Below are 56480 nucleotides of genomic sequence, written 5' to 3' on the forward strand. Positions count from 1 at the left end.
GTGCCAGCGCGGCGGCCGCCGCGCCCAGCCGAACAGCCGGCCGGCGTCGGTGTCGAGCCGTCTCGGGGTCCGTCATCGCTCTCCCCCTCTCCTCGGCGAAGACCGGGGAGGGCATCCGTGCCCCGGCGCACGGCGAGACGATCTCGAGCCGGTGAGCTGCGAAAACTCCGGCGCGAACGCTCTGTAGCGGCTACTCTGCCCCACCCGGGAAGTCGCGAAACCTGGCTGTCACAGCGGAAGTTCAGTTCGGTATATCGTGACGCCGAATAGCAAGGTAGTATGTGTCGCATGGTAGCGGCGGAGAGCCAGTCCTTCGACGACAACGACCGCCAGACCCAACTCCTGCGGGGCGCGCTGGACATGTGCCTGCTGGCGCTGCTGGCACGCGAGCCGGCGCACGGCTACGAGCTGGTTCGGCGAATGGAGACGGCCGGCTTCGGCGCCATCAGCTACGGCACCATCTATCCCCTGCTGACTCGCATGCGCCGACTTGGCCTTGTCGCTCACGAACAGCAGGTCAGCCCGACCGGCCCGCCCCGAAAGGTCTACGCGCTGACCGGGTCCGGTCGGATCCACCTGGATGCCTGGCAGAAACAGTGGAACCGCTTCACCGACACCGTCGACGCCGTTCTCTGCCCGCTCGACCACAACCCCACGAGGAGTTGACCCATGGACACCATCGACCGCCTGCTGGGCGAAGCCGACCAGGCGTGGCGCGGGTACGGGGTCGGCTCGGCCGATCGGGCGGCACTCGCCGCGGACCTGCGCCTCGACCTGCGAGCCGCGGCCGCCGACGGGGGCGACCCCGAGCAGTTGATCGGCGGTGACGTGTCCGGCTTCGCGCGGCGGCTCGCCGACGAGGCTGGCGTCCGACGGGTGCGTGGCGACTACGGCCGCATTCTCGGCACCGCGCTGATCGGCGCGACGCTCGGTGTCGTGCTCGGCTACGGCCTCCTGATGGCGGCCTACCCGGCCTTCGTCCGCATGGTCGACATCCCCCGCTCGATCGACGTACCGGTCCAGCTCGCCGTCGCCGTCTACTACGGCATACCGGCCGCCGTGGTCGTCACGGGAGCGGTCATCGCGGTACGGACCCGGCTCCGCGACCTGCCCGACATCCGGCGGACGGCTCGGTTGATGAGCATCCTCGTGCCGGCGGCCGGCATCGTCATCACGCCGATCACTGTCGGCTTCGCCTGGGCCACCGACTACAGCGCGGCACCGCCGGTGGTGATCGCGGAGATGGCCATCGTGCTGGCCGCGCTCGCGGGCGCCACGCTGCTGGCGCGTCGCTTGTCACTGCGCGAGGGCCGGACCGACTCCGACACCTCGCACCCGGACGCCACCAGAGTCAAGCCCGCTTGACGGTTCTCCGACGGGTTGCCGCTGATCCACTTTCCGCGATGAACGACGGCGGCCGAGCGTCAACTCCGGGCCCTGGCCCAGGAGAGGAAGCGCTCGGTCATCCGGGTCGGCGGATGATCCGGGTGGAGTTGGGTGAGCTGGTTCGTCGCCTCGTGCATCAGAGTGCCCAGATAGATCAGCAGTGCGGTCCGGCTGGTCCGGTACTCCGTCAGCAGGGCGAGCTTGGCCGGCTGGCAGGGCCACTCGGTGCCACAGTTGCGGCACCGCCACAGCGGGCGCATGGCGACGTGCGGGACGGGCGGCCGGACCACCATCACCGCCACCGCGCCGAGGGCTGCTGGTCCATCGGGGTGAGCACATCGACCTCCTCGGGGGCGGGGATGGGGTCGCTCCCGCAAGGGGGAGACGGGAGCGACCCCGGGTGCAGGGCCCACCGCCGCCATTCCGGCCACCAGCGGACCCGCCACTGGTGACAGTCTGGTGATGACGCGACTACCGTCGATACGTGCTCGCGCCATCCGTGCAGCTCAGCGGTCCAGGTGAGCATTCATGAGGGACACGCCGAGCCAGACTGAGCGAAGGTTGGGGAATCGATGGGGACTGTCACCGACTACGTGCTGGAGGAGTTGCGTCTGCTCCGGGCGGAAACTGGGCTCAGTCAGGACGACTTCGGCAGGGGCATCGGTTATTCGGGTTCACACGTCAGCTCGGTGGAGACCGGCGGGCGACCGCCCACGAAGGAGTACATGAGGGCTGTCGACACCCACCACCACACCGGCGGGCGCTTCCTGCGCATGCTGGACGGGTTGGCCCGGCTCGACGCCGAGCCGGCCTGGCTGCGCGAGTGGATCGAGTTCGAGCGGGAGGCGACCACGCTGCGCTGGTTCGAGTTGGCCTACGTGCCGGGCCTGCTCCAGACCGAGCGGTACGCTCGCGCGACGCTGGCCGGTGGCCGGTTCGACGCCGAGGACGTGGACCGCATCGTCGCCTCCCGGCTGGAACGCCAGGCGATCCTGCACCGCCCGCGCCCACCGCAGCTCATCGCCGTCCTGGACGAGGCGGTGCTGCGCCGGCCGGTGCTCGACCAGCCGGGCCTCATGGTCGAGCAGTGCGAGCACCTCGCCCAGTTGACGGCGGCGGAGCATATCCAGGTGCACATCGTCCCGACGGATGCTGGGATGTACCTGGGAATGGGCGGCCAGTTCATCATCGCCGAGATGCCGGACGGCGAGCGCGTGACCTATGCCGACAACCAGCTCACCGCGCAGATCGTCGATGCGCCAACCGACGTCGCTAAGCTGGCGAAGACATGGGAAATCGTGCGGAACGAGGCGCTCCCCCGCCGGCAGTCAATCGACCTGATCAAGGAAGTGGCGAAGTCATGGGCATGCTGACCCCCCAGTGGCGCAAGTCGACCCGGTCCGGTGGCAACGGCGGAGCCTGCGTCGAGGTCGCCGACAACCTGCCGAGCGTGGTGCTGGTGCGCGACACCAAGGACCGCGACGGCGGCACCCTGCACGTCGACCCGACGGCCTGGAAGGCGTTCGTCGGTTTCGTCAAGCAACACTGAACGCGAAACCCGGAGAAGCCCTCACGCGAGGGCTTCTCCGAAGTAGACATGCCCCGACCGCCCGCCCGCGCCGATCTTGCAGTTTCGGTCGCCGAAAAGCGTGGAATGCCCCCTACGTCGGGACAGAATGTGCAAGATCGCGGTCAGACCCGGGTCAGACCCGGGTCAAACCCGGGTCAAACCCGGGTCAGGCATGCTGGGGCCATGATTGCGCGCTTCAAGGATCTCTGCCTGGACGCCACCAACCCACTCGCACTCGGCGCCTTCTGGGCCCGCATGCTCGACGGTGACGTGGCCGATGCCGGTGACGACGACACCCGGGTGGACCCGCGCTCCGCGCGCTCCAACGCCGAGTCGATCTGGGTGAACAAGGTGCCCGAGCCTCGGGTCGGCAAGACCCGCGTACACCTGGATCTGCGGTTGGCCGACGCGGACCCGGCGGCGTTGCTCGCGGATGGCGCACGGCTGGTCCGCGAACCGGGCGGCGAGGCGTCCTGGTGGGTGCTCGACGACCCGGAGGGCAACGAGTTCTGCGCGTTCCCGGCCCGTGACGGCACCCGACCAGGCCCGTTCGAGCTGGTGGTGGACTCGACCGACCCGGCGGCGCAGGCGACCTGGTGGGCCGGGGTGGTCGGCGGCACCGTCGAGCACGAGGCGAGCACCTCGTCGGTGGCCGGCGCGGCCGGGTTCCCGTGGGAGTACTGGGTGTTCGTCGGGGTGGCCGAGCCCAAGACGGTCAAGAACCGGCTGCACTGGGACGTCGACCTGGTCGACCCGGAGCCGATGGCGCTGATCGCGGCGGGCGCGACGCTGCTGCGGGAGCCGCTCGACGAGGCGCACTGGTGGTGGGTGCTGGCCGACCCCGAGGGCAACGAGTTCTGCGCCTTCGCACCACGCCCCACCGGGTGAACGACCGACTACCGAGCGCGGGCGTCGTCGGCTAGCGTTTTCCTAGCGCCGTAGCCGGCGCGTTCGCCACCGCCGTCGACACGCCTCCGGCCGACCCATGCCTGCCCGATCGGTTGGTAATCGCGGGAACGTCCCACCGCCGCTCCCCCGGTTCGGCAGGATCGTCCCAACGAGGAGGTGCCGTCGTGCAGGACACCCGCGCTCTCGCCCTGACGTTCGAGGTGAGCGGCCTGCCACCGGTCAAGACCGAAGCGTTGTCCATCTTCGCCGCCGGGCACCGGCAGGCGACGAGGGTCCGCACCCTGCTCCAGGCCGCCCTCGCCGCGGCCCAGCGCACCGGCTGGACGCCGCTGCCCGGGCCGATCGAGGTGGACCTGGTGTTGCGCTGCCCGCCCGGGCACCGTACGTCCGACGCCAGCACCCTACTCGGCGGCGTCTGCGCGGTGTTGCAGGACAAGAAGCGGGTGTCGAGCATCGGCCTCACCCACCTCGGCGTGCTGGTCGACGTCGCCCTCTACGACGACGACCGGCAGATCCGCCGGCTGTCGTACCACGAGGAGCCGGCGGAGGAGTTCTCGTACCAGGTGCGGGTCGCCGCCGTACCGGCCGGGGTTTGACCGACGTTCGCGGTGGGGTATCGCGGACGCCGACGAAGGGAGCACCGATGTCGGAGCCACATGTCACGCTCGACCCCCGCGGGCTCGATCCCGTGCAGCAGAAGCTGCGCGGCCCGCTGGAGGAGCAGCTGACCTCGGCGCTTCAGGCGGCCACCGAGCGGGTCCGCTCCGGCTATGCCGGCGAACCGGTCGAGCAGGTCTGCCAGCGACTGTTGGAGGAGACCCGCTCCGGGTTGCATCCCGACATCGCTGCCGGGTTCAACCCGGACATGGACGAGTTCTGCCGGGTGGCGGTGGCGATCGTCCGGCGCGAGGCGGACTGAGCCGCAACGGCTCTCAGTATCGGCTGAGCTGGGCGTACGGGCTGAGCACGATGCGCGGCGACAGCGCCGGGTCCAGCCAGTTGAGCACGTCGACCAGGTGATCGTGGGCGAGGGAGACGCAACCAGCGGTGGCGTTGCCGGCGCTGGTGCTGAACTGGTGCAGGAAGATCCCGCTGCCCGCGTTCGGCACCGGCTTCGGCACGTTCGGCGGCATGTTGTAGGTGATCACCGCGAAGTGCGTGTACGCGGGGACCTCCTTCCACAGTGCCTCGCTGGCCCCGCCCGGGTTGGTCGCACTCTGCTGGAAGGTGTTGTAGCGCGCGGACGACGGGTTCTCGTTCCACCAGTCACCACTGACCAGCCGGTGGTAGGGGAATCGCACGCCCGGGTTGGCCGCGATGCCGTACATGGTGGTGCCGATCGAGTAGACGCCGGTCGGCGTGGTCGCCACACCCTCCACGTGGTTGTCGCTGAAGCCCTTCGAGCCGATCCGAGCGGGCAACGACGGCGAAGCCGGCTGCCAGCCGTTCCGGACCCGCACGTACGCCTCCAGCGTGGCGTAGGTGGTGGTGTAGCTGCTGGCGCCGACGATGATCACCTGCTTCGTCTCCACCGGCAGCGTGGTCAACGCGCTGGCCCGGCTCGGTAGCTGCAACCCCGGCCAGGGCCGCTGCGCCGGGGCCGTGCCCCAGCCCGGCCGCAGCGGCCGGTCCGTCGCGAGTGCGGGCGCAGCCGGGGTGAGCACGGCCGGGGCGGCCAGACCCGCCGCCGCGCCGAGTAGGAGAGATCTGCGCTTCATGCCGCCATCCTGACAGTCGAACCGGCGCGGGGTCTGCCCCGCCCGTAAGGGTCGAACGATTCGCGGGCGGGTCAGGACCGGGTCCGCAACTACCCGGCCCTGACCCTCGGCCGTCCGGCAGGGAAGCGGACAGCTCCGGCACCCCGCCGCGCGGGCGTGGCACGACGCCACGCGCCAGAACGGGGTGAGCCGGCCACTTCGCACTCAGCTCCACGGTGCTCACCCGCCGAACGCCGACGCGCCCCCGACACACCCCGAAGGGCCGTGAGCGCCGAACCAGGTTAGGTGCGCTCCGACCGGCCGGACAAGCCGCGTCGGACGACCGGCGGCAGGACTGATCCCACGATGAAAATCGGGCAGATTGGCGTAACGCGACCATGATCGCCGACGCTGTTTGGCTTCGGTACGGTCAGAAGTGGCGCAGCAGATCCCGGAACGCGGCGAGCCGCAGCACCAAGCCGTCGGTCGGGTCCAGTTCGTCGTCCTCCAGCACCCAGGTGTTCGCGTTCGGAATGAACACCGCGTTCAATCCGGCGGCCCGCGCCGGCAGAATGTCGGACTTCGGGGAGTTGCCGATCATCCACGCGCCGTCCGGCGCGAAGCCGTGCTCCCGAGTGAGCCACCGGTACGTGTCGACGTTCTTCTCGGCGACGATGTGCGCGGCCCCGAAGTGGTGCAGCAGACCGCAGGCGTCCAACTTGCGCTGCTGCTCCTCCCGATCGCCCTTGGTGAGCAGCAGCAACTCGTGCCGGCCGGCCAAGTCGTCGAGCGCGTCGGCCACCCCCGGCATCAGCTCAACCTGGTGCTCGACGAGGGCCAACGCCAGCCGGTCGATCTCCTGACGTTCGGAGTCGGTGGCCGGCCGCTCGCGCAGCCGCTCCAGGCACTCCGCCAGGCTGCGCAGGAAGACCTTGCTGCCGTACCCGTGGGCCACCGCGTTGGCCCGCTCGATGTCGTCGAGGACGGCCCGCAGTTCGGCCCGATCCAGGGTGGGGTGGTCCAGCCAGGCAAGGAAGTCGTCGATCACCCGCTCGAAGACGACGTTGTTCTCCCACAACGTGTCGTCCGCATCAAAGATCAACACCTGTGCCTGCCGTCGCGCCGCCACGCCGATCGTCATGCCATCCCCTCCCCGTGCCACCGTCCCAAGGCCGAGAGACAGGATAGGCGGGAGATCGATGTGAGATCTTCCGGATTTTCGTGAACCGTTGCGGCGCGGCCGTCGTCCTGCGGAGGCGACATCCATGATGGTTCCCGCCCAGCGTGGTCAGGGCCACCGCAGCAACCGTTGCGCGATCAACGCTTCGCGGTCCTCCTGCCCCTCGGGTCGCAGCCGGCCACCGCGGGTGAGCATCACCACGCCGTGCAGCAGGCTCCAACCCACCTCGGCCAGGGTGTCCGGGTCCCGCCCCTCGGCCAGCGGGGTCAGGGCCGCCCGCAACTCGGCGAAGACCGCCCTCGGCGCGGCCGGCACGCCATCCACGCCGAGGGCCAGGTCGGGGGTCAGCGCGAGCATCGCGTCATAGACCTCGGGATTCGTGTACGCGAAGTCGAGGTACGCGGTCGCGACCGCCGGCCAGACCCCCTCGGGGCTCCCGGCGGTCTCCGCGTGCGCCTCGGCGAGGTCGGCGGCCAGATCGGCGAAGGCACACACCGCGACGGCGGCGATCAGCGCCTCCAGATCGGCGAAGTGCCGATAGATGTCGCCCATGTCGATCTGGGTTCGTTCGGCGAGCCGTCGAGTGGTCACACCCGCCCAGCCCTCCGTCTCGGCCAACTCTCGCGCGACCGTGACGATGAGGTCACGCCGGTCCTGTTCAGCGGCCTTCTCGGCAGGTCCGGGCACGTCCATGAGCGTAGAGGCGCACACCTGCGGTAGCGGTCGGGTGACGGATTGGTGACTGTTGTGGTGAGCCGCCTCGCTCCCCCACGTGCCACAGCCGCCCCCTGGCTCGTTAGGCGAGGAGATCACCGCGACGGGAGGGGACGTGGTCGTTCGGCGACACCGGCGCGTGGGGAGCCGATGAGGAACACCCCCGACAGACTGTTGCGCAGCGAAGCCACCCGCCAGCGGGCCACCTTTCTGGAGCTCTTCCTCGACCTGGTCTTCGTCTTCGCCCTCACCCGGATCTCGGCGCGGCTGATCGCCGACTTCACCGACGGCCAGCACGGCGTGTACGCGGGCCTCGGCCAGGCTCTGCTGCTGTTCCTGGCGCTGTGGGCGATCTGGTCGGTGACGGTCTGGTCGACAAGTTGGCTGGACCCGGACGCCCCGATCGTCCAGACCGTCATCATCATGACGTTGGTCGGTGCCATGACGATGGCCGTCGCCGTGCCGCACGGCTTCGGCGCGCGGGCCTCCCTCTTCGCCATCACCCTGGTGACCCTCCAGATCGGCCGAGTGGTGTTCTTCCACGTCGCCGGGCACGGCCGGCCGGACCCCCAACAGTCCATCCGGATCCTGTTCTGGTTCGGCCTGAGCGCACCGCTCTGGGTCCTCGGCGGGCTGGTCGACGACGGCACGGTTCGCGGGACACTCTGGACCCTCGCCGTGCTGACCGACTACACGGGGCTGTACTTCGGCTGGCCGACCCCCCGACTCGGCGCGCAACGACTCGGCGTCCAGATGATCGCGGCCGAGCACCTGGCCGAGCGGTACCAACAGTTCCTCCTCATCGCTCTCGGCGAGGCGATCTTCGTCATCGGCCTAGCCTTCAGCGGCAGCGCGTTCCACACCGACCAGACGGGTGGGTTCGTCCTGGCGCTGGCGAGCACCGTCCTGCTCTGGCGGATCTACTTCCACGTGGCGGGAGGAATGCTCGGCGCGGCCGTCGACCGTTCCGGTAACCCGGCCCGGCTCGCGACCGACATGGCGTTCGCCCACATGGTCATGATCGCGGGGATCGTGCTCACCGGCGTCGGCTTCGAGCTGTTCATCACCGAGCCGCTCGGGCACCTCCCGGCGACCTGGCTCATCGCCATCTTCGGCGGCCCGGTGCTCTTCCTCGCCGGACGATCGGCGCTCGAATACCAGGTCTTCGGTCGGGTCTCCCGGTCCCGGCTGGCCGCCCTGCTGGCCTTCGGCCTGCTGATCCCGGCAGCACTGCACCTCCGGCCGCTCACCGCAGGCGCGGTCGCCGCCGTTGTGCTGCTCGGCGTCGCCGGAGCGGACGCGCGACGATCCCGCCACCGGTCGCCGGAGACGCCCACGCCCCCGTACTAGGGTCCGTGTCAAAGCGGGTCGAAGACCGGCGGGTTGGCGAGCGCCCTGTAGTGCGATCAGCGGCGCAGGGCCGTTTCGCTTCGCATGTGCGACAACTTCTCCGGGTTACGCACCGCGTAGACCCCGCTGATGAGACCGTCGTCGATCCGCAGCGCGAGGACCGTGTCGACCGCGCCGTCGAGCCGCAGAATCAGCGCCGGGTGACCGTTGACCTGGGCGTGGTGCAGCGACATGGTCGCGGTCCTGGCGTGTGTGCTGCACAGCAGACGGGCCACCTTGTCGGCCCCGGCGACAGGCCGCAGCACGGCCTGCTTGATCCCGCCGCCGTCGCCGAGGAGCACGACATCCGGCGCGAGGACGTCGAGCAGGCCCTGCACGTCACCGGTCTCGACGGCCAGCCGGAACGCGTCCAACGCCCGCCGGGTGTCCGCCGAGGAGACCATCCCGCGCTGCCGGCGCGCGGCGACATGAGCCCGCGCCCGGTGGGCGATCTGACGGACCGCGGCCGGACTCTTGTCGACCGCCTCGGCGATCTCGTCGTACCCGAGGTCGAAGACCTCACGGAGGACGAACACCGCCCGCTCGGTCGGCGCGAGCGTCTCCAGCACCAGCAGCATCGCCATCGAGACGCTCTCGGCGAGTTCGACGTCGTCGGCGACGTCCGGTGCCGTCAGCAGCGGCTCCGGTAACCAGGAACCGACGTAGGACTCCCTGCGCCGGGCCACCGCACGCAGCCGGTTGAGCGACAGCCGGGTGGCGATCCGGACCAGGTAGGCACGCTGGTCGCGCACCGTCGCGAGGTCCGCGTCCGCCCACCGCAGCCAGGTCTCCTGGAGTACGTCCTCCGCGTCGGCGGCCGAGCCGAGCATCTCGTACGCGACGGTGAAGAGCAGGTTCCGGTGACTGACGAACGCGTCGACGGCCCGGTCCCCCTGGCCGTCCGCGCTCACGATTCCGCCTTCCGCATCCATGCGTCCTCCAGTCTCGCCGAACTCGACCCACGTCGCCCACCAGACACCGGCCTGCCGACTTCTGTGACGCCGGGAGTCCGTGCTCCTCGTCACTTCACGAGCTGTCACAGCGCACCGGCCGGCGGTGTCTCCTGTGTGACCCCAGACGGAGGAAAACTCATGAACCTGGCACTGTGGATAGCGGCCGGTCTGTTGGCCACAATCGCCCTGGCCGGCGGCATCACCAAGACGTTCGTACCCAAGCAGAAGTTGGCCGCGGCCAACGGCGGAGGGTGGACCGGCGACGCCAGCGTGGGCTTCGTCAAGACCCTCGGAGTCCTGGAAGTCCTGGCCGCGGTCGGTCTCATCCTGCCCGCTGTGCTGGACATCGCACCGGTGCTGGTGCCGGTGACCGCCATCTGCTGGGTCCTGCTGATGATCGGCGCGATGATCACCCACCTGCGCTACGGCGAGGCGAGGTTCATCGTGCTGAATCTGATCTACCTCGCGGTGGCCGCGTTCGTGGCCTGGGGTCGCCTCGGCCCCGAGCCCTTCACCGGCTGACCCGAGCCCACTCCCGGCCCGGCTGATCGACCGTGCCCCGCCGTCCTCGCGCGACGACGTCGCGGACCGCGCTGCGGAGACGCACGACGATTCGGGCCGGGACGCGAGGCCCAGCGCGGGATTGCCGGCGCGGCGCGGCGCTCAGGAGGGTGCGGCGGCGGGGAAACCGTCGGTGAGCGCGCCGATCACCCGCTGGATCCGGTGCTCCGCCGCTGGGTCGGTGTGGCCGGTCAGCGCGACGTGGTGCAGCACGCTGACCACCGCCAGGGCCAGTGCGTCGGTGTCGGCGTCGGCAGGCACGCGCCCACGGCTCTGCTCGGCGGCCAGATAGTCGGCGACCGCGCGTTCGATCCCCCGTAGCCCCGACATACCGCTACCCAGGACCGCCTCGACGTTCGCCGACAACTCCGGGCGGAACGCGGTCAGCCGGGCCAACGCCGTCAGCGTGCCCAACGGCGTGGCGAGGACGGCCTGACGCAGATTGTCGGCAACCGTGCCGGACCCGGCGCGCTGCGGCAGGCCGGCCACCTCGCCGGCGATCTGGAAGACGCGATCGACCGCGAACCCGGTCAGGAAATCGTCGAAGTTCGCGAAGTGCGCGTAGAGCAGGCCGGTCGCGACGCCGGCCTCGCGCGTGACGGCCCGGCCGGTGAGCCGGCTCGGCCCCTCTTCCACGATCAACCGCTCGACGGCAGCGAAGAGCTGCTGTCTGAGCGCTGGGATGGCGACTCCGCGCGGCATGGCTGAAGTCTAGGCGGTTGCGCCGTCGCCGGTTGCGCCGGTATGAACAGTCGCTCATACTAGTTTGAGCAGATGCTCATTCTAGGCGGCGAGGTGCTGGATGAAACGTGCGGTGATCGTGGGTGCGGGGATAGCCGGGCTGGCCACAGCCCTGCGACTCCACCGGGACGGGTGGCAGGTTCTCGTGGCCGAACGGGCCCCGGCCCGGCGCAGCAGCGGCTACATGGTGAACCTGATCGGGCCGGGCTACGACGCCGCCGAACGCCTCGGCCTGCTCCCCGCGCTGTCCGCCGCCGACCTGGGGCTGTTCACCACCGTGCTGGTCCACGCCGACGGACGGCCCAAGTTCACAGTGCCGTCCGCCATCGCCGAGGCCGCACTCGGCAAGCGGGCACTCTCGGTGTTCCGCGGCGACCTGGAATCCAGCCTCTTCGAAGCGGTGCGAGACCGTGTCGACATCCGCTTCGGCACCACCGTCACCACCGTCGACCAGCACACCGACCACGTACGCGTGGAGTTGAGCGACGGCACCATCGCGCAGGCCGACCTGCTGGTCGGTGCCGACGGGGTGCACTCGGCCACCCGTACCGCCGTGTTCGGCCCCGACTTCCGGGTGGACCTCCCGTACCTCGTGGCCGCCTTCCCCCTGACCCACCCGGTGCCTGGCGTGCCCGAGTCGTCCGCCACCACGTACATCGGTCCGGGCCGCACCGCGGCGATCGTCAACCTGGGCCCGCGGCGGTCATCGGCGTTCTTCACCTATCGCAGCGCGGAGCCCGCCGGCGACCTGAGGCGCGGGCCGGTCGACGCGCTGCGGGCCGCGTTCGGAGATCTGTCGGGTGGCGTGCCCGACGCGATCGACCACCTTGCGAAGGACCCAGCCAGCGCCTACTTCGACGCCGTCAGCCAGGTGGTCATGCCGCGCTGGAGCACCGGTCGCGTCGTCCTGCTCGGAGACGCGGCGTGGTGCGTGACGCTCTTCGCCGGACACGGCGCGGCCCTCGCCCTGGCCGGCGCCGACCACCTCGGCGCCGCCCTGCGACAGCACGCCGACGACCTCCCCGCCGCACTCGCCCAGTGGGAGACCGGGCTACGCCCGGAGGTCAGCAAACGGCAGGCACTCGCCCGTCGAGGAATGGCCCAGTACGCGCCACCCAGCCGATTCCACGTCTGGATGAGCGATCTGACCATCCGGGCGATCACCCTGCCCGGCATCAGCGGCCTCGTCCGACGAGGTATCGAACGGGCGAACCGCTGAGTGGTGCCCCGCCGCCCGCATGATCGTGCTCGATCCAGGATCGAGTGGCCTCCCAGCGTCAGCGACACCACTACAACCTGGATCGAGCACGATCATGCAGGGCGAACGCGCGGGCGGCGGGTGTCAGCGGCGCAGCGTGAGGATCAGGTCGGCGACCAGGGCTGTCCAGCCGGTCTGGTGCCAGGCGCCCAGGCCGGCCCCGTTGTCGCCGTGGAAGTACTCGGGGAAGGCGATCAGGTCGCGCCAGTCCGGGTGGGTCTGGAACATCTGAGCGGCACCGTAGATCGGCCGTCGACCCCAGTCGTCCTGGGTGAAGAGCGAGATCAGCCGGGCGGAGAGGTCGTCGGCGATCTCGTCCAGGGTGTGCTTCACCCCGGAGCGGGTCGGGTACTCCACCTGGAGGTCGTCGCCGAAGAACGCCGCGTAGTCGCGCAGCGCGCTGATCAGCAGGAAGTTCGTCGGCATCCAGATCGGCCCGCGCCAGTTCGAGTTGCCCCCGAACAGTCCGCTGGTCGACTCGGCCGGTTCGTAGCCGACGGAGAACTCCTGCCCGCCGAGGGTGACCGAGAACGGCTTGTCCAGGTGCGCGCGGGACAGCGTACGAAGGCCGAAGTCGGAGAGGAACTCGTCCGGGTCGAGCATCCGGGCGAGCAGGCGGACCACCTGCTCCGGGCCGACCATGGACAGCAGTCGCTGCTGCCGGCCGTCGGGGCCCAGTCGGCGGGTGCCGATCACCTGCGCGTACTCCGGGCGGTTGGTGAGGAACCAGCGCAGCCGGGCGCCCAGCTCCGGCAGGCGGTGCAGGGTCCGGGCGGTGAGCCGGGTGGTGGCGGCCAACGGCAGCAGCCCGACGACGGAGCGGACCTTCAGCGGCACCTTCGTGCCGTCGGCGAGGCGCAGCACGTCGTAGAAGAAGGCGTCCTCGTCGTCCCACAACCCCTGCTCGTACGCGGCGGCGGCGATGTAGGCGAAGTGCTCGAAGAACTTGGTGGCGGTGTCCACCCAGGTCCGGTCGTGTTCGGCGAGCACGATCGCCATGTCCAGCAGGTTGAGCGCGTACATGCCCATCCAGCCGGTGCCGTCGGACTGCTCCAGCACACCGGCGACCGGCAGCGCCGCCGAGCGGTCGAACGGCCCGACGTTGTCCAGCCCGAGGAAGCCGCCCTCGAAGACGTTGTTGCCGCCGGTGTCCTTGCGGTTGACCCACCAGGTGAAGTTGAGCAGCAGCTTGTGCATCACCCGGGCCAGGAACTCGTAGTCCCGGCCGCCGTCGATCTCGAACACCTTCAGCGCCGCCCACGCGTGCACCGGCGGGTTCACGTCGCCGAACGCCCACTCGTACGCCGGGATCTGCCCGTTGGGGTGCAGGTACCACTCGCGGAGCAGGAGCAGGATCTGCTCCTTGGCGAAGCCCGGGTCGACCCGGGCGATGCTCACGCAGTGGAAGGCCAGGTCCCAGGCCGCGTACCAGGGGTATTCCCACGGGTCAGGCATGGAGATGACGTCGAAGCTGGTCATGTGCCACCAGGCGCTGTTGCGCCCGTGTCGACGTCCGGCCGGCGGCGGGGTCGAGCCCGGGTCGCCTTCGAGCCAGCGTTTGACGTCGAAGTGGTAGAACTGCTTGCCCCACATCAGCCCGGCGATGGCCTGCCGGGCGACCAGCGCCTCGTCGGGTGTGGCGGCCGGCGGGATCACTCCGGCGAAGAACCGGTTCGCCTCGGCCCGCCGCGCCCACACCACGGCCTCGAAGCCGTCGCTGAGGTCGGCCGGGGGCGGCGGCGCGGCGGCCGGCGGCGACGCGGTGCGGGTCAGCCGCAGCCGGATCTGGCGCTGCCCGCCGGCCGGCACGTCGAGCACGTAGTGCAGCGCGCCCTTGGTGCCCTCCCGGGCCGGGTTGACGGTGGCCGCGCCGTTGACGACGTGGTCGTTGATGCCGTCCTTCGGGTACGGGGAGCGGCCGGGCAGGCCCCAGAGCCGCTCGGCGTTGGTGTCGTTGTCGCAGAGCAGCGGCACCGGGCCGCCGTCGCCCTCCAGCAGCAGTTGGCCGAGCACCCGGTGCTCGCCGACGAGCCGGGTGCCCTGGCCGGTCAGCCGAGGGATCCGGTCGCCGCCGGGCAGGCCCCAGGACCAGGTGTTACGGAACCACAGGGTGGGCAGGACGTGCAGGGTGGCCGCCTGGTCGCCCCGGTTGGCGACGGTCACCACCATGCAGAGGTCGGTCGGGGACGCCTTGGCGTAGTCGACGGTCACGGCCCAGTACCGGTCGTCGTCGAAGATCCCGGTGTCCACCAACTCGTACTCGGTGTCGTCGCGACCGCGCAACGCGTTCACCGCGACGAGTTCGTCGTACGGGAAGGCGGCCTGCGGGTAGTGGTAGCGCCAGCGCATCCAGGAGTGGGTGGGCGTGGAGTCCTCGTACCACCAGTACTCCTTGGCGTCCTCGCCGTGGTTGCCGCTGTCGCCGCCGAGGCCGAACATCCGCTCCTTGAGGATCGGGTCCTTGCCGTTCCACAGGGCCAGGGCGAACGCGAACGTCTGTCGGTCGTCGCAGACGCCGGCCATCCCGTCTTCATTCCACCGGTAGGCTCTGGACCGCGCGTGGTCATGCGGGAAGTAGTCCCAGGCCGTACCGTGCTCGCTGTAGTCCTCCCGTACCGTCCCCCACGCCCGTTCGGACAGATAGGGACCCCATGCACGCCAGTCCTGCTCCCCCGAGTCGGCCTGGGCGAGCCGGAGCCGCTCAGCGTCGGGTGGCGAGGCGTCGGAGGACGATCGGTCAGTGATCACGTGCACATCTTTGACGTCGCCGCGGTACTTGACCACAGCGGCCATTCTCGTCGTGGCGTGTTACACCTTGCCGCAGGTGGAGGAAAGTTGATCGACATTCGCTTCGGCCCGCAGGTCTGCGGCGATCTGACCAGCGCGGCCAGCCGGGAGTGGCTGGTTCCCGACGGCCTCGGCGGCTATGCGATGGGCACGGTGGGCGGGCTGCGGACACGTCGCTACCACGGTCTGTTGGTGGTTCCCGGCGAAACGCCGGCGTCTCGCCGAGTGGGACTGGTCAGCCTCGATCCGGCGGTCACCCTGCCGTCCGGCGCGCGGGTGCGCCTCGGCGCGCACGAGTGGGCCTCCGGCGACGTGGACCCGCGCGGCTTCGAGCTGTTGGAGCGCTTCGACCTGGTCGACGGGCTACCCCGGTGGCGGTGGCGGATCGGCGCGGTGGTGATCGAACGGGAGCTGGCCATGCTGCCCGGCCGTTCCTGCGTCGCGGTGGTGCACCGGCTGGTCGCGGGTGGTCCGGTCCGGCTGGAGCTGTCGGCCGCCTGCACCTGGCGGGACGCGCACGGCGAACGGCGGGCCGACGGCCCGATCCCGCAGGTCGAGGCGGTGGCCGACGGCGCGGTGGTCGAGGGCGCGTACCGGCTCGCCGGCCCGGGCTGGGCGCCCGAGGGGCAGTGGTGGCTGGGCGTGCACCACCGCGAGGAGGCCAACCGAGGGCTGCACCCGGACGAGGACCTCTGGTACGCGGGCCGCTTCTCCGGCGAGCTGGAACGCCCCGGCGACACGGTGTCGGTGCGGGCCTGGGCCGGTCGACTCGACGAGGAGCCGCCGCCGGCCACGGAGATCGTGGCGACCGCGAGGCGACGCAACCGGCGGGTGGTCGCGACGGCGAAGCCGACCGACGACGTGGACGCCACCCTGGCGCTGGCCGCCGACGCGTTCGTGGTGCGCACCAACCAGGCGGCGGTGGACGTGGTCGCCGGCTACCCGTGGTTCGGGGCGTGGTCGCGCGACACGATGATCTCGTACGAGGGGTTGTTCCTCTGCACGGGTCGCGCCGACGAGGGTCGGGAGCTGCTGCGGGCGTACGCGGCGACGCTGTCGGAGGGGATGCTCGCCAACACGGCCGACACCGGTCGGGTGGAGTACAACACCGTCGACGGCACGCTGTGGTTCCTGCACGCGGTGAGCCGGCACGTCACCGTCACCGGCGACACCGACCTCGGCGACGAGTTGCTGCCCGCGTTGCGCGCGGTGATCGACGCCCACGCCGCCGGCACCCGGTACGGGATCCGGGTCGACCCGGCCGACGGGCTGCTCACCCAGGGCGCCGCCGGCACCGCGCTGACCTGGATGGACGCCCGGGTGTACGGGGTGCCGGTCACCCCGCGGACCGGCAAGCCGGTCGAGGTCAACGCGTTGTGGATCAACGGGCTGGCCGGGCTCGCGGAGCTGACCGAGCTGGCCGGGCAGGACGCCGACGAGCTGTGGCGACGCCACCGGCAGGCCACCGCCTCGTTCCGGGAGCGGTTCCCGGCCCCGACCGGCTGGCTGCACGACGTGCTGGACGCGCCCGCGCCGGCGTACCCGTTGGGTGGCGCCGCCCTGCACGACGACGACGCGTTGCGCCCCAACCAGCTGCTGGCCTGGTCGCTGCCGTACGCCCCGATGGAGCCGGACGAGGCGACGCTGCGGCGGGTCGGGGGCGGGCTGCTCACCCCGCTCGGGCCGCGCAGTCTGGCCCCGGATTCCGGGGAGTTCGTGGGCCGGCACCGGGGCGGCCCGGCCGACCGGGACGGGGGCTACCACCAGGGCACGGTCTGGCCGTGGTTGCTCGGCCCGTACGTGGACGCCGCACGCCGGGGAAAGATGTCCGTCGATGACGTATTCGTTGGCATTGAGGCCCATTTGATGGAATATGGGTTAGGCTCGGTGAGCGAGACGGCCGATGGCCTCGCGCCGCACACCGCTACCGGGTGCCCGTTCCAGGCATGGTCGGTGGCCGAGCTGCTGCGGGTGCGGCGAAAGAGCCAGTAGCGCTTTACACGACCGCAACGGTGGTGTCGCCGCTGGTTATCGCGATCCCGGCAGGATTGGCCTCGATCCAGACGCGACGGCGACATCGATTCGGTGTCGGTCGGCGCGCGCCCGGGGACAACTCAAAGGGGGCCGCATGTCACTCGATGCCCACGTGATCGACATCAACCCCGCCCGACAGCTGCGGGTGCTGATGCTCTCCTGGGAGTACCCGCCGGTGCTCGTCGGCGGTCTCGGTCGACACGTGCACGCCCTCTCCGTCGCCCTCGCCGCCGCCGGCCACGAGGTCACCGTCGTCACCCGCCACAGCGACGGCGCGCCCCTGGAGGAGTACGCCGACGGCGTGCGCATCCTGCGCGCCCCCGAGGACCCGGTGGCCTTCCCCCTCGCCACCAACTCGCTGCTGGCTTGGACCATGGCCTTCAACCACACCCTCACCCGCACCGCCCTGCGCGCCACCCAGGCCGGCTCCTACGACGTCATCCACGCCCACGACTGGCTCGTCGCCCACACGGCCGTCACTCTCGCCGAGCACCTGGACCTCCCCCTGGTCACCACCATGCACGCCACCGAGGCCGGGCGACACCAGGGCTGGCTGCCGGAGGAGATGAACCGCACCATCCACGGCGTCGAGCACTGGCTCAGCAGCTCATCCATCCGGGTGATCACCTGTTCCGGGTACATGCGCGATCAGGTGACCGCACTGTTCGACGTACCGGCCGCCCAGGTCGACGTGGTGCCCAACGGGGTCGACGACCGGGCCTGGCGGCCCCGCCCCCGAGCGGTCGCGTCGGCCCGGGCACGGTTCGCCGGGGACGGCCCGTTGGTCGGGTACGCCGGACGGCTGGTCTACGAGAAGGGCGTCCAGCACCTGGTGCACGCCGTACCCAGGCTCCGCGAACGACACCCGGGGCTGCGCGTCGTGATCGCCGGCGACGGCCCGTACCGCACCGAGTTGGAGGCGGAGGCCCGGCGACTGGCCCTCAGCTCGACCGTCCGGTTCACCGGGTTCCTCGACTCCACCCAACTACCGGCGATGCTCGGCGCCACCGACGCGACGGTGGTGCCCAGCCTCTACGAGCCGTTCGGCATGGTGGCGCTGGAGGCGGCGGCCGCCGGAGCGCCCCTCGCCGTGGCCCGTACCGGCGGCCTCGCCGAGATCGTCGAACCCGGCGTGACCGGGGTGACCTTCCCGCACAGCGACCCGGACGCGCTCGCCGGCGCGGTCGGCCAGCTGCTCGGCGACGAGGTCTTCGCCCGGCGGCTGGCCCGCCGGGCCCGCACGATGGTCGGCGAGCGCTACGGCTGGGCCACCATCGCGGCCCGCACCGCCGCCAGCTACGCCACCGCTCGTCGCGAGCACGGCCCCGTGCAGGCCCGACGCGCCGCCGCCCGACTGGCCGGCGGGCGGGCCCGGATCGCCATCCCGGAGGGGAACCTGCTCGCCGCCGCCGACCACGCCGCATGCTGAGCTGAGTCGGACGACCGATAGGTGACTTCCGATCCGCTGGTTAGGGTGTAGCCCGGACAGCGGCTGAGGAGGAGCGTGCACAGGTGCTGATCGCCGGTCGGTACCGGCTGCTCGACCTGGTGGGTCGCGGGGGCATGGGTCGGGTGTGGCGCGCCCGCGACGAGATGCTGCACCGCGAGGTGGCGGTCAAGGAGATCGTCCCACCAAGTTGGTTGGCCGACCCTGAACGGGCCGAGGTGCGCTCACGCACCATGCGGGAGGCGCGCGCCGCAGCCCGACTCAACCACCCCGCCGTGGTCCGGCTCTACGACGTCGTCGCGGTCGACGGCAGCCCCTGGATCGTCATGGAGTACGTCCCGTCCCGCACCCTGCAGGACGTCGTGGACGCCGAAGGGCCGCTGGAGCCGGCCCGTGCGGCCCGGATCGGGCTGGCCGTGCTCGACGCGCTGCAGGCCGCGCACACCGCCGGGGTGCTGCACCGCGACATCAAACCGCAGAACGTGCTCGTGGCGCACGACGGGCGGGTGATGCTCACCGACTTCGGGCTGGCCACCTTCGACGGCGGCGACGGCGCGATGACCCGCCCCGGCATGGTCTTCGGCTCCCCGCAGTACGTGGCCCCCGAGCGGGCCGCCGAGGGGGTGTCCACGGTCGCCGCCGATCTGTGGTCGCTCGGGGCGACCCTGCACGCCGCCGTGGAGGGGCAGTCCCCGTACGCCCGCAGCACCGCGATGGCCACCCTGAGCGCGCTGGCCGCCGGCCCGCCGGATCCCGCCCCGCACGCCGGGGCGCTCGCACCGGTGCTTGACGGGCTGCTTCGCCGCGACCCGCGTGACCGCCTCGACCACGACTCGGCCCGTCGGTTGCTGAGGGCCGCCGCGACCGGCCGGGCCGACCCGCCGTCGGCGGCCGATCGGCGCTCGGCCGATGGGCCGGTGCCGGGCCTGGTCGATCAGTCCGCCGACGACCCCGACGACCCCGACCCCACCATTCCGCTGCCTGACCCGGACGCTCCGGCCGCAGCCGGCGGCGCCTCCCCCACGCCGGCCCCGGATCCGGCGGTCGCCGGGCGTACCGCGCGCCGGGTGGCGGTGGTCGCCGTGGCGCTGCTGGTCGCCGTCGTGGCCGGCGTCGGCACCGCGCTGACCGTCGACGGTGACAAACCCCGCGACACCACCGGCTGGTCCTCCCCGACACCGAACCGTCCGCCCGACGGGGGGCCGATCGGCCCCGGCCCGCCACCGAAGGGGCGCAACGTCCCCCCGCCCCCGTTCGCCTGTGTCCGCCCGGACGTCGTCGGATCGCCCGTGCAGGCCGGTACGCCGAACCCCGGCGAGGAATTCCGGCCGCCGCCCGGCTGGGTCTGGCACGTCGACACCGCCGGCTTCCGGGTCTCCGTACCAACGACGTGGCTGACCTCCCGCGACGACGGGGTGGCGTGCTTCCAGGACCCGGCGACCGGCCGGACCTTCAGCGTCACCGAGGGCGGCGCGGCCGATCCGGTGGAGCGGCTACGGGCCGTCCGCGACGCGGCAGCCGGCGCGGGGGCGTTGCCGGGGTACGACGAGATCCGGCTCGCCGCGGGCGACGGCGGGGCCGAGTGGGAGTCCCGCTGGCGGACACCGCACGGGACTTGGCTGCACGCCCGGCAACAGATCCTCGACGCCGACCGCTGGACGCTGGGTTGGATCACCGACGACGGGGACTGGCCCGGGGCCGCAGCCGTCTGGGAATTGGTGCGAAAGAGTTTCCGACCACCCCGCTGACCTGCACCGTATGGCCATGATCCGGACCACCGTCCGTCGTGGATCGAGGCCGCTCAGTGGATGAGAAAGCCGGCATTGGTGGTTATCGTGGAACCCGGGGTGACCGAGGGGGAGCGACCGTGCATCAGTTGCTGATCGCGGGTCGGTACCGGCTGCTCGACCTGGTCGGCACCGGCGGTATGGGCCGGGTGTGGCTTGCTCGTGACGAGATGTTGCATCGCGACGTGGCGGTGAAGGAGGTCGTGCCGCCGTCCTGGCTGGCCGAGACCGAGCGCGCGGAGTTGCGGCTACGGACCCTGCGTGAGGCACGCACCGCCGCCCGCCTCAACCACCCCAACGTGGTCCGCCTCTACGACGTGGTGCACGACCGGGAGAGCCCCTGGATCGTGATGGAGTACGTGCCGTCGCGGTCGGTGCAGCAGATCATCAGCGCCGAGGGGCCACTGAGCCCGCAGCGCACCGCCCGGATCGGGCTGGCGGTGCTCGCGGCGTTGCGGGCTGCCCACGCCGCCGGAGTGCTGCACCGCGACGTGAAGCCGCACAACGTGCTGGTGGCCGACGACGGGCGGGTGGTGCTCACCGACTTCGGGCTGGCCACCTTCGACGGTGGCGACGGTGCGATGACCGGGCCCGGCACGGTGCTCGGCTCACCGCAGTTCGTCGCCCCCGAGCGGGCCCGCGAAGGAGTGTCCGACGCGCGTACCGACCTGTGGTCGCTGGGCGCGACGCTCTACGCGACGGTCGAGGGGCAGTCACCGTACGCGAGGTCAAGCGCGATGGCGACGCTCAGCGCGCTGGCCACCGAACCACCCGATCCGATGCGTCGGGCCGGTCCGTTGCGTCCCGTCATCACCGGCCTGTTGCAGCGCGACCCCTGGCGACGGTTGACCGCCATCGAGGCGGAGCCCCTACTGCGCAGCGCCGCGGCGAGCCAGGACGAGCCCGCCGGGCCGGTCCGGTCCTCGGCCGTCGCGGCGCTGCTCAGTGCCGGCCGGGCCATCGCACCCCACCCGGTCGAACCGGTGGCCCCGCCGGACGAGCCGGCCACGCCAGCCCCGAGCCCACGCCCGCGGCACCCACCCGGCCGGCGACGGCGCCTGATCGCCCTGGGTGGCGCGGCCACCGCTCTGCTCGTCGCGGGAGGCGTCACGCTGGCCCTGGTCAACCGAGGCGATGAGCGGATTCCACCGTCCGGCTCGGGTGGTGGCGCACCGACCTCCCGGCCGGCGGCGTTCGCGTGCGCGTCGTCCCCGCCACCGGCGGCGACCCCGGTGGTGTCGGTGTCACCGCCAGCCGACGTGAAGTACGGGCTGCGCGAGGGTTGGACCTGGTACGACGACCCGACCGGGTTTCGGATCGCCGCGCCGGTGGGTTGGGCGCGCTGGACCGAGGGCTCGGTGACCTGTTTCCGGAAATCCGGTGGGTCCCGGGTGCTCAGTGTCGAGGCGGGGCCGGCCCGCGCGGACCCGGTGGCGTACTGGAAGGCCGAGGAGACTCGACTGACCGCGAGCGCCGCGCTGCCGGGCTATCGCAAGGTGGACATCTCCGCGATGGACATCTTCAAGGGTGGCGCGGTCTGGGAGTGTGGCTGGCAGAACGCCGTCGGCGTTCCGGTGCACAGCTTCCGGCTGTTGGCCAACACCTCGGCCGACCGTTCCTACACCGTCTCGTGGTTGACAGAAGAGTTCGACTGGCAGGTCAACGCGGCATACTTGCCGATGATCCGGCAGAGCTTCACCCCCACCCTGTGACACGGTCCGATGTGGACTCTTTGGGTGATGCCCCTGCGGCGCCGACGCTGACTACAGTGGCGTAGTTTTGGGCGCTCAAGATCCCTGGGGAGGGTGAGCCGAGATGATGGGACCGCAACACGCGCTGTCCGGCGCGGCGGTGTGGCTGGCTGGCTCCTGGGCGTTGGAGCAGTTCGCCGACTACCACCAGTCGCCGCTCGCGTTGGCGGTGGGCACCGCGGTGTGCGCCGGTGGCGCGCTCTTTCCCGACCTCGACATGTCGGGCAAGGTGACCAAGAACCAGGGCGGGGCCACCGTGGCCCGTACCTTCGGAGTCTTCTCGCTCTTCGCCGCCGAGGTGATGGAAAAGATTTCTCTCGGGGTCTACTACGCCACCAAGCTCAGCAGGGACCCTCGCCGCAACAACGGGCACCGGACGCTGACCCACACGCTGCCGTTCACAGTGCTGGTCGGCTGGGGCACCACCGCGCTCTGCGCCGCGTACGGCAAGTGGGCGGTCATCACCATCCTGTTCTTCATGTTCGGCCTGGCGCTGCGCGGGCTGTTCGACGAGTGGGCCGAGCGGGCCGGGTGGGTGATCATCACTCTCGCGTCGGCCGGGGCGGCCTGGTTCACCTTCGCCAACCTGCCGGGCGGACGCGGCTATCCGCTGATCGGCACCGCGCTGGGCGTGGGCTGCTTCGTGCACATCCTCGGCGACATGATCACCAGAGCGGGCGTGCCGATCCTCTGGCCGATCCCGATCAAGCGGCGCATGTGGATGATGATCGGCCTGCCGAACAGCATCGCCCTGCGCGTCGGCAGCAAGGCCGAAGTGGTCGGGATGCGCATCGCCCTGACCGTCGTCTCGGCGCTCGCCACCGTCGGCCTGATCGCGCCCTCGGTGCTGAGCCGCTTCGACATCGACATATGACCGATCCGGCGCCGGCGATCCCGCCGGCCGAGGACGAACGCGTACCGGAGTTCTGCCGCGACCTGGGGCTGCCCGGTCTCGCCGACGTGCACGTGCACGTGCACTTCCTGCCGCCGCGCCTGCTGCGTCGGGTGTGGGCCTACTTCGACGCCGCCGGGCCACTGGTCGGCACCGAGTGGCCGATCCGCTACCGGTGGAGCGACGCCGACCGGGTGGCGCATCTGCGCCGGCTCGGGGTGCGGGCGTTCAGTGCCCTGGCGTACGCGCACCGACCGGGCATGGCGGCGGAACTCAACCGTTGGACGCTGGACTTCGCCCGCGACACCCCCGGGTGCCTGGCCTCGGCCACGTTCTACCCCGAGCCGGAGGCCCCCGGGTACGTCGAGGCGGCCCTCGCCGAAGGTGCCCGAGTGCTCAAGGTGCACCTACAGGTCGGCGGCTTCGCACCGACCGATCCGGCGCTGGACCCGGTGTGGGGGATGCTGTCCGACGCGGGTGTGCCGGTGGTGGTGCACGCCGGGCACGCACCGGTGGGGACGGCCAACACCGGTCCGGACCCGTTCGCCGCCCTGCTCGCCCGCCACCCTCGGCTGACCGCCGTGGTGGCGCACCTGGGCGCCCCGGACTACCGGGCCTTCCTGGACCTCGCCGAGACGTACGAGCGGGTCCGGCTGGACACCACAATGGCCTTTACGCCCTTCTTCGACCAGTTTGTCCCCTTTCCCGCTGAGGAGCTGCCCCGGTTGCGCGACCTGGGACTGGCCGGCAAGGTGCTGCTGGGCAGCGACTTCCCGAACATCCCGTACCCGTACGCCGACCAGGTGACCGGGCTGGCCCGACTGGACCTGGGCGACGACTGGCTACGCGCGGTCTGCTGGAACAGCGCCGCCACCCTCTTCAACCTGCCCTGACCCCCGACCTCCGGCTCAGCTCCGCGATCTTGCACTTTCTGTCCCGACACAAGGTGCACATCCATCCATATCGGCAACAGGAATTGCAAGATCGGCGCGGACTGCTCGCTACGCGGGCTCGGGGCCGCGCACCCGCTGAATTCTTTTCGACATCGGCTATTGACGTCGCCGTAACAGGTGGCCTAGCGTCCTGTCGAACCGCTTCGTCGAAACGCTTCGACGAAGTTCGGGAGCGGTCCCACCCCAGGCCGGAGGAGGTGCGCGGTGGCCACCATGCACGACGTCGCCCGCCTCGCGCAGGTCTCGGTCAGCACCGTCTCGTACGTGCTCACCGGCACCCGGCCGATCTCGCAGGCCACCCGCAACAAGGTGCTCGCCGCGATGGCACAGCTCGACTACCAGCCCAACGCGATGGCCCGCGGGCTGGCCAGCCGCCGCAGCCGGATCCTCGGCCTGCTGATGCCGATGGACGAACGCGGCCTCGGCGCCACCGAGACCGCGTTCGTCACCGGTGCCGCCGCCGCGGCCAGCGTCGCCGGCTACCACCTGGTGCTCTCGCCGGTGGGCGGGGGCGACCTCGACGACCTGCGTCGGCTGGCCAGTCAGCGGATGCTCGACGGGGTCGTGCTGATGGAGGTCCAGCTGGCCGACGAGCGGGTCACAGTGCTCCAGGAGGCGGGGGTGCCGCTGGTGCTGATCGGCCGCACCGACGACACCAGCACGCTCTCCTACGTCGACATCGACTTCGACCAGACCGTCCGGGAAGCCGTCGCGCACCTGGCCGGCCTCGGGCATCGGCGGATCGTCTACGTCAACCACTCGGCCGCCACGTTGGCCAGCGGTTACGGGCCCGCGCTGCGTACCCGTGACGCCTTCACTGCGGCGATGACCGGGCACGGCCTGGAGCCGGTGATGATCGCGGCCGAGGACAGCGCCGCCGGCGGGCGGGCCGCACTGGCCGCCGCGTTCGCGCAGGCCCCGGAACTGACCGCGGTGCTGGCCATGAACGAGACGGCGATCTTCGGCATCCTCGGCGAGCTGACCGGCCGCGGGTTGTCCGTGCCCGACGACGTCTCCGTCGTCTCGATGGTCACCTCGCCGCAGGTCGCCGAACTGGCCACCCCGGCGCTGACCGCGATGACGTCACCCGGTTCGGCGCTCGGCCGGATCGCGATCGAGGCGCTGACGCGCCACCTGGACGGCCCCGCTGACCTTCGTCACCAGCAACTGCTGCCGTGCACGTTGGAGATCCGGGGGTCGACCGCAGCGCCACGAAGCCGCCAGCCAATGGGGGCCGACAAGTAGATGGCCCGCCGCCGCGCTGCAACGCGACGACGGGCCCCGTGAAGTACCGGCTAGATACTCAACGAGGAGGATGGTAATGCAGCGATTCCGCCGGCTCGTCGCCGCGATCGCCCTGGCGGCGACAGCGACGACCACCGTGGCCGCCTGCGGCGGTGGTGACAACGGGGACAGCAGCGACGCCAAGGTTCTCAAGCTCTGGCACTACGAGAGCGAGAACAGCGCCATGGGGATCGGCTGGAACCGGGCGATCGAGCTCTTCAAGTCCGAGCACCCGGGCGTCGAGGTGCGTTTCGAGCGCAAGGCGTTCGAGCAGATCCAGCAGAACGCGGGCATGATCATCAACTCGTCCGAGGGCCCGGACATCATGGAGTACAACAAGGGCAACGCGACCGCCGGGCTGCTCTCCTCCCAGGGCCTGCTGGCCGATCTGAGCAGCGAGGCCGACAAGCGTGGCTGGGCCGGCAAGCTCAGCCCCAGCCTGCAGACCACCGCCCGGTACAGCGACAAGGGCGTGATGGGCTCCGGCAAGTGGTTCGGTGTGCCGAACTACGGCGAGTACGTCACGGTCTACTACAACAAGGACCTGTTCCAGCAGAACGGCGTCAAGGTCCCGACCACCATGGCCGAGATGACCGCCGCGATGGACACCTTCGTCGGCAAGGGCGTCACCCCGCTGGGCATGGCCGGCGCCGAGTACCCGGCCGGGCAGCTCTTCTACCAGCTCGCCCTCTCCAAGGGCGACCGGCAGTTCGTCGACAACTACCAACTCTACAAGAACCCGGTCGACTTCAAGGCCGACCCGCTCAAGTACGGCGCGGACACCTTCGCCCAGTGGGTGCAGAAGGGCTACGTCGCGAAGAACTCGGCCAGCCTCAAGGCCGAGGACATGGGCACCGCCTTCATCGGCGGCAAGGTTCCGATGATCGTCTCGGGTAGCTGGTGGTACGGCCGGTTCAAGACCGAGATGAAGGCCAACTGGGACACCTTCCTCTTCCCCGGCAACACCCTGCAGGCCGGCTCCTCCGGCAACCTCTGGGTGGTCCCGGAGAACAGCAAGGCCAAGAGCCTGGCGTACGACTTCATCGACATCACCCTGCGTCCGGAGATCCAGGACCTGATCGGAAACAACGGTGGTGTTCCGGTCGCCGCTGACGCGTCGAAGATCAGCGACCCGAAGGACCGCAAGCTGATCGAGGACTTCAACACTGTCAGCAAGCAGGACGGGCTCGCCTTCTACCCGGACTGGCCGGTCCCCGGCTACTACGACGTGCTGGTCTCCGGCTTCCAGGGTCTGATCAACGGCTCGAAGTCGCCCGACCAGGTTCTCGACACGATCGCCAAGCCGTACGCCGATGGCGTCAAGGAGATCACCGGCAAGTGACACGGCGAGCGGCGGGCGCGACCGGCACGACCGGCGCGCCCGCCAGCCCCGCCGGGAAGGATCTTCCATGGCTGTCTCCGAGACGGTCGCCGCCACACCGCCGGCCGCGACCCCCACCCCGCCCGCGCCCAGCCGCAGACGCCGCGGCCGCAACGCGGCGTACTGGCTCTACCTGCTCCCCGGAGCGGTGCTCTTTCTCCTGGTCATCGGTGCGCCGCTGGTCGGCACCCTCTACCTGTCGCTGACCAAGTGGTCCGGCATCGGCGACCCCCGGTGGGTCGGCCTGGACAACTACCAGCAGTTGCTGCAGGACGACGTGTTCTGGGCGTCGTTCCGCAACACCGTCTGGATGCTCGTCGCGATGGTGGTGGTGCCCACAGTGCTCGGGCTGCTGCTCGCCGCGGTGCTCTTCGACGTCATCGGCCGCCGGTTCAAGCCCCGCACCGCCGCCGCGTTGCGGGCCGCGTTCTACCTCCCGCAGGTGCTGCCCGTCGTGGTGGCGGGCATCGTCTGGGGCTGGATCCTGCGCCCCGACGGCGCGTTCAACAGCCTCCTCGACGCGGTCGGTCTCGGGGCGTTACGCCACGACTGGCTCGGCGACCCGGGCACCGCCCTGCCGGCCGTGATGGCCGTGATGATCTGGGTGCAGATCGGCTACCCGGTGGTCGTCTTCATGGCGGCGTTGCAGCGGGTCGACCCCGAGTTGTACGAGGCGGCCGAGGTCGACGGTGCGAACTGGCTGCACCGGTTCCGGGCGATCACCCTTCCGCAGATCCGGCCGGAGACCTTCGTGGTGGCCCTGACCTGCACCATCGCCGCGTTGAAGGTGTTCGGGCCGATCTTCGCCCTGACCCGGGGCGGCCCGGACAACGCCACGAACGTGCCGTCGTACTTCGCCTACTACACGTTCTTCAAGAAGCTGCAGGTCGGCTACGGCTCCGCGATCTCCATGGTGCTGACACTGATCATCGTGGTGGTGGCCGGGATCTTCATCTGGATGCAGGCCCGCAGCGAGCGCCGGGACCGGGGGTTCTGACATGGCCGTCACGCTCACACCGAGCACGGCGCCGGTGACGCCGGCCCGGCCCGTACGCGATCGACACCACCGCGGCGTCAGCCGCTGGGTGGTGCTCGCCCTGGTCACCCTCGGCGCGCTCGTCATGCTGGTGCCGTTCGCGTTCATGCTGCTCAACGCGTTCAAGTCGCCCGGCGACTACTCCTCGGGCGGCCCGCTGAGCTGGCCGACGGAGTTCTACACCAAGGGTCTGCGCACGTACTGGACCGAGGTGAACTTCCCGCTGAAGTTCTGGAACTCGGCGATCATCGCCGGCTCGGTGGCCGTGCTCGGCGTCGCCGTGTCACTGCTCAACGCGTACGCCCTGGGCATCGGCCGGGTCCGGGGCCGGCTGTGGATCGTCGGTCTCTTCCTGCTGGCCAACATGCTGCCGCAGGAGGCGCTGATCTACCCGCTGTACTACGTGGCGAAGCAGGTCGGCCTCTACAACACCCAGCTCTCGGTGATCATCATCTTCACCGTGATCCAGAGCGCGTTCGGCACCTACCTGCTCGCCTCGGTGATGGGCACGTTCCCGCGCTCGCTGCTGGAGGCCGCCGCCCTGGACGGCGCCGGCAAGTGGACGGTGCTGTGGCGGGTGGTCTTCCCCAACCTGCGACCCACCCTCGCGGTGCTGCTCATCTTCTTCTTCATCTGGACGTGGAACGAGTTCCTCATCCCGCTGGTCATGCTGATCGACAACCAGACGCAGACCATTCCGGTCGCGCTCGCGTCGTTGCAGGGCGACCGGCTGATGGACGCTCCGACCACCAATGCCGGCGCGCTGATCAGCCTGGTGCCGGCCATCCTCTTCTTCCTCATCTTCCAGCGCACTCTGGCGCGCGGCATCACGGCAGGAGCCGAGAAGTGAAGTTCACCGACGGGTACTGGCAGCTGCGCCCCGGCGTCAGCGTCCTGCGCCCTGGCGTCGTGGAGTCGGTGGAGCCGGACGAGCGCGGCTTCACCGTCTTCGCACCAACCGGTCAGATCACCGGCCGAGGCGACACCCTCAACCGTCCCCTGGTCACCGTCCGGTTCTTCTCCCCCGCCCCCGGCGTCATCGGGGTGACCATCGCCCACCACACCGGTGGGCTGCCCCGCGAGCCGCACTTCGGGCTGAGCACCGACGAGACACACCCGGTCACCGTCGACGTCACCGGGCTCAGCGCGACGCTGACCACCGGCGAGCTGACCGCGCGGGTCGCGCTCATCGACGGGTGGCGGGTCGACTTCCTGCACGGCGACCGACTGGTCACCGCGTCCACCGCACGCAGCATCGGCGTCGTCACCGACGCCGAGGGCCGCCGGCACGTACACGAACGGCTCGCCCTCGGTGTCGGTGAGACGGTGTACGGGTTGGGCGAGCGCTTCGGCCCGTTCGTCAAGAACGGGCAGACCGTCGACATCTGGAACGCCGACGGAGGCACCGCCAGCGAGCAGGCGTACAAGAACGTGCCGTTCTACCTGAGCAGCACCGGCTACGGGGTCTTCGTGGACCACCCGGAGCACGTGTCGTTCGAGGTCGGCTCCGAGGTCGTCGCCCAGACCCAGTTCAGCGTCGAGGGCCAGTCACTCACCTACTACGTCATCGACGGGCCCAACCCGAAGGACGTGCTGCGCCGGTACACCGCCCTCACCGGCCGTCCGGCCCGGATCCCCGCGTGGTCGTACGGCCTCTGGTTGTCCACCTCGTTCACCACCTCGTACGACGAGAAGACGGTGACCGAGTTCGTCGACGGGATGGCCGAGCGCGGGCTGCCGCTGTCGGTGTTCCACTTCGACTGTTTCTGGATGCGTCAGTTCCACTGGGTCGACTTCATCTGGGACCCGGCGACCTTCCCCGACCCGGAGGGGATGCTGCGCCGGCTGCACGAGCGCGACCTGAAGGTGTGCGTCTGGATCAACCCGTACATCGCGCAGCGCTCGTACCTCTTCGAGGAGGGCCGCGAGGCCGGTTACCTGGTGCGCAACCCGGACGGTTCGGTCTGGCAGTGGGACAAGTGGCAGGCCGGCATGGCGCTTGTCGACTTCACCAACCCGGACGCGGTCCGCTGGTTCACCGGCAAGCTCAAGGCCCTGCTGGACATGGGCGTCGACTGCTTCAAGACCGACTTCGGTGAGCGCATCCCGACCAACGTGGTGTGGCACGACGGCTCGGACCCGCAGCGGATGCACAACTACTACTCGTACCTCTACAACAAAGCGGTCTTCGAGCTGCTGGAGTCCGAGCGCGGCGAGGGCGAGGCCGTGCTGTTCGCCCGCTCGGCCACCGCCGGCGGACAGCAGTTCCCGGTGCACTGGGGCGGCGACTGCGAGTCGACGTTCGTCGCGATGGCCGAGTCGCTGCGCGGCGGGTTGTCCCTGGCCGCGTCCGGCTTCGGCTACTGGAGCCACGACATCGGCGGCTTCGAGGGCACCCCCGACCCGGCGGTGTTCAAGCGGTGGGTCGCCTTCGGGTTGCTCTCCTCGCACTCCCGGTTGCACGGGTCAGGCTCGTACCGGGTGCCGTGGGCGTACGACGAGGAGGCCGTGGACGTCCTGCGGCACTTCACCCACCTCAAGCTCGGCCTGATGCCGTACCTGGCGGCCGCCGCCCAGGAGGCTCACCGCGACGGGACGCCGGTGATGCGGCCGATGTTCCTGGAGTTCCCGGACGACCCGGCGACGGCGCACCTGGACCGGCAGTACATGCTCGGCCCGGACGTGCTGGTCGCGCCGGTGCTCAGCGCCGACGGCGACGTCACGTACTACGTGCCCGCCGGCACCTGGACGCACCTGGTCAGCGGCGCGCAGGTCACCGGCCCGGCCTGGTTGACCGAGAAGCACGGCTTCGACAGCCTGCCGGTGCTGGCCCGACCGGGCGCGGTCATCCCGTTCGGCTCCCGCACCGACCGACCCGACTACGAGTGGGCCGACGATGTGCGGCTGCGGGTGTACGCACCGACCGACGGGCAGCGGACCCGGGTACGGGTACCGTCACCCGGCAACGGACCGGGCGCCGAGTTCGACGTGCGCTACGAGGGTGGGACGGCCAGTGCCGAACTGGTCGCCGGCACCTCGACGGGTTACATCTGCGAGATCCAGGGGACGGAACGATGACGCAACACCACTTCCCGGAGAGCTTCGTCTGGGGGTCGGCGACGGCGGCGTACCAGATCGAGGGCGCGGCGCACGAGGACGGGCGCGGACCGTCCATCTGGGACACCTACAGCCACACGCCCGGTCGGACCCTCAACGGTGACACCGGTGACGTGGCCGCCGACCACTACCACCGGTGGGCCGACGACCTCGGACACATCGCCGACCTGGGGCTCGACGCGTACCGGTTCTCCATCTCCTGGCCCCGGGTGCAGCCGGGCGGCTCGGGCCGGTTCAACCAGGCCGGCATCGACTTCTACTCGCGGCTGGTGGACGGGCTGCTGGAGCGGGGCGTCCGCCCGGTGGCCACCATGTACCACTGGGACCTGCCGCAGGAGTTGGAGGACGCCGGAGGGTGGGCGGCGCGGGAGACCGCGTTGCGCTTCCAGGAGTACGCGGCGGGCATCGTCGGTGCACTGGGCGACCGGGTGCACACCTGGACGACGCTCAACGAGCCGTGGTGCTCCGCGTACCTGGGCTACGCCTCCGGCGTGCACGCGCCGGGTCGGACCGAACCGGCGGCGGCGCTGGCCGCGGTGCACCACCTCAACCTCGCGCACGGCCTGGCCGGTCGGGTGGTTCGGGAGCTGGCCCCGTCCGCCGAGCTGTCGGTGACGCTGAACCTGCACGTCGTCCGGGGCGCGTCCGACTCGGCGCCCGACCAGGACGCGGTCCGGCGGATCGACGCACTGGCGAACCGCGCGTTCCTCGGCCCGATGCTGGACGGCGAGTACCCGGCCGACCTGCTGGCCGACACCGCCTCCGTCACCGACTGGTCGTTCGTCCGCGAGGGCGACGAGAAGCTGATCGCGGTGCCGCTGGACGTGCTCGGGGTCAACTACTACTCCAGCACCCTGGTCCGGGCCTGGGACGGGGTGTCGGCCCGCTCGGACGCCGACGGGCACGGCGCGTCGACGTCGACGCCGTGGGTTGCCGCGGAGAACGTCGACTTCCTGCCGCAGCCCGGCCCGTACACGGCGATGGGTTGGAACATCGACCCGCCGGCGCTGACCGAGCTGCTGCTGCGTCTCCAGCGCGAATACCCCAGCCAGCCCATGATGATCACCGAGAACGGCGCGGCGTTCGACGATGTGGTGTCGGCCGACGGCCGGATCCACGACGACCGGCGGATCGACTACCTGCGTCGGCACATCGGCGCGGTGGCCGACGCCCGCGCGCAGGGCGCGGATGTGCGCGGCTACTTCGTCTGGTCGTTGCTGGACAACTTCGAGTGGGGCTACGGCTACGACCGTCGCTTCGGCATCATCCGGGTCGACTACGACACCCAGGTACGCACCTGGAAGGACAGCGCCCACTGGTACCAGCGTCTCGCCGCCACCGGAAAGCTGGACTCGGCGCAGGACTGAAGTACCCCGCCACGCCCGCACCGAGCTTGCGGCCATGTCCTGACGAGCGTGATGCCTGTGAGTCATCCTGATGACTCACAGGCATCAGGCATTCCGGGAAGCGCGACGCAACGCCTCCTGGGCCGTCGGCTCGACCCGGAACCGTCGGGAAGGTGCTTTCGCCGATCACGGCCTGGGCAGGTGGGCGCAGAGCTTCCTGGGGAAGGCCGGCTCGGTGGTGCGGACAGGTCCGCAGCCGGCCTCCGTCGAGTTGGCGATCGTCTCCCAGCCGCCCTGGCCGGCCCACCGCAGAAAATAGCGGCGCACGTTGACCGACGCGTCGCAGCCGGGCCGCGGCTCGGCACCGCAGGGCACCGGATCGAACGGCACCGTCATGACCAGCCAGGTGCCGTCGCAGCCCTCGACTGATCCGGTCGAGTGCCGGGACACGTCCATGCCGCGGACCACGACGCTCACCCACGCCTGGTCACAGTGGTCCTTCGGCATCGGACCGCAACCGAAAGTCGGGTCGCAGCGCTGGTACCCCGCACCGTCGGGCTTCCACGGCTGCTCGTTGAGCACGACGGTCCGGCCGGCAATCGGCCCTGGCGCTGTCAACGTCACCTCGCCCGGCGTGTGGGTGGGGCAGGCCCCAACCACCCCGGACAGGCGCGAATCCTGCACCACGTTGGCGTAGATCCGGTTGTTCTCCTCGGTGAAGTAGGTGATTCGCGGATTCCGGGAGCAACCATCCGCGTCACCCAGCAACGCCACGGTCAGCACGAGCGAGCGCGGGTCCGCGCCGGCCCGGACGGCCGTGACATCAGTCTGGTAGGTGGTCCAACCGGTGTCTGCGGCCGGGCCGACCTGCACGGGCGCGTCGCCCGGCCTGGCGCAGCCGACGAGCACGGCCAGGCACAACAGGGCGGTGGTGAGTCGACGCATGCACCGAGTATCGCCAGTGGACGGCCCGGCACATCCGTACGGATACTCAGGCCGCCTTAGACCCCGACGCGCTGCGGCGGGACGGTGAGCCCGTAGAGCTCCATCAGCTCCGGGGTGTCGATCCGGCTGCCGTCGGCCACCGAATCGCAGGCGATGTCGACGATCTGGTCCTTGTGCGCCAGCAGGTACGGTCGGGCGCCCACGTCGGCGCTGGCGAGGGTGGCGATCCCGGGCCAGTGCCGGCGGCCGAAGAGCATCGGGTAGCCGCGCAACCCGTCGTAGGTGGCGCAGACGAGCACGTCCGGGTACGGCAGCGCGGCCACCCGGCGGACCGCCACGGCGGTCAGGCCCGGCATGTCGACGGGGACCACCACCACCGCCTCGATCCCGTCGTCGTCCATGGCGGCCAGGCCGGCCCGGATGGACGAGCCGACTCCGGTGCCCCACGCCTTGTTGATCACAACGGTGGCCTTGCCCAGGTCGGCGGTCTCCCGGACCTGCTCAGCGGCGGCACCCAGCACGACCACGATCTGCTCGCAGCCCGCCTCGGTCATCGTGTCGATCATCTGATTGACCAGGGGCTTGTCTCCCTGGTGCAGCAGCGCCTCGGGACCACCGATCCGTCGTCCCCCGCCTGCGGCGATGATCATTCCTGCGATCCGGTTCAGCTGCGCCCCCTCCAGCACGGGATGGACCGTGTCCGATCCACCCCCTCCTACGGACCTTGCAACGAGGGCGGCCGCTCGCGGGTGGCGGGGCGTAAAGGAGAAATAGTGCAACCGTTATACACCGGACCGTGGCAGCGCCCCCGCACCGTCGCCGCCACCCCCTGCCGGGAGTCGTTGATCAAGTGATGAAAAGTAGGTCAGGAGCGCTCCTGGAACCTACTTTTCATCACTTGATCACGGTGAGAGCAGGGGTCAGGCCGCGTCGGCGTAACAGTCGACGATGGACAGGTCCAGGGGGAACCGGACCGGCGTCGCGCCGAAGAGCAGCGCGGAGGCGCGCTCGCCGCAACGGTTGACAGCCTCGGCGACCGCCTCCGCCTGATCGGCCGGTGCGTGCACGACCACCTCGTCGTGCTGGAAGAAGACCAGCTCGGCGTCGGTGCCGGACAACTCCGTCCGCAGTGTGGCCAGCAACGTGGAGGCCCACTCCGCCGCCGTGGCCTGGATGACGAAGTTGCGGGTGAAGCGCCCCCGGGACCGGGCGGCCCGCGCCCGCGGACTGTGCGGGTCACCCGCCCCCTCCGGATCGGAGGGCTCGTCGTCGAGATCACCGAACCCCGCCGAGCCGGGCGGACACGTCCGCCCCAGCCACGACCGCACCAGCCCACCGTTCTCACCGGTACGCGCCGCAGCCTCGACGTAACCGAACGCCGTCGGGTAGCTGCGCTTCAGCACCGCCAACGCGGGCACCGCGGCCCCGCCGGTCTGCCCGTACATCGCGCCGAGCAGTGCCACCTTGGCCTTGGCCCGGTCGCCGCCGAACGAGTCCCGGGCCAGGGCCGCGTAGAGGTCGCCGGCACCGCCCGCGGCCGCCAACCGCGCGTCGTCGGAGACCGCGGCCAACACCCGGGGCTCCAACTGACCGGCGTCGGCGACCACCAACCGCCAACCCGGATCGGCCACCACCGCCCGCCGGATCACCTTGGGGATCTGCAACGCGCCACCACCCCGGGTGGCCCACCGGCCGGAGACGACGCCAGCCGGCACGTACTCCGGTTGGAACCGGCCGCCCCGCACCCACTGATCGAGCCAGGCCCAGCCGTGCGCCGTCCAGATCCGGTAGAGCTCCTTGTATTCCAGCACCAGCGGCACCGCCGGATGGTCCACCCCGCGCAGCACCCAGGCCCGGGTGTTGGGCAGCTCCACCCCGACCCGGGCGAACGCCTTCAGCAGCTCCGCCGGGGAGTCCGTGTGCAGGCCGCGTACGCCGAGAGCGTCGGCGATCCGGGCGGCCAGCTCGGCGAGTCGGCGTGGCGGACCACCGACCGGGGACGCCTCGCCGAGCAGCTCGTGCAGGATCTCGTTGTGCACGTCGGCACGCCAGGGCAGCCCGGCGACGCCCATCTCCGCCGCGATCAGCGCGCCGGCCGACTCGGCGGCCACCAGCAACCGGAACCGGCCGGGGTGCTCGGTCGCGGCGACGCGGGTGAGCTGGTCGGCGTACACCTGGGTCAGTGCCTCGATGCCCGGGCCCGGCGGACCGGGCAGGGTGTCGAAGAGCGCGCCCTGCCCGTGCCCGGGCGGTGCGGCGGCGCGCGGCGGCGGGTCGGGCGGCACCGCCGCGCCGGTCAGCCGTGCCCAGGCGGCGGCCAGCGAGCGGGGCTCACCCCAGCGGCCCGCGTGCCCGAGCAGCAACGCCTCGGTCAACTCCACGTCGTGACAGCGATCGACCCGGACGCCGGCGCGCAGCAGCGACGGGTAGACCGCCGTGGCGGTCGACCAGACCCAGCGCGGGTGCTCGGCGGCCTCGCGGGCGGCGACCGCGGCGACCAGATCGGTGACGACCTCAGGCGGCCCGGTCGGCCGCCCGGTGACGTCCAGCGGGCACAGCACTCCCCCACCCCGCTCGTCGGACACCACCGCCACCAGCACGAACGTGATTCTGCCTCTCCCCTCCGACACAAACGGAGGCGCACCTCACCATGATCGGGTCAGTGCGGCGTCGGAGGTGGTCGGTAGCGTGATCGGGTGCCTCCCCAGATCCCGCATCCCGATCCTGGCACCCCCGACGCCCGCGGTCCGATGCGCTACCTCTGGTGGCTGGTCCGCTGCCAACCCTGGCGGGTGCTGCGCGGCAGCCTGATCGGCACGGCCTGGATGATCGGGCTCTCGGCCCGGCCCTACCTGATCGCCCGCGCCGTCGACGACGGGCTGCGCGAACGCGACACCCAGGCCCTGGCGCTCTGGGTCGCGGCGATCGTCGTCGCGGGCGTGGCCCTGTCCTACCTGGGCATCATGCGGCACCGCACGATGACCTTCATCCGGGAGGACGCCAAGGCCCGCTCGGCGGAGGTTCTGCTGCGCCACCTGTCCCGCATCGGCGCGGTGCTGCCCCGCCGGGTCGGGGCGGGCGAGGTGTCCACCATCGGGGGGTCCGACATCGACTGGACGGCGCAGGTGCTGACGCTGACCGGGCCGGGCGTCGGCGCGGTCGTCGCGTACGGGGTGATCGCCGTGGTGCTCTGGTCGATCTCACCGATGCTCGCGCTCTGCGTGCTGGTGGGGGTGCCGGTCGTCGGTCTGATCGTGGGGCCGCTGCTGCGCCGCCTGGAGCAGGTCGAATCGGTCTACCGCCGGCAGCAGGGCGCGCTCACCGCCCGATCCGGCGACATCGTGGCCGGGCTGCGGGTGCTCGCCGGGGTGGGCGGCCGGGACCTGTTCGCCCGGCGGTACGCGTCCCGGTCCCAGGAGCTACGCGCCGAGGGCTACCGGGTCGGCGCGGTCAACAGCTGGATCGACGCGGCGACGGTCGCCATCCCCGGGTTGTTCCTGGCGGCGGTGGTGTGGCTCACGGCCCGGATGGCGGTGACCGGTGACGTCACGATCGGCGAGTTGGTCGCCGTCTACGGCTACGTGGCGACCCTGATCGTGCCGGTCTGGTTTCTGCTGGAGGGCAGTCACCAGCTCATCCGCGGTCGGGTCGCCGCCCGGCGGATCGCCGATCTGCTCAACGTGACACCGGACGACGTCGGTGGCCCGGGTCGCCGGTGGCCGGGCGCCGTGCCCGAGGCACGCCGGCCGGATGCCCTGGCCGCACCGGTCGGCCCGGCCGACCTGCACGACCCGCTGACCGGCCTGACCGTGCGCGCCGGCCAGCTGACCGGGGTGGCGGCAGACGACCCGGCGGCGGCCGTGGCGTTGGCCGACCGGCTCGGCCGGTACGTCGCCAGCGACGTCACCTGGGGCGGCGTGCCGCTGCGCGAGGTCGCCCTGGACGAGGTCCGCGCGCGGATCCTCGTCGCCGACCACGACTCCTACCTCTTCGCCGGCACGCTGCGCGACATCCTGCGCGCCGGGGCCGACGACGACGACGAACGGATCGGCGCGGCCCTGCGGACCGCCTCGGCACAGGACGTCGTCGACGCCCTGCCCGCCGGGCTGGACACCCCGATCGACGCCCGAGCCCGGACGCTCTCCGGCGGTCAACGCCAACGGCTGCGCCTGGCCCGGGCGCTGAGCGGCGAACCCGAGGTGCTGATCCTCGTCGACCCGACGTCGGCGGTGGACGCGCACACCGAGGCACGGATCGCCGAGCGGCTGCGGACCGCGCGGGCCGGGCGGACCACAGTGGTGATCGCCACGTCGCCGCTGCTGCTCGGCCGGGCCGACCTGGTCGCGCTTCTGAGCGCCGGCCGGATCACCGCCACCGGCAGCCACCCCGACCTGCTCGACGACGACCCGGCCTACCGGCACCTGGTGGCCCGCGGCAGCGAGGAGGCGTACCGGTGAGCCGACTGCCGGTGGCCGACCGCCGCACCGTACGCCGGGCCCTGCGGGACATGATCAGCCGGCACCGGCGCGCCGTCGGGGTCGTGCTGGCGCTGCACAGCGCCGCCGCGGTCACCGGGCTCGCCCCGCCCTGGCTGCTGGGCACCATCGTCGACCGGGTCACCGCGGGCGCGAGCGTGGCCACTGTGGACCGGTTGGCACTGGCCATCGCCGGCTGCGTCCTGGTCAGCGCCCTGCTCTCCCGCTACGCCCAGTACGCCGGCCACCGCTTCGGCGAACGGGCCGTGGCCGAGCTGCGCGAGGAGTTCGTCTCCCGGACCCTCGGGCTTCCCGTCTCGGTCGTCGAGCGTGCCGGCTCCGGGGACCTGGCCACCCGCAGCTCGGTCGACGTGTCGACGGTCGGCACCACCGTGCGGGACGTGGTGCCCACCATCGTCATCGCCACGGTGCAGTTGACGTTGCTGTTCGGGGCGGTCTTCCTGCTGCACCCGCTGCTCGGGTTGGCCGCGCTGGCCGGGCTCCCGTCGATCGTGGCGGTGACCCGCTGGTACCTGCGCCGGGCCAGCTCCGCGTACCTCACCGAGGGCGCGGCGGCGGCCGAGCTGACCGAGACGCTGACCACCACCGCCGAGGGCGCGCGCACCGTGGAGGCGCTGCGGCTGACCGACGACCGGATCAAGCACGGCACCACCCGCGTCACGATGGTGTGGCGGGCCCGCCGGGCGACCCTCGCGCTGCGTACCGTGTTCTTCTCGGTCGTCGAGGCCAGCTATCCGCTGCCGGTCGCCACGGTCCTGCTCGTCGGTGGCTACCTGTTCTCCCGGGACATGGTGTCGCTCGGCGCGGTGGTCGCCGCCGCGCTCTACCTGCAACAGGCGATCGACCCGATGGACCGGCTGTTGCAGTGGACCGAGCAGGCGCAACGCGGCTTCGCGTCGTACGCGCGGCTGCTCGGCGTCGGCATGGTCCCGCCGGAACCACCCGGCACGACCGCCTCGTCACGGGGTGAGCGGCTCGTCGTCCGTGGGGCCCGGTTCTCCTACTCCGACGGGCCGGACGTGCTGCACGGCATCGACCTGGAGGTGCAGCCCGGTGAGCGGCTGGCCGTCGTCGGCCCGTCCGGCGCCGGCAAGTCCACCCTGGCCCGGCTGCTGGCCGGGATCGACGCGCCGCGGCACGGCGTCGTGAGCATCGGCGGCTGCCCGGTCACCGACCTCGACCCGGCCGAGCGACGCCGCCGGATCGCCCTGGTCACCCAGGAGCACCACGTCTTCATCGGCTCGGTACGCGACAACCTCTCCTTCGCCGCGCCCGACGTCTCCGACGAACAGATGCGCGCCGCGCTGCTCACCGTGGGCGCCGAGTGGTTTGCCGAGCTGCCCGACGACCTGGACACCCAGATCGGCGACGGGGCCCGTCAACTCGGTGCGGCCGAGGCCCAACAGCTCGCGCTGGCCCGGTTGGTGCTCGCCGACCCGCACACGCTGATCCTGGACGAGGCGACCGCCGCGCTCGATCCGTCCACCGCCCGCCGGACCGAACGCGCGCTGGCCGCCGTGCTGGTCGGGCGGACCGTCATCGCGATCGCGCACCGGCTCAACACCGCGCACGACGCCGATCGGGTCGCCGTGCTCGCCGACGGTCGGATCACCGAGATCGGCAGCCACGACGAGCTGGTCGCGGCCGGCGGGGCGTACGCAGCCCTGTGGCACTCCTGGCACACCCGCGTCGACGAGCGCTGAGCGTCCTACTTCACCGCGCCGGAGGTGAGGCCGGCCTGGATCTGACGCTGGAACACCGCGTACACGATGATCATCGGGAGGATGGCGATGGTCAGCGCGGCGAACAGCCCGGACCAGTCCGCCTCGTAGCCGGCGTTGACGGAGATGTCGGCGATGCCCTGGGTGAGGACCCATTTGTCCTTGGCGTTGGAGAGCAGCACCAACGGGAGCTGGTACTGCGCCCACTGACCGATGATGTTGAAGATCGTCACGCTGATCAGGCCCGGCTTCGCCATCGGCATCATGACCTGGAAGAACAGTCGAGTGTGCCCGCAGCCGTCGATCATCCCCGCCTCGGCCACCGACGACGGCAACGTCTTGAAGAACGCGGCCAGGAAGAACACCGTGAACGGCAACGAGTACGCGCTGTAGACCAGCACCACTCCGGTGTGGGTGTCCAGCAGACCCAGGTTCTTCACCACGAAGAAGAGCGGCACCAGTGCCAGGAAGACCGGGAAGGCCAACCCCGAGACGAAGAGGAAGTAGACCGCCCGGTTGCCCCAGAACTTGTAGCGGGCCAGCACGTACGCGGCCATCGAACCGAGCAGCATGGTGAGGAACGTGCTGCACGACACCACGATCACGCTGTTGAGGAAGTATCGCCCGACGTGCGCCTTGGTCCAGGCCCGCCCGAAGTTCTCCCAGCGCAGCTCGGCCGGCAGCGTCCACGGGCTGCTGAAGATCTCGCTGGTGTTCTTGAACGCGGCGAGGAAGGTCCAGAGGATCGGCACGATCACGATCACCGCCCACACGGCGAGCGCGACGTGCCCCAGGCCGGCGAATAGCCGTACCTCCGAGCGGGGGCCCTTGCTCCCCGACCCGGCGGGGGCGGACGGGTCACCGGTCTTCGGCGGTAGCGCCGCCGGCGTCGGCGGCAGCGTCGACTGCGGATTCATCAGTACTCCACGCTTTCCCGCTTGGTGAGCCGCAGCGTCAGCGCCGCGAACGTGAGGGTGAGGAAGAACAGCGCCACGCCCATCGCCGAGGCGTAGCCGTACTTCGAGTAGACGAACGCGTTGCGGTAGATCTCCATGGCGAGCACCGTGGTGGCGCCGTCCGGGCCGCCACCGTCCACCGAGAGCACCGCCACGATGGCGAACGCGTCGAACGCCGCGATCCCCAGGTACACCCAGGCCACCTGGAGGGTGTCCCACAGCAGCGGCAGGGTGACCCGGAAGAACAGGGTCACCTTCGTCGCCCCGTCCATCTCGGCGGCCTCGTAGATCTCACCGGGGATGGAGGCCATCCCGGCCGAGAAGAGCACCACGTAGAAGCCGACCGCCTGCCAGACCAGCACCGCGATGATCGACCAGAGGGCCAGGTTCGGCTTGACCAGGAAGAGGATCGGCTCGAGGCCGAACTTCATCAACACGCCGTTGATCAGGCCGGACTCGTTCGGCCGGTACACCATCTGGAACAACACCGCGATGATGGCCACCGCCAGGACCTGGGGGAAGAAGAACACCACCCGGTAGAACTTCGCCCCCCAGACCCCCTGGCGTTGACCACCGCTGCTCTTGCCGCCCACGTTGAGCAGGAAGGCGAAGAACAGGGCGATGGCAATGGTGATCAGCGGCAGGGCAAGCAGCAGTACGCCGTGGTGCTGGACCGCTTTCCAGAAGGCCCCGTCGTCGAGCAACCTCCGGTAGTTGTCGAAGCCCACCCACTGCGGGGCCGACAGCCCCCGCCAGTTGGTCATCGAGATCTGGAACGCCTGCGCGTACGGCCAGATCACGAAAGTCACGTACAGCGCGACCGGGGCGAACAGGAACCCGATCACGAATGGATACTTGCCGTGCCGCATGACCCTAGCTCCGATCGATCAGCGCTTGAACTTGGTGACGGAGCTGTCCTTCTTGATGGCGTCGGCGCGCTTCTGGATCCGCTCCACGAAGGCGTCCGCGTTGATCCGGCCGAACATCAGCTCGTTGGTGGCGGTGCGCGCCTCCGTGTCGAGCTCCTTGTACCAACCGTCGAAGTACAGGTTGAACACGTCCTGACCGGCCGCCTTGAGCGCGGCCTGCGAGCTGGCCACACCGGGCGGGAAGGAGAAGCCCTCCGAGCCGGCGGTGACCACGGTCGGGGCCTTGACCACCTCGGTGAAGCCCTTCGCGCCCGCCGTCGAGAGCATCTGACGCATGTACTCCAGCCCGCCCTTGGGGTTCTTGCTCTTCGCCGAGACAAAGTAGCCCTCACCGGCGGTGGCGCGCAGCGCGGTGGCCGGCAGCTTGTCCGACGCGGACATGCTCGGCACCGGCATGAGCTGGTAGTCGAAGCCGGCCGGGGTGTCCTTCTTCTGCTCGCCCTCCAGCCAGTCACCGCTGGGGTACAGGGCAACCTTGTACTGGTTCTGCCGCAGCTGCACGTCGGTGTGCTTGAGGCCCTCGAAGCTCTTGTCGCTGAACTTCGCCCCAACCTCGGCCCATGCGGTGGCCGCCTGCTTCACGGCGTCCTGCTGCCAGGCGCCGTCCTCCAGGTTGTCGATGTTCTTCAGCACGTCCGTGCCGCCGATCTTGGCGGCGTGGGTGAGGATCACGTTCCACTGGTAGTAGGCCGCGTTCGCACCGGCGTAGCCGTACGGGGTGATGCCCTTGGCCTTGATGGCCGTGAGCAGGGTGATGAACTCGTCCCAGTTCTTCGCCGGCGCCCAGCCGTTGTCCTTGAACAGCTTCGCCGAGTACCAGATGCCGAAGACCGTGGAGACGTAGTACAGGACGAACGGCTTGCCGTTGAACGAGCCCGCCTCGATGGTGCCCGGCACCACCGTGTCGCGGACCTTCTTGCTCGGGTCGTCGACCGACGGCGCGTCCCACAGCTCGGTGAGGTCCTGGAGCTGCCCGTCGGCCACGAGCGCGCCGAAGTCCATCAGCTTCTCGCCCGAGTTGTTCACGAACTCCGGCGGGTTACCGGAGGCGAACCGCGGCTGGAGCACGGTGGAGACGGCCTGGGTGGCCTGGTGCTTGACCTCCGCCTTGGGGAACGCCTTCTTGTACAGCGGCTCGTGCACGTCGGTGGCGTACTTCTCGCCGTAGCCACCGTTGAAGATGACCACCTCGATCGCGGCGTCCTCCTTGACGCCCAGCGGGTTCTTCTCGCTCTTGGTGCCGCCGGCGACCTGCTCGTTGTCGCCGTCGCTGCCGCTGGTGGCGCAGGCGCCGAGCAGGCCGATGGCCGGAGTGGCGAGCATGCCCACGGCGGCGGCGCGACGCAGCACCGTGCGACGGTCGAGTGCGGCCGGGTGTTCGGGGGTAATCGACATCGTCGTCTCTCCTTGTGAAATTCGGGTCATGCGGTACGCCGGAGACGTCCGGCGTACCGCGACTCGAGGGCGAGGTTGTGCTCGTCCCCGCCGGGGACGTTGGCGGAGAGGTAGATAGGGGGCACCTCTCCGGCCTGGTGGAACCGTCGTACGACCTCGGCGGTCAGCAACTGCGCCAGCAGCGCGGTGGTGACCGAGGAGACCGCACAGACCGCGCCGCCGCCCTCGAGCGGCAGCAGTGCATCGCCGTACGGCGCGCCGTTGTCCAGCACGACGTCGGCGAGGTCGGCGAGCCGGTGCCCGGACGGGTGCCGTGGGGCGACCCGCGCGGTGTGCTCGACCGAGGTGACCGCGATCAACGGGTGACCGCGCTCGGTGACCAGCGCCGCCAGCTCGACCACCGAGCCGTTGATGCCGGATTGGGACGCCACCACGAACACGTCGCGCGGCTGGGGGGCCGCGAGCGCGTAGATCTGGTGGGCGATGGAGGGATCACGTTCCAGCTTGGGGTCGGCGAGCACGTCACGCGGGGCGTCACCGTGCATCACCAGGTCCCGTACCGAGAGCCGGTTGGTGGGGACCAGCCCGCCGGCCCGGGCGACCAACTCGGCGGCGAACGCCTCCGAGTGCCCGGCGCCGAACGCCTGGAGCACGCCGCCGTCGCGCAGGCTGTCGGCGATCAGGTCGGCGGCCCGGGTGATCCCGTCGGCCTCCGAGTCGAGCAGCCGGTCGAGCACCGGGCGGACGGCGTCCGCGTACCCCTGGGCGCTGATCACGAGCCGGCCCCTTTCGCTGCCTTGTGCCCGTCGACGGCCTGCGCCGTCCGCCGGAAGGCCGCGTGCGCGCGGTCGTGCGTGCGTTGGGCGACGGCGATGTAGAGCAGGTCGAGCACCACCAGTTGGGGGTGCCGGGCAGAGAGCGCGTCCGGCCGGAAGGTGGTGGCCTGGCTGGCCGTGAGCAGCACGATGTCGGCCAGCTCGGCCAACGGGGAGCGGGGGAAGCCGGTGAGCGCGAGCGTGGTGGCGCCCCGGCTGCCCGCCTCGGCGAGCATCTCGATCGTCTCCCGGGTCTGCCCGGTGTGCGAGATCCCGAGCGCCACGTCTCCGGCGCGCAGCAGCGCGGCGCTGGCCAGCCCCTCGTGCACGTCGTTCCACGCCCACGCCGCCACACCGATGCGGTGCAGGCTGAACTGCATCTCCTCACCGACCAGGGCGCTGCCGCTGGCACCGAAGATGTTCACCCTGCTGGCGCCGGCGATCGCCACCGCGGCCCGCTCCACCTCGCTGAGGTCGAGCAGGGTGGCGGTGTCGTGCATGGCCCGGGTGTCGGCGGCCATGATCTGGTCGAGCACCCGGGCGAGCGGGTCGCTCGGCTGGATCTCCCGTCCGATGTCGACGGTCCAACCGGCCGAGCGGGCCCGGCCGGTCTCGGAGGCGATGCCCAGTCGCAGGTCGGCGTACCCCTCGAAGCCCATCGCCCGGCAGAAACGGGTGATGGTCGCCGGCGAGGTGCCACTGCGCTCGGCCAGCTCGACGATGGTCGAGCGGGCGGCGGCCTCCGGGTCGCTGAGCACGTGCTCGGCGACGCGGTGCAGGGCACCGGTCAACTCGCCGAGCCCGTTGCGGACCCTGGCCAGCACCCCGTCGGAGGTTGATCCGAGGGCGTTCCGCCGGTCGATCGCATCGGCGTCGACCACCGCGGTCCCCGCAGCGGTGTCCACCTCATGATCAACCATCGACGCCTCACATTTTCAAAGGACTCTTAACTGTTAGTGGTAAAATTTCTTACTGAACGACCGTCTATGTCAAGACCGTGGGCGAAGTTTTCAAACTGTTACCTGGCGCACAGCCCCTCACGCCGGCCACAACTTGCCCCGCACGACCCCGCCGACCAGCATGAACAAGCCAGATCGCCGTTCCGCGCAAGGAGACCGTGCCGATGTCCGACACCGTGGTGGTGGGTCTCGATGTCGGCGGTACGTCCACCCGGGCGACCGTCCTCACCCTCACCGGGCAACGCGTCGGCACCGGCCGAGCCGGCGGCGGCAACCCCACCAGTCACGGCGCCGAACGCGCCGCCGCCGAACTGCTGACCTCGCTCCGCGAGGCGCTCGCCGACCTCGACCCGACCCGGGTCGCCGCCGGCACCATCGGTCTCGCCGGAGCGGGCCGGCTGCTCGCCGACCCGGCCGGACGGGCCGCCTTCGACCAGGCCTGGCACGACGCCGGCCTGCGCTGCCCGTACGAGGTGCACGGCGACGCCCTGGTCGCGTACGCCTCCGGCACCGCCGCCCCGGACGGAACCATCCTCATCGCCGGCACCGGGGCGATCACCGCCCAGGTCCACGAGCTGCGGCTCGACCGGGTCGCCGACGGCCACGGTTGGCTGCTCGGCGACGCCGGCTCGGGCTTCTGGCTCGGTCGGGAAGCCGTGCGCCGGCTGCTCGCCGACCTCGACACCGGCCGCGGGCTCGGCGCACTGACCACGACCGTGCTCACCGACATTCTGGGCAGCGCCGACATCGCCGCCCGCCCCCGGGACACCGTCGACGCCACCATCCAGGCGGTGACCCGTCGACCCCCCATCGACCTGGCCCGGCTCGCGCCGCTGGTCGTCGACGCCGCCACCCACGGCGACCCGGTCGCCACCGAACTGATCACCGACGCGGCCGGGCACCTCACCGAGAGCGTGACCCGCATCCGCCCCGCCGGGGCTGTGACACCGATCGTGCTCGGCGGCGGCCTGCTCACCGCGGACACCCCACTGGCCGCCGCCGTCCGGGCCGAGATCGCGCGACACTGGCCGGACGCGCCACTGCGTACCGCCGGAGACGGTGCCGCCGCCGCAGCCTGGCTGGCCGCCCGTGGCCTACCCGAGGTGACCGACCCTGCGGCCCTGCACGCCCGCCTCTTCCCCACCCCCTGAAGCCGTCCGCGCTGGGCGCGCGCCGCCCCGCACCACGCGCCCCGCACCACGCGCACCGCGCCCCGCGCACCGCGCCGTGCCCCGCGCACCGCGCCGTGCCGTGCCGTGCACCGCGCGCCGTGCCGCGCCGTAGCGCGCGCATGATCGCACTCGATCCAGGATGTAGTGCCCTCCGGCCGCGACGAGGGGACTCTTTCCAGGATTTAGCGCGATCACCGGTGCGCGGGCGCCCGAGACCAGCACGATCACGGTGGTCGGCGGGAACGAAGACCTCCGCCCGCTCCTCGATCAGCTCGCCGAGAGCAACCCGGACAGGCGTACGGGCACTGTGCAGGACACCGCCGCGGCAGTGACGCTTCCTCGCCAGGGAGGAAGCGTCACTCATCCACGGTGTCCTGCTCCCCGTGGACGGCGAGGCCCTCGCGATCTGACGACAGGCCGGCTCGGCGCGTCGGCGCCGAGCCGGCCTCACCGGCGACTGATCAGGATCGGTCAGACCTGGGCTGCCTGGAGGACTATCGCGAGGAGGCGGGAACGGAGCCTACTTGAGCTGCCCCGCGGTGAGGCCCGACTGCACCTGGCGCTGGAAGGCCACGTAGATGGCGAGCACCGGGAGCACCGCGATGCTCAGCCCGGCGAACAGCCGGGCGTAGTCGCCGGCATAGCCCTGGCTGACCGAGAGCGCGAACAGTCCCTGCGCCAGCATCCACTTGGACTCGTCGCCCTGCAACAGCACCTGCGGCAACAGGAACTGGTTCCAGTGGCTGAGGAAGTTGAAGATCGCCACGCTGATCAGTCCCGGACGGGCCATGGGCAGCATCACCCGGAAGAAGAGCCGGAAGTGACCGCAGCCGTCGACCAGCGCGGCCTCCGCCACCGAGGTCGGCAGGGTCCGGAAGAACGCGGTCAGGAAGAACACCGTGAACGGCAGTGAGTAGGCCGCGTACACGAGGATCAGCCCGAGCCAGGTGTTGAAGAGGCCGGCGTTGCGGACCACGAAGAAGAGTGGCACCAGGGCGAGGAACACCGGGAACATCAGGCCACCGACGAACAGGTAGTAGACGACCTGGCGGCCGCGGAACTCGTAGCGGGCGAAGACGTACGCGGCGGTGGCGCCCATCAGCATGGTGAGGCTGACCGAGCCGGTCACCACCACCAGGCTGTTGAGGAAGTACCGGCCGATGTGCGCGCCGGTCCAGGCCCGCGCCCAGTTGTCCAGGTGCAGCGCGCCGGGGAGCCCCCACGGGTCGGCGAGGATCTCACCGTTGGTCTTGAACGAGCTGATGAACATCCACAGCAGTGGCAGTACGGTGAGCAGGCCCCAGAGCAGCAGGAAGCCGTGCGAGAGGGCGTTGGCCACGCCGAGTTCCCGGCGTATCGGGCGGTCCCCGCTGACGACCGGGGTCGGGGCGGTCGCGGTGGGCTGATCCAGAGTTGTCACGAGTATTCGATCCGTTCGCGCCGGCCGACCCGCAGCGACAGCACCGCCACCGAGAGGGTCAGGAAGAACATCACCACGCCGATCGCCGAGGCGTAGCCGAACTTGGTCTCGCTGCCGAAGGCGGTGTCGTACATGCGTACGCCGATCACATCGGTGGAGAAGTTCGGCCCGCCATTGGTCATCAGCTGCACGAGGATGAACCCGTCCAGGGCGAAGATGGCCAGATAGACCCAGGCGACCTGGACGGTGTCCCAGAGCAGCGGCAGGGTGACCCGGCGCAGGGTGGTGAACCGGGACGCGCCGTCGAGCAGGACGGCCTCGTAGATCTCCTTCGGTACGGCCGACATCGCCGCGCCGAACAGCACCACGTAGAAGCCGACGTTGCTCCACACCATCACGGCGAGCACGCACCAGAAGGCGGTCGCCGGGTCGCCGAGCCAGGTCGGCGCGGGCAGGCCGAGGCCGTGCAGCGCTGTGGTGAGCAGCCCCTTGTTGGGGTGGTACACCTCCTTCCACAGCAACGCGATGATCACCACGGAGAGCACCTGGGGGAAGAAGTAGACGGTGCGGTAGAGCGCGCCACCGCGTACGCCGGTGACGCCGGCACTGCCCTTGCGCCCGCCCATGGCGAGCATGGTGGCGAAGAAGAGCCCGAGCACGATGGTGAGTACCGGCACCAGACCCAGCAGGATCGCGTTGTTCTTCAGCGCGTTCCACACGTAGTCGTCGTGCCAGAGGGTCTTGAAGTTGGCCAGGCCGACCGGGTTGGCGTCGGCCGAGTAGCCGAGCCAGTCGGTGGTGGAGATCTGGAACGCCTGGAGGTACGGCGAGACGACGAAGAACACGTACAGCAGCACCGGTGGCACCAGGAACGTGACGATCAACGGCCACTTGCCATGTTTCACGAGAGGGACCTCTCCGTTGGGGTACGGCCGGTGGGGGCGGACCTCTCCCCCACCGGCCGGGCGGTTCAGGCCGCTCGCTTGTACTTCTTGATCGAGCTGTCCTGGGCGATCGAGTCGGCGCCCTTCTGGCACTGTTCGAGGAACTCGGCGGGGCCGATCCGGCCGCTGAAGAACTCGCCGCACGCGGCGTCGACGAGGTTGCGCTCCAACTTGCGGTAGAAGTTGTTGTAGACCCAGTTGAAGCCGTTGGCACCGGACGCGTCGAGGGCCTTGACCACGGTGCTCAGCCCGTACGGCAGCTCGACGCCCTCGGTGGCACCGGCGACCACGGTGAGGCTGGCGACCTTCTTCGTGAAGTCCTGGGCGCCCTTCTTGGAGAGCATGGTCCGGAAGTACTCCAGGCCACCGGCGACGTTGCGGGCCTTGGCGGGCACCATGAACGGTTCACCGGCGGTGCCCCGGATCGCCTCGAACGGCAGTTTGTCGCCGCTGCCCAGACTCGGCGTCGGTGCGATGGTCATGTTGAACCCGGCCGGGGTGACGTCCTTCTGCTCGCTCTCCAGCCAGGAGCCGCAGGAGATGAAGGCGGCCTTGCCCTGGCACCAGGCGGTCTGCGACTGCTTGTGGTCCAGGCCGGGCGAGCCCTCCAGGATGTACTTGTCCTTGACGATCTGGTGCCAGGCGTCGGCGGCGGCGCGCATCGAGTCGGACTTCCAGGCGTTCGGCTCCAGGTTGTCGATGGCGGTCGCCACGGACGGGCCGCCGAACTTGATGGCCGTGGAGATCAGCGGCCAGCTCATGTAGCGGGGGTGCAGACCGGCGTACGTCCAGGGGGCGATGCCGGCGGCCTTGATCTGCTTGCAGAGCGCGATGTGCTCGTCCCAGGTCTTCGCGTACGACCAGCCGCGGTCGGCGAAGAGCTTGGCGGAGTGCCAGATGCCGTAGGCGGTGTAGGTGTAGTTGAGCACCAGGAACTTGCCGTCGTAGGAGCCGACCTCGACCGCGCCGGGCAGCAGGGTGTCCTTGACCGTCTTGCCGGGGATGTCGAGGCTCGGGGCGGCCAGCAGGTCGTCGAGGCCGGCGAGGGCGTTCTGGCTGACCAGGCCGTTGAAGTCGATCTGGCTGGAGCCGGAGTTGTTGACCACGTCCGGCGGGGTGCCGTCGACGAAGCGCGGCTGGAGGGTCTTGCTGATCTCCTGGGTGGAGGAGTGCTTGATCTTCGCCTTCGGGTACTTCTCGGTGTACATGGCCTCGTGGGCCTTGGCGTACTCCTCACCGAACCCGCCGCCGAAGATCACCACCTCGAGTGGGGCGTCCTCCTTCACGCCGAGCGGGTTCTGCGCGCTCTTGGTGCCCTGGTAGGTCTCGGCATCGTTCTTGTCGCCGCCACCGCTGGTGGCGCAGCCGGACAGCAGGCCGGCGGCGGGGGTGGCCAGGAGGCCGGCGGCGGCGCTGCGCCGCAGGATGTCACGCCTGTTCATGGGTTCTCCTCGGGTCGGGTCGGGCGGATCGCCGGTCTGTGGGGGGAGGCGTCCGCCGCGCGAGGGGCGGTAGTTCTCTTCAGTTCATGCTCTATTGCTGAAGAATTTCTACGACAGCCGGGCTCGGACTTCAAGTCCTGAGGGTCGAACCGTTATCACCACCAGCCGCCGCCAGGTCGCCTAGCCTTGGGCAATGCGCCGTCTGCGCCAGCTGGCCGAGCGCACCCCCGCTGGGCGGGAGCGGTTCGTCGACCTGCTCCGCGCGCTCGCCATCACCATGGTCGTTCTCGGACACTGGAGCGTCACGGTGATCGGGCGCGACGTCGCCGGGCAGGCCACCGGGCACTCCGCGCTCGGCGACCTGCGCTGGGCGTACCCGCTGACCTGGCTGGCCCAGGTGATGCCGGTCTTCTTCCTGGTCGGGGGGTACGCCAACGCGGCCTCGCTGACCCGGCTGCGGGCCCGCGGCGGCGACGCCACCGGCTGGCTGATCGACCGCAGTGCCCGCCTGCTCCGCCCCACCAGCACGCTGCTGCTGGTGCTCACCGCTGCGGCGGCGGTCGCCTGGCTGCGCGACATCGACCCGACCCGGATCCGCCAGGTGTTCTGGTTCGCCACCATTCCGCTCTGGTTCCTGGTCGCCTATCTGGCGGCGGTCGCGCTCACCCCACCGATGTACGCGCTGCACCGCCGCCTCGGCCTGGCCGTACCGCTGGCGCTCGTCGCCCTGGTCGGCCTCGGCGACCTCGGCCGGCTGAGCGGGCCGGAGGAGCTGAGCTACGGCAACTACCTGTTCGGTTGGCTCGCCGTCCACCAGCTCGGCTTCGCCTGGCACGACGCCCGCGCCGCGCCGCCACGTGCCGAGACCGACGCTGCCGGGCCGTCGACCCCCGACCGCCCGGGGGTACGCCGACGGCGGCTGCCCACCTCCCGTCCGGCCGGTCTGGTCTTCCTGGCGGGCGGGCTGGGCGCGGCGCTGCTGCTCACAGTGCTCGGCCCCTGGCCGGTGGCCATGCTCAAGGTGCCCGACGAGCGGCTCGACAACGCCGCGCCGCCCAGCCTCGCGTTGCTGGCCGTCGCCGCCGGTCAGCTCGGTCTGATCCTGCTGCTGCGCGGCCCGGCGGAGCGACTGCTGCGCCGCACCGGGCCGTGGCAGCTGGTGATCGGGGTCAACCTGGTGGTGCTGACCGTCTTCCTCTGGCACCTGACCGCCGCGATCCTGCTGATCGGGTTGCTCGACGCGGTCGGGACGCTGCCCACCCCGGCGGTCGACACGGCCGCCTGGTGGGCCTGGCGGGTGCCCTGGTTGCTGCTGCTCGGCGCCGTACTGGCGGTGCTGGTCGCCATCTTCGGGCCGGTGGAGGCGCGCAGCGGCCTGCACCGCACCCGGCGGCCGACCCTCCGGGGGACCCCGGCCCGGTCGGCGTTGGCGGTGGCCGGCTACGCCGCCGTGGTGGCCGCGCTGCTGGTCAACAGCACCGCACCGCAGCAGGCCCCGGAGCCGCTCGGCACGCCCGTCCCGGCGCTGGCGGCGTACCTGGCCGGGGCGGGCGTGCTGCGACTGCTCAGGTCTGGGTGGGGAACCCGAGGTTGACCCCGCCGTGGCGCGGATCCAACCAGCGGCTGGTGACGACCTTGCCCCGGGTAAAGAAGCGCACTCCGTCCTCACCGTGGGCGTGCAGGTCACCGAAGAGGGACGACTTCCAGCCACCGAACGAGTGGTACGCCATCGGCACCGGGATGGGCACGTTGATCCCGACCATGCCCACCTCCACCTCGTGCTGGTAGCGCCGGGCAGCCCCGCCGTCGTTGGTGAAGATCGCCGTTCCGTTGCCGTACGGGCTGGCGTTGACCAGGTCCACCGCCTCGTCGTACGAGCCGACCCGGACCACGCTCAGCACCGGTCCGAAGATCTCGTCGGTGTAGATCGACATGTCCGGGGTCACCCGGTCGAACAGCGTCGGACCGAGCCAGAAACCGTCCGGGTCGCCGTCCGGCGTCACGTCCCGCCCGTCGACCACCGCCACCGCGCCGGCAGCGACACCGGCGTCCACGTAGGACCGCACTTTCGCCTCGTGGGCGGCGGTGACCAACGGGCCCATGTCGCAGCCCCGCCGGCCGTCGCCGGTACGCAGACCGGTCACCCGCGCGGCGATCCGCTCGACCAGCGCGTCCGCCACCGGCTCCACCGCCACCAGCACCGAGATGGCCATGCACCGCTCCCCCGCCGAGCCGAACCCCGCGTTGACCGCCGCGTCGGCGGCCAGATCCAGATCGGCGTCCGGGAGCACCACCATGTGGTTCTTCGCCCCACCGAGCGCCTGCACCCGCTTGCCGGCGGCCGTTGCGCGTTGGTAGACGTACCGGGCGATCGGGGTGGAGCCGACGAACGACACCGCCCGCACCTCCGGGTGCTCCAACAACGCGTCGACCGCCTCCTTGTCGCCGTTGACCACGTTGAGCACCCCGTCGGGCAGACCCGCCTCGGCGAACCACTCGGCCAGCAGCAGCGCCGCACTCGGGTCCTTCTCGCTCGGCTTGAGCACCACCGCGTTGCCGCAGGCCACCGCCACCGGCACGAACCACAGCGGCACCATCACCGGAAAGTTGAACGGGGAGATCACCGCGACCACTCCGAGCGGCTGCCGGATGGTGTACGAGTCGACCTCGGTGGACACGTTCTCGCTGAACGCGCCGCGCAGCGCCGACGGCAGGCCACACGCGTACTCGATGACCTCCAGGCCACGCTGCACCTCGCCGGCGGCGTCGGCGACCACCTTGCCGTGCTCGGCGGTGATCACCTCGGCGAGCCGGTCCCGCCGGGCGTGCACCAACTCCCGGAAGGCGAACAGCACCGCGGACCGCCGGGCCAGCGACGCGTCCCGCCAGGCCCGCGCCGCGCGGGTGGCGGCCTGCACCGCCACGTCGACGTCCGCGGTCGAGGCCAGCTCGACCTCGGCGGTACGCCGACCGGTCGCCGGGTCGAACACGTCGCCGCGCCGCTCGGACGTGCCGCCGACCCGCTTGCCGTCGATGAAGTGACCGATGCTCATGCCGCCACCCCCGCCGCCGAACGGATCGCGTCGACGAGGATCCCCAGGCCCTCACGGGCCTCCTCCTCGGTCAGCGTCAACGGTGGACCCATCCGCAGCACGTTGCCGTGGAGCCCGCCCTTGCCGGTGAGCAGGCCACCGTCGCGGGCGGCTTCGAAGACCCGGTTGGTCAGCGCCGGATCCGGCTCACTGCCCCCCGGTCGGACGAACTCGACGCCGAGCATCAGCCCCTTTCCGCGTACCTCGGCGACGCAGTCGAGCCCGCCCACGGCGGACCGCAGGCCGTCGGCGAGGATCGCGCCGACGCGGGCCGCGTTCGCCTGGAGGTCGTGCGCGATCAGGTAGTCGAGCACCGCGTTGCCGGCCGCCGTGGAGATCGGGTTGCCGCCGAAGGTGGAGAAACTGATGGCCGGCACCGACTCCAGCACCTCGGCCCGGCCGACCACCCCGGCCAGGGCGAACCCGTTGCCGATGCCCTTGGCGAAGGTGAGCAGGTCGGGGGTGACGCCGTGCGCCTGGTAACCCCAGAAGTGCTCCCCGGTACGCCCCCATCCGGTCTGCACCTCGTCGGCGATGAACAGGATGCCGTGCTCGTCGAGGACCTTCTTCCAGCCGGCGAAGAGCCCGTCCGGCGGGTGCACGAAACCGCCCACACCCTGGATCGGTTCGGCGATGAGCGCGGCCACGTCACCGGCGGTCTGGGTGGCCAACACCTCGCGCAGGTCCTCCACCGCCGCGTCGACCTGCTCCTCGGCGCTGAGTCGGGCCAGCAGACCGCGCACCCGGTCACCGGAGTGCAGCCAGGCCACCTGGAGCGGGTTGAGGGCACTCGCCGACCAGTTGCGGTTGCCGGTGACGCCCATCGCGGCGTACGACCGGCCGTGGTAGCTGTTACGCACGGCCAGGACCTGGTGCGAACGGCGATGGTTGGTGGCGACAAGCAGCGCGGCCTCGTTCGCCTCGGTGCCGGAGTTGGTGAAGAACACCCGGGCGTCCGGGATGCCGGAGCGCTGGGCGATCTTCTCGGCCAGCTCCACCTGTTGACGGATCAGGTAGAGCGTCGAGGTGTGCACGATGCCGGTGGCGAGCTGCCGCTCGACGGCCTCCCGGATCTCCGGGATGTCGTACCCGATCATGTTGGTCAGCACGCCGCCGAAGAAGTCCAGGTAGCTGCGACCCTGCGCGTCGGTGACCCGGCGGCCCGAGCCGGAGACCAGCTCGATCGGCTCGGCGTAGTACAACGGCATCCAGGACGGGAGCACGGCCCGGTGCCGGGCCAGCAGGTCGTCGGTCATCGTGGCAACCCTTCAGCGGCGTTCGTGGATACCGCACGCTCCCACCGCCGGCCGGTGTGAACAACTGGCAGTGTGTAGCGCGATAGGGGCCCCGAGCTGACAGCACGCAACGATTTCCGTGGCTTTTCCGGCATATCGCCGCCCTTCCCCGCAGCATCCGAGACCGTCCACCACTCGATCCGCAGCCTGGCCGGCGTGGCTACCCTGGGGTGGTCGACTGTCGCCCAGGAGGCACGCGATGCGGATCGAGCAGACGATCGCCGAGCTGGAACGGGTCGCCGTACGGGAGGTGGGCCGGGGCAGCGAAGCGCTGGCCGTACCGGCGGCGGGTGGACTGCTCGCCGCCGCCCGGTCGCTCGCCTGCACCGGCGCCCCGGACGCCGCGGTGTTCACCGGGTTCTTCATCCCGGGCGCCGAACCGCCACCGCCCTACCCCGGTACGCCCACCTGACCCACCTCATCGCGTGCGAGCGGGTCGGGCCCGGGATGGACGGCCGGCCCCGTCGACGCCGCAGGATCCGGGCCGCGTTCCGGGCCGGCAGGGTTCGGAGCATTCGACGGAGGACCGGCGGGCTTCGGGTCGGCGGAATGTCGGACAGGCGGCGCGGCCGTGGGATCGGGCGCGGTGCGGTTCGAGGCGGTGCGGTTCGTGGCGGCGGGGTCCGGCGCTGCCGGTCGGGTGCGCAGCGGTAGGTGCAGGGCGGCGGCGACCAACGCGAAGGCCCCCCAACCGGCGCCCAGCGCCAGGGCCGACGACACGTCCTGGAGGTAGTGGTAAGCGGTGAGGAAACCGACCAGCGCGAGGCTGTTGCGGGCGAAGTGCCGACTGAACTCGCGCAGCTCGCGGCGGGCCTCGACGGCGACCAGCACCCCCGAGTAGGGAAACGTCACCACCATGCCGCGTAGCACCGCACCGAGCAGCGCGGTGAGGATCGCCCCGACGAAGATGACCGCCAGCTTGAGCAGCGCCGGCAGCCCCTCCGGACGGACGTCGCTCGACGTTTCGAGGGCGCCCTCTGAACCGACAGCGGCCTCTGAACCGACAGCGGCCGGGCGGCCGGCGGCGGGTGTGCTGGCGTGCGACCGGGCGCGACGGCGCAGCAGCAGCATCGCCGCAAGCCAGAGCACCAGCATGCCGGCCAGGGCCGCCTCGAACGGGACGGGGACGGCCAGCAGGCCGGCGCTCAGTGCCACGTACACGCCGACCCCCGCGCCATCGGCCAGCAGAATCGGCCAGCGCAGCTGATGGTGGGTGACCGCCACGGTGACGAAGAAGAGGTTGAGCCCGAGCACGCCGAGCAACTGCGCGCCGTCCACCCGGTAGCCGGTGCTGACGAGGGCGAGTGTCATCGGCAACGGAAGGCTGTAGACCAGGGCTCGGAGCCGGACCGAGCGGATCACGCTGACCGCCCAGACCACGGCCGTCACCAGCAGGACCGCACTCCACGTCATGGGTCACCCGTCTCCGCCCTGGTGGGGCCGTCAGTCCTGGAAGGTCGCGGCATTCGCGCAGAGGTCGAAGACGCGGGTGAGCCGGCCGACGTCCGTCCGGTTGACCGAGAACTGGTTCTCGCCGATCTCGCCGTGCGCGGTCATCCGGGCCTCCCAGCAGCTCGACCCGTCCCAGACTGCCAGATTGACGTGCAGGTGTGGACTGACCACACCGAACAGCAGCAGACCGACGCGCACCCCCGCCTTGCGCTGCTTCTCGACCAGGGTGGACAGCTCGTCGGTCAACTTGGCGTAGACGAAGACGCGGGTGATCCGGACCCCCCGATCCAGAGCGTCCTGGTTCGCCTCCCAGTAACGCCGTCCGATGTCACTGCGCCACCAGCTCAGCTCCCCACTCACCCGGGGCATCACGTTCGTCAACGCGTCCAACCGGCGCACGCAGCTCCGGGTCGCGCCGACCAGGTCCTCGTCCTCGTCGCCGCGCCGGATGATCCGACCCTCCGCGAGCTGCTCGGCCTCCAGCCGGAACTGCTCGTAGCGCCGCTGCGCCTCCGCCGCGACCCGGGTGCCCTCGTGCTGCTCCGCGGCCTCGCGCATGGCCCCGGCGAGTTCGGTGGTGGTGCGGACCAGCCAGGGTGGGCCGTCCAGCAACGTGCGCAGATGGAACCGTCGCTCCGCGCGCGCCAGCGAGTCGACCAGCAGCGAGATGGTGATCCCCATCAGGCCGGCCAGCAGCGACTCCACCCCGGAGGCCGCGTTACTGAGGTCGAGCATGACACTGAGCGTGACCGACAGCGTGATGCCGACCAACGCCACCGGATCGGTGTGCGCAACCAGGCGGGCGAACCCGTCTGCGGTGCTGCCGCGTCCCCTGAGCCGTCGACGGACGTCGTCACGAGCCATCGAATTACCCCAATCCGCCGATGCCGCCAGGGTAGTGACTGCTCACAACCGCCGGTACCGACATTCCGGGCGGGTAGCATCCGGCAGATGCAGAGAGCGGATGCGGCCCTGTCGACCGGGGTGGTCGCCGGCCAGGTTCCGGCGGAGATCTGGGCCTGGGTCGACTCCGCCCCGCTACGCGGGCTGATCCGGCACTTCGATGGTGACTGGCCAGCCGGTGACCTGGCCGCGGTCCTCGCCTGGCTGGACGACTTCTCTGCCCGGCACTGGGATTTCCGGCAAGGGCGGGAACGCCCGGAGGCGCGGGAGCCGGCCTTCGACGCGCGGACGGCGGAGGTGGTCCTCGACGCGGCCGCCGCCCTCGGCATGGTTCGACCGGTGCCGCCGTCCCGGCCGGCGTACGCCCACCT

General features: G+C 70.8%; 51 protein-coding genes (2 of these 51 only partly in view). 28 read left to right on the plus strand and 23 right to left on the minus strand.

The annotated features are described in order from the left end of the window. A protein-coding gene (locus tag ACFYP0_RS25570) for an ABC transporter substrate-binding protein (RefSeq protein WP_355494681.1) crosses the window boundary here: on the minus strand, positions 1-76 show its 5' portion. The gene continues 1211 nt to the left of window position 1, outside the view; the window shows 76 of its 1287 coding nt (coding positions 1-76); the start codon lies at positions 74-76; its stop codon lies off the left edge, out of view. Positions 77-288: 212 nt separating this feature from the next. Between ACFYP0_RS25570 and ACFYP0_RS25575 the strand changes: the two genes are divergently transcribed. Beyond that, positions 289-666, plus strand: a complete 378-nt coding sequence (locus ACFYP0_RS25575) for a PadR family transcriptional regulator (RefSeq protein ID WP_124858600.1) — start codon at positions 289-291, stop codon at positions 664-666. A 3-nt stretch (positions 667-669) separates the two neighbouring features. Beyond that, positions 670-1365, plus strand: a complete 696-nt coding sequence (locus ACFYP0_RS25580) for a hypothetical protein (protein ID WP_386997847.1) — start codon at positions 670-672, stop codon at positions 1363-1365. A gap of 59 nt (positions 1366-1424) precedes the next feature. Here ACFYP0_RS25580 and ACFYP0_RS25585 read toward each other — a convergent pair whose 3' ends face one another. Beyond that, positions 1425-1679 carry a flavin reductase gene (locus ACFYP0_RS25585; RefSeq protein ID WP_112602373.1) on the minus strand — a complete coding sequence of 85 codons (255 nt, stop codon included), beginning with the start codon at positions 1677-1679 and terminating at the stop codon, positions 1425-1427. A gap of 279 nt (positions 1680-1958) precedes the next feature. Here ACFYP0_RS25585 and ACFYP0_RS25590 point away from each other — a divergent pair, with 279 nt between their 5' ends. The 5 genes from ACFYP0_RS25590 to ACFYP0_RS25610 all read left to right on the plus strand — a co-directional run bounded on the left by ACFYP0_RS25590 (position 1959) and on the right by ACFYP0_RS25610 (position 4784). Continuing rightward, entirely contained in the window at positions 1959-2759 is an 801-nt protein-coding gene (locus ACFYP0_RS25590; protein WP_386997849.1) for a helix-turn-helix domain-containing protein, read from the plus strand. Beyond that, positions 2753-2935, plus strand: a complete 183-nt coding sequence (locus tag ACFYP0_RS25595) for a DUF397 domain-containing protein (RefSeq protein ID WP_124858635.1) — start codon at positions 2753-2755, stop codon at positions 2933-2935. Before ACFYP0_RS25590 ends, ACFYP0_RS25595 begins: the two co-directional genes overlap by 7 nt. Positions 2936-3139: 204 nt before the next feature. Next, complete coding sequence (locus ACFYP0_RS25600; protein ID WP_124858606.1) at positions 3140-3844, plus strand: VOC family protein; 705 nt, start codon at positions 3140-3142, stop codon at positions 3842-3844. A 185-nt stretch (positions 3845-4029) separates the two neighbouring features. Further along, positions 4030-4461 (plus strand): hypothetical protein, encoded by a 432-nt coding sequence (locus tag ACFYP0_RS25605; RefSeq protein ID WP_124858607.1) that lies wholly within the window; start codon positions 4030-4032, stop codon positions 4459-4461. Positions 4462-4508: 47 nt separating this feature from the next. Then, positions 4509-4784, plus strand: coding sequence for a hypothetical protein (locus tag ACFYP0_RS25610; RefSeq protein ID WP_124858608.1), 276 nt, complete (start codon positions 4509-4511; stop codon positions 4782-4784). Positions 4785-4797: 13 nt separating this feature from the next. Here the strand turns inward: ACFYP0_RS25610 and ACFYP0_RS25615 are convergent, their stop codons facing one another. The 3 genes from ACFYP0_RS25615 to ACFYP0_RS25625 all read right to left on the minus strand — a co-directional run bounded on the left by ACFYP0_RS25615 (position 4798) and on the right by ACFYP0_RS25625 (position 7435). After that, on the minus strand, positions 4798-5583 hold the full coding sequence (locus tag ACFYP0_RS25615) for a L,D-transpeptidase family protein (RefSeq protein ID WP_124858609.1): 786 nt from the start codon (positions 5581-5583) through the stop codon (positions 4798-4800). 409 nt (positions 5584-5992) lie between these two features. After that, positions 5993-6703 carry an HAD family hydrolase gene (locus ACFYP0_RS25620; RefSeq protein WP_124858610.1) on the minus strand — a complete coding sequence of 237 codons (711 nt, stop codon included), beginning with the start codon at positions 6701-6703 and terminating at the stop codon, positions 5993-5995. A 147-nt stretch (positions 6704-6850) separates the two neighbouring features. Next, a complete protein-coding gene (locus tag ACFYP0_RS25625) occupies positions 6851-7435 on the minus strand; it encodes a TetR/AcrR family transcriptional regulator (protein WP_386997852.1) in 585 nt (194 codons plus the stop codon). 171 nt (positions 7436-7606) lie between these two features. Between ACFYP0_RS25625 and ACFYP0_RS25630 the strand changes: the two genes are divergently transcribed. Beyond that, entirely contained in the window at positions 7607-8806 is a 1200-nt protein-coding gene (locus ACFYP0_RS25630; protein WP_386997854.1) for a low temperature requirement protein A, read from the plus strand. Between the two features lie 56 nt (positions 8807-8862). Here the strand turns inward: ACFYP0_RS25630 and ACFYP0_RS25635 are convergent, their stop codons facing one another. Beyond that, entirely contained in the window at positions 8863-9756 is an 894-nt protein-coding gene (locus ACFYP0_RS25635; protein ID WP_357008427.1) for an RNA polymerase sigma-70 factor, read from the minus strand. A 180-nt stretch (positions 9757-9936) separates the two neighbouring features. Between ACFYP0_RS25635 and ACFYP0_RS25640 the strand changes: the two genes are divergently transcribed. Continuing rightward, positions 9937-10320, plus strand: coding sequence for a DoxX family protein (locus ACFYP0_RS25640; protein ID WP_357008424.1), 384 nt, complete (start codon positions 9937-9939; stop codon positions 10318-10320). Positions 10321-10461: 141 nt separating this feature from the next. On the opposite strand, the gene ACFYP0_RS25645 is transcribed toward ACFYP0_RS25640, so the two are convergent. Then, positions 10462-11061, minus strand: coding sequence for a TetR/AcrR family transcriptional regulator (locus ACFYP0_RS25645; RefSeq protein WP_357008421.1), 600 nt, complete (start codon positions 11059-11061; stop codon positions 10462-10464). 100 nt (positions 11062-11161) lie between these two features. Between ACFYP0_RS25645 and ACFYP0_RS25650 the strand changes: the two genes are divergently transcribed. Further along, on the plus strand, positions 11162-12319 hold the full coding sequence (locus ACFYP0_RS25650; protein WP_386997857.1) for an FAD-dependent oxidoreductase: 1158 nt from the start codon (positions 11162-11164) through the stop codon (positions 12317-12319). 123 nt (positions 12320-12442) lie between these two features. Here the strand turns inward: ACFYP0_RS25650 and ACFYP0_RS25655 are convergent, their stop codons facing one another. Beyond that, on the minus strand, positions 12443-15151 hold the full coding sequence (locus ACFYP0_RS25655) for an MGH1-like glycoside hydrolase domain-containing protein (protein WP_357008415.1): 2709 nt from the start codon (positions 15149-15151) through the stop codon (positions 12443-12445). Positions 15152-15193: 42 nt separating this feature from the next. Between ACFYP0_RS25655 and ACFYP0_RS25660 the strand changes: the two genes are divergently transcribed. From ACFYP0_RS25660 to ACFYP0_RS25715, 12 genes are all read left to right on the plus strand, one after another. Next, positions 15194-17137, plus strand: a complete 1944-nt coding sequence (locus ACFYP0_RS25660; RefSeq protein WP_357008412.1) for an amylo-alpha-1,6-glucosidase — start codon at positions 15194-15196, stop codon at positions 17135-17137. A gap of 136 nt (positions 17138-17273) precedes the next feature. Further along, entirely contained in the window at positions 17274-18608 is a 1335-nt protein-coding gene (locus tag ACFYP0_RS25665; protein WP_386997860.1) for a glycosyltransferase family 4 protein, read from the plus strand. 83 nt (positions 18609-18691) lie between these two features. Next, entirely contained in the window at positions 18692-20374 is a 1683-nt protein-coding gene (locus ACFYP0_RS25670) for a serine/threonine-protein kinase (protein ID WP_386997862.1), read from the plus strand. Between the two features lie 179 nt (positions 20375-20553). After that, a complete protein-coding gene (locus ACFYP0_RS25675) occupies positions 20554-22125 on the plus strand; it encodes a serine/threonine-protein kinase (RefSeq protein ID WP_244219050.1) in 1572 nt (523 codons plus the stop codon). 103 nt (positions 22126-22228) lie between these two features. After that, on the plus strand, positions 22229-23038 hold the full coding sequence (locus ACFYP0_RS25680) for a metal-dependent hydrolase (protein ID WP_124858619.1): 810 nt from the start codon (positions 22229-22231) through the stop codon (positions 23036-23038). Then, positions 23035-23949, plus strand: coding sequence for an amidohydrolase family protein (locus ACFYP0_RS25685; protein WP_386997865.1), 915 nt, complete (start codon positions 23035-23037; stop codon positions 23947-23949). The genes ACFYP0_RS25680 and ACFYP0_RS25685 overlap by 4 nt, the downstream gene beginning before the upstream one ends. 273 nt (positions 23950-24222) lie before the next feature. Further along, on the plus strand, positions 24223-25254 hold the full coding sequence (locus ACFYP0_RS25690) for a LacI family DNA-binding transcriptional regulator (RefSeq protein ID WP_355494879.1): 1032 nt from the start codon (positions 24223-24225) through the stop codon (positions 25252-25254). 76 nt (positions 25255-25330) lie between these two features. After that, the gene (locus ACFYP0_RS25695) at positions 25331-26635 is read left to right on the plus strand and encodes an ABC transporter substrate-binding protein (protein WP_386997867.1); all 1305 of its coding nucleotides are present in this window, start codon (positions 25331-25333) and stop codon (positions 26633-26635) included. 67 nt (positions 26636-26702) lie between these two features. After that, the gene (locus tag ACFYP0_RS25700) at positions 26703-27671 is read left to right on the plus strand and encodes a carbohydrate ABC transporter permease (RefSeq protein WP_112583000.1); all 969 of its coding nucleotides are present in this window, start codon (positions 26703-26705) and stop codon (positions 27669-27671) included. A gap of 1 nt (position 27672) precedes the next feature. Next, on the plus strand, positions 27673-28560 hold the full coding sequence (locus tag ACFYP0_RS25705) for a carbohydrate ABC transporter permease (protein WP_124858623.1): 888 nt from the start codon (positions 27673-27675) through the stop codon (positions 28558-28560). After that, positions 28557-30788 (plus strand): alpha-xylosidase, encoded by a 2232-nt coding sequence (gene yicI / locus ACFYP0_RS25710; RefSeq protein ID WP_124858624.1) that lies wholly within the window; start codon positions 28557-28559, stop codon positions 30786-30788. Before ACFYP0_RS25705 ends, yicI begins: the two co-directional genes overlap by 4 nt. Next, positions 30785-32194, plus strand: a complete 1410-nt coding sequence (locus ACFYP0_RS25715) for a GH1 family beta-glucosidase (RefSeq protein WP_124858625.1) — start codon at positions 30785-30787, stop codon at positions 32192-32194. Before yicI ends, ACFYP0_RS25715 begins: the two co-directional genes overlap by 4 nt. A gap of 165 nt (positions 32195-32359) precedes the next feature. On the opposite strand, the gene ACFYP0_RS25720 is transcribed toward ACFYP0_RS25715, so the two are convergent. From ACFYP0_RS25720 to ACFYP0_RS25730, 3 genes are all read right to left on the minus strand, one after another. Then, on the minus strand, positions 32360-33118 hold the full coding sequence (locus ACFYP0_RS25720; RefSeq protein ID WP_124858626.1) for a hypothetical protein: 759 nt from the start codon (positions 33116-33118) through the stop codon (positions 32360-32362). Between the two features lie 56 nt (positions 33119-33174). Then, complete coding sequence (locus tag ACFYP0_RS25725; RefSeq protein WP_124858639.1) at positions 33175-33768, minus strand: nucleotidyltransferase family protein; 594 nt, start codon at positions 33766-33768, stop codon at positions 33175-33177. 270 nt (positions 33769-34038) lie between these two features. Continuing rightward, a complete protein-coding gene (locus ACFYP0_RS25730) occupies positions 34039-35748 on the minus strand; it encodes a bifunctional 3'-5' exonuclease/DNA polymerase (RefSeq protein WP_124858627.1) in 1710 nt (569 codons plus the stop codon). Positions 35749-35868: 120 nt separating this feature from the next. Between ACFYP0_RS25730 and ACFYP0_RS25735 the strand changes: the two genes are divergently transcribed. Both ACFYP0_RS25735 and ACFYP0_RS25740 read left to right on the plus strand, forming a co-directional pair. Next, positions 35869-37575, plus strand: a complete 1707-nt coding sequence (locus ACFYP0_RS25735; protein ID WP_244219052.1) for an ABC transporter ATP-binding protein — start codon at positions 35869-35871, stop codon at positions 37573-37575. 50 nt (positions 37576-37625) lie between these two features. Continuing rightward, entirely contained in the window at positions 37626-39317 is a 1692-nt protein-coding gene (locus tag ACFYP0_RS25740) for an ABC transporter ATP-binding protein (protein ID WP_244219053.1), read from the plus strand. Positions 39318-39322: 5 nt separating this feature from the next. On the opposite strand, the gene ACFYP0_RS25745 is transcribed toward ACFYP0_RS25740, so the two are convergent. The 5 genes from ACFYP0_RS25745 to ACFYP0_RS25765 are packed head-to-tail and all read right to left on the minus strand — an operon-like array spanning position 39323 to position 44350. Further along, positions 39323-40252: a carbohydrate ABC transporter permease gene (locus ACFYP0_RS25745; protein ID WP_124858630.1), complete on the minus strand. Its 930-nt coding sequence runs from the start codon at positions 40250-40252 to the stop codon at positions 39323-39325. Further along, positions 40252-41160, minus strand: coding sequence for a carbohydrate ABC transporter permease (locus tag ACFYP0_RS25750; protein WP_124858631.1), 909 nt, complete (start codon positions 41158-41160; stop codon positions 40252-40254). The genes ACFYP0_RS25745 and ACFYP0_RS25750 overlap by 1 nt, the downstream gene beginning before the upstream one ends. 18 nt (positions 41161-41178) lie before the next feature. Next, positions 41179-42615: an N-acetylglucosamine/diacetylchitobiose ABC transporter substrate-binding protein gene (gene ngcE / locus ACFYP0_RS25755; RefSeq protein WP_124858632.1), complete on the minus strand. Its 1437-nt coding sequence runs from the start codon at positions 42613-42615 to the stop codon at positions 41179-41181. A 26-nt stretch (positions 42616-42641) separates the two neighbouring features. Further along, a complete protein-coding gene (locus ACFYP0_RS25760; RefSeq protein WP_091403970.1) occupies positions 42642-43391 on the minus strand; it encodes a sugar isomerase domain-containing protein in 750 nt (249 codons plus the stop codon). Then, entirely contained in the window at positions 43388-44350 is a 963-nt protein-coding gene (locus ACFYP0_RS25765; RefSeq protein WP_124858633.1) for a MurR/RpiR family transcriptional regulator, read from the minus strand. The genes ACFYP0_RS25760 and ACFYP0_RS25765 overlap by 4 nt, the downstream gene beginning before the upstream one ends. Positions 44351-44553: 203 nt before the next feature. Between ACFYP0_RS25765 and ACFYP0_RS25770 the strand changes: the two genes are divergently transcribed. Then, a complete protein-coding gene (locus ACFYP0_RS25770; protein ID WP_386997873.1) occupies positions 44554-45540 on the plus strand; it encodes an N-acetylglucosamine kinase in 987 nt (328 codons plus the stop codon). A 541-nt stretch (positions 45541-46081) separates the two neighbouring features. On the opposite strand, the gene ACFYP0_RS25775 is transcribed toward ACFYP0_RS25770, so the two are convergent. The 3 genes from ACFYP0_RS25775 to ngcE (ACFYP0_RS25785) all read right to left on the minus strand — a co-directional run bounded on the left by ACFYP0_RS25775 (position 46082) and on the right by ngcE (ACFYP0_RS25785) (position 49367). Further along, positions 46082-46981 carry a carbohydrate ABC transporter permease gene (locus ACFYP0_RS25775; protein ID WP_124858480.1) on the minus strand — a complete coding sequence of 300 codons (900 nt, stop codon included), beginning with the start codon at positions 46979-46981 and terminating at the stop codon, positions 46082-46084. Then, positions 46978-47886: a carbohydrate ABC transporter permease gene (locus tag ACFYP0_RS25780; RefSeq protein ID WP_091403945.1), complete on the minus strand. Its 909-nt coding sequence runs from the start codon at positions 47884-47886 to the stop codon at positions 46978-46980. The genes ACFYP0_RS25775 and ACFYP0_RS25780 overlap by 4 nt, the downstream gene beginning before the upstream one ends. 65 nt (positions 47887-47951) lie before the next feature. After that, complete coding sequence (ngcE, locus tag ACFYP0_RS25785) at positions 47952-49367, minus strand: N-acetylglucosamine/diacetylchitobiose ABC transporter substrate-binding protein (RefSeq protein WP_386997875.1); 1416 nt, start codon at positions 49365-49367, stop codon at positions 47952-47954. A gap of 193 nt (positions 49368-49560) precedes the next feature. Between ngcE (ACFYP0_RS25785) and ACFYP0_RS25790 the strand changes: the two genes are divergently transcribed. Next, positions 49561-50961 (plus strand): acyltransferase family protein, encoded by a 1401-nt coding sequence (locus tag ACFYP0_RS25790; protein ID WP_386997877.1) that lies wholly within the window; start codon positions 49561-49563, stop codon positions 50959-50961. On the opposite strand, the gene ACFYP0_RS25795 is transcribed toward ACFYP0_RS25790, so the two are convergent. Then, positions 50933-52420 carry a CoA-acylating methylmalonate-semialdehyde dehydrogenase gene (locus tag ACFYP0_RS25795; RefSeq protein WP_386997879.1) on the minus strand — a complete coding sequence of 496 codons (1488 nt, stop codon included), beginning with the start codon at positions 52418-52420 and terminating at the stop codon, positions 50933-50935. The two genes, ACFYP0_RS25790 and ACFYP0_RS25795, sit on opposite strands and share 29 nt — an antisense overlap. After that, positions 52417-53715 carry an aspartate aminotransferase family protein gene (locus tag ACFYP0_RS25800; protein WP_124858473.1) on the minus strand — a complete coding sequence of 433 codons (1299 nt, stop codon included), beginning with the start codon at positions 53713-53715 and terminating at the stop codon, positions 52417-52419. Before ACFYP0_RS25800 ends, ACFYP0_RS25795 begins: the two co-directional genes overlap by 4 nt. Before the next feature lie 238 nt (positions 53716-53953). On the opposite strand from ACFYP0_RS25800, the gene ACFYP0_RS25805 reads away from it, so the two are divergent. Further along, positions 53954-54166 (plus strand): hypothetical protein, encoded by a 213-nt coding sequence (locus ACFYP0_RS25805; protein WP_356979004.1) that lies wholly within the window; start codon positions 53954-53956, stop codon positions 54164-54166. Here ACFYP0_RS25805 and ACFYP0_RS25810 read toward each other — a convergent pair. Together ACFYP0_RS25810 and ACFYP0_RS25815 are read right to left on the minus strand one after the other, a co-directional pair. After that, on the minus strand, positions 54145-55167 hold the full coding sequence (locus ACFYP0_RS25810) for a hypothetical protein (RefSeq protein WP_356979002.1): 1023 nt from the start codon (positions 55165-55167) through the stop codon (positions 54145-54147). The genes ACFYP0_RS25805 and ACFYP0_RS25810 overlap by 22 nt on opposite strands. Before the next feature lie 30 nt (positions 55168-55197). Further along, positions 55198-56070: a hypothetical protein gene (locus ACFYP0_RS25815; protein WP_355494743.1), complete on the minus strand. Its 873-nt coding sequence runs from the start codon at positions 56068-56070 to the stop codon at positions 55198-55200. Between the two features lie 87 nt (positions 56071-56157). Between ACFYP0_RS25815 and ACFYP0_RS25820 the strand changes: the two genes are divergently transcribed. Beyond that, positions 56158-56480: the 5' end (the start) of a hypothetical protein gene (locus ACFYP0_RS25820; protein ID WP_355494745.1), read on the plus strand. Its footprint extends 646 nt past the window's final position; 323 of the gene's 969 nt are visible here — the first part of the coding sequence; it begins with the start codon at positions 56158-56160; its stop codon lies off the right edge, out of view.

Origin of the sequence: Micromonospora arida (genome assembly GCF_042873195.1) — a bacterium.
GTDB classification, from domain to species: Bacteria; Actinomycetota; Actinomycetes; order Mycobacteriales; family Micromonosporaceae; genus Micromonospora; species Micromonospora arida.

Excerpts from the sequence above, each read along its gene's own strand:
- ACFYP0_RS25700 (WP_112583000.1), top strand. The coding sequence starts at position 26,703 with ATGGCTGTCTCCGAGACGGTCGCCGCCACACCGCCGGCCGCGACCCCC.
- ACFYP0_RS25615 (WP_124858609.1), bottom strand. The coding sequence starts at position 5,583 with ATGAAGCGCAGATCTCTCCTACTCGGCGCGGCGGCGGGTCTGGCCGCC.
- ACFYP0_RS25575 (WP_124858600.1), top strand. The coding sequence starts at position 289 with ATGGTAGCGGCGGAGAGCCAGTCCTTCGACGACAACGACCGCCAGACC.
- ACFYP0_RS25625 (WP_386997852.1), bottom strand. The coding sequence starts at position 7,435 with ATGGACGTGCCCGGACCTGCCGAGAAGGCCGCTGAACAGGACCGGCGT.
- ACFYP0_RS25590 (WP_386997849.1), top strand. The coding sequence starts at position 1,959 with ATGGGGACTGTCACCGACTACGTGCTGGAGGAGTTGCGTCTGCTCCGG.
- ACFYP0_RS25725 (WP_124858639.1), bottom strand. The coding sequence starts at position 33,768 with ATGATCATCGCCGCAGGCGGGGGACGACGGATCGGTGGTCCCGAGGCG.
- ACFYP0_RS25740 (WP_244219053.1), top strand. The coding sequence starts at position 37,626 with ATGATCAGCCGGCACCGGCGCGCCGTCGGGGTCGTGCTGGCGCTGCAC.
- ngcE (WP_124858632.1), bottom strand. The coding sequence starts at position 42,615 with ATGTCGATTACCCCCGAACACCCGGCCGCACTCGACCGTCGCACGGTG.
- ACFYP0_RS25680 (WP_124858619.1), top strand. The coding sequence starts at position 22,229 with ATGATGGGACCGCAACACGCGCTGTCCGGCGCGGCGGTGTGGCTGGCT.
- ACFYP0_RS25620 (WP_124858610.1), bottom strand. The coding sequence starts at position 6,703 with ATGACGATCGGCGTGGCGGCGCGACGGCAGGCACAGGTGTTGATCTTT.
- ACFYP0_RS25610 (WP_124858608.1), top strand. The coding sequence starts at position 4,509 with ATGTCGGAGCCACATGTCACGCTCGACCCCCGCGGGCTCGATCCCGTG.
- ACFYP0_RS25750 (WP_124858631.1), bottom strand. The coding sequence starts at position 41,160 with ATGCGGCACGGCAAGTATCCATTCGTGATCGGGTTCCTGTTCGCCCCG.
- ACFYP0_RS25675 (WP_244219050.1), top strand. The coding sequence starts at position 20,554 with ATGGGCCGGGTGTGGCTTGCTCGTGACGAGATGTTGCATCGCGACGTG.
- ACFYP0_RS25600 (WP_124858606.1), top strand. The coding sequence starts at position 3,140 with ATGATTGCGCGCTTCAAGGATCTCTGCCTGGACGCCACCAACCCACTC.
- ACFYP0_RS25800 (WP_124858473.1), bottom strand. The coding sequence starts at position 53,715 with ATGACCGACGACCTGCTGGCCCGGCACCGGGCCGTGCTCCCGTCCTGG.
- ACFYP0_RS25585 (WP_112602373.1), bottom strand. The coding sequence starts at position 1,679 with ATGGTGGTCCGGCCGCCCGTCCCGCACGTCGCCATGCGCCCGCTGTGG.
- ACFYP0_RS25720 (WP_124858626.1), bottom strand. The coding sequence starts at position 33,118 with ATGCGTCGACTCACCACCGCCCTGTTGTGCCTGGCCGTGCTCGTCGGC.
- ngcE (WP_386997875.1), bottom strand. The coding sequence starts at position 49,367 with ATGAACAGGCGTGACATCCTGCGGCGCAGCGCCGCCGCCGGCCTCCTG.
- ACFYP0_RS25735 (WP_244219052.1), top strand. The coding sequence starts at position 35,869 with ATGCGCTACCTCTGGTGGCTGGTCCGCTGCCAACCCTGGCGGGTGCTG.
- ACFYP0_RS25765 (WP_124858633.1), bottom strand. The coding sequence starts at position 44,350 with ATGGTTGATCATGAGGTGGACACCGCTGCGGGGACCGCGGTGGTCGAC.
- ACFYP0_RS25810 (WP_356979002.1), bottom strand. The coding sequence starts at position 55,167 with ATGACGTGGAGTGCGGTCCTGCTGGTGACGGCCGTGGTCTGGGCGGTC.
- ACFYP0_RS25745 (WP_124858630.1), bottom strand. The coding sequence starts at position 40,252 with ATGAATCCGCAGTCGACGCTGCCGCCGACGCCGGCGGCGCTACCGCCG.
- ACFYP0_RS25685 (WP_386997865.1), top strand. The coding sequence starts at position 23,035 with ATGACCGATCCGGCGCCGGCGATCCCGCCGGCCGAGGACGAACGCGTA.
- ACFYP0_RS25770 (WP_386997873.1), top strand. The coding sequence starts at position 44,554 with ATGTCCGACACCGTGGTGGTGGGTCTCGATGTCGGCGGTACGTCCACC.
- ACFYP0_RS25690 (WP_355494879.1), top strand. The coding sequence starts at position 24,223 with ATGCACGACGTCGCCCGCCTCGCGCAGGTCTCGGTCAGCACCGTCTCG.
- ACFYP0_RS25650 (WP_386997857.1), top strand. The coding sequence starts at position 11,162 with ATGAAACGTGCGGTGATCGTGGGTGCGGGGATAGCCGGGCTGGCCACA.
- ACFYP0_RS25805 (WP_356979004.1), top strand. The coding sequence starts at position 53,954 with ATGCGGATCGAGCAGACGATCGCCGAGCTGGAACGGGTCGCCGTACGG.
- ACFYP0_RS25645 (WP_357008421.1), bottom strand. The coding sequence starts at position 11,061 with ATGCCGCGCGGAGTCGCCATCCCAGCGCTCAGACAGCAGCTCTTCGCT.
- ACFYP0_RS25795 (WP_386997879.1), bottom strand. The coding sequence starts at position 52,420 with ATGAGCATCGGTCACTTCATCGACGGCAAGCGGGTCGGCGGCACGTCC.
- ACFYP0_RS25595 (WP_124858635.1), top strand. The coding sequence starts at position 2,753 with ATGCTGACCCCCCAGTGGCGCAAGTCGACCCGGTCCGGTGGCAACGGC.
- ACFYP0_RS25715 (WP_124858625.1), top strand. The coding sequence starts at position 30,785 with ATGACGCAACACCACTTCCCGGAGAGCTTCGTCTGGGGGTCGGCGACG.
- ACFYP0_RS25790 (WP_386997877.1), top strand. The coding sequence starts at position 49,561 with ATGCGCCGTCTGCGCCAGCTGGCCGAGCGCACCCCCGCTGGGCGGGAG.
- ACFYP0_RS25665 (WP_386997860.1), top strand. The coding sequence starts at position 17,274 with ATGTCACTCGATGCCCACGTGATCGACATCAACCCCGCCCGACAGCTG.
- ACFYP0_RS25655 (WP_357008415.1), bottom strand. The coding sequence starts at position 15,151 with ATGGCCGCTGTGGTCAAGTACCGCGGCGACGTCAAAGATGTGCACGTG.
- ACFYP0_RS25640 (WP_357008424.1), top strand. The coding sequence starts at position 9,937 with ATGAACCTGGCACTGTGGATAGCGGCCGGTCTGTTGGCCACAATCGCC.
- ACFYP0_RS25630 (WP_386997854.1), top strand. The coding sequence starts at position 7,607 with ATGAGGAACACCCCCGACAGACTGTTGCGCAGCGAAGCCACCCGCCAG.
- ACFYP0_RS25815 (WP_355494743.1), bottom strand. The coding sequence starts at position 56,070 with ATGGCTCGTGACGACGTCCGTCGACGGCTCAGGGGACGCGGCAGCACC.
- ACFYP0_RS25695 (WP_386997867.1), top strand. The coding sequence starts at position 25,331 with ATGCAGCGATTCCGCCGGCTCGTCGCCGCGATCGCCCTGGCGGCGACA.
- ACFYP0_RS25705 (WP_124858623.1), top strand. The coding sequence starts at position 27,673 with ATGGCCGTCACGCTCACACCGAGCACGGCGCCGGTGACGCCGGCCCGG.
- ACFYP0_RS25580 (WP_386997847.1), top strand. The coding sequence starts at position 670 with ATGGACACCATCGACCGCCTGCTGGGCGAAGCCGACCAGGCGTGGCGC.